The 49,906-nt window shown below is 68.7% G+C and carries 44 protein-coding genes and 1 pseudogene (1 of these 45 only partly in view); 29 read left to right on the top strand and 16 right to left on the bottom strand.

All coding sequences use genetic code 11. The features are described from left to right. The coding region (locus C5F75_RS36200; protein WP_219817244.1) for a WapI family immunity protein at nucleotides 1-598 on the top strand (598 nt) is incomplete at its 5' end. Nucleotides 599-885: 287 nt separating this feature from the next. Here C5F75_RS36200 and C5F75_RS06415 read toward each other — a convergent pair. Together C5F75_RS06415 and C5F75_RS06410 are read right to left on the bottom strand one after the other, a co-directional pair. After that, nucleotides 886-1,278, bottom strand: a complete 393-nt coding sequence (locus C5F75_RS06415) for a methylglyoxal synthase (protein WP_060312056.1) — start codon at nucleotides 1,276-1,278, stop codon at nucleotides 886-888. Between the two features lie 52 nt (nucleotides 1,279-1,330). Continuing rightward, nucleotides 1,331-2,110, bottom strand: a complete 780-nt coding sequence (locus C5F75_RS06410; protein WP_060312052.1) for an SDR family oxidoreductase — start codon at nucleotides 2,108-2,110, stop codon at nucleotides 1,331-1,333. 217 nt (nucleotides 2,111-2,327) lie between these two features. On the opposite strand from C5F75_RS06410, the gene upp reads away from it, so the two are divergent. From upp to C5F75_RS06345, 13 genes are all read left to right on the top strand, one after another. Continuing rightward, a complete protein-coding gene (gene upp / locus C5F75_RS06405) occupies nucleotides 2,328-2,978 on the top strand; it encodes a uracil phosphoribosyltransferase (RefSeq protein ID WP_006481871.1) in 651 nt (216 codons plus the stop codon). Between the two features lie 227 nt (nucleotides 2,979-3,205). Then, on the top strand, nucleotides 3,206-3,934 hold the full coding sequence (locus tag C5F75_RS06400) for a YebC/PmpR family DNA-binding transcriptional regulator (RefSeq protein WP_059583669.1): 729 nt from the start codon (nucleotides 3,206-3,208) through the stop codon (nucleotides 3,932-3,934). Nucleotides 3,935-4,038: 104 nt separating this feature from the next. Then, nucleotides 4,039-5,319 carry a phosphoribosylamine--glycine ligase gene (purD, locus tag C5F75_RS06395; protein ID WP_060312050.1) on the top strand — a complete coding sequence of 427 codons (1,281 nt, stop codon included), beginning with the start codon at nucleotides 4,039-4,041 and terminating at the stop codon, nucleotides 5,317-5,319. 118 nt (nucleotides 5,320-5,437) lie between these two features. Further along, on the top strand, nucleotides 5,438-6,361 hold the full coding sequence (hemF, locus tag C5F75_RS06390; RefSeq protein WP_060312048.1) for an oxygen-dependent coproporphyrinogen oxidase: 924 nt from the start codon (nucleotides 5,438-5,440) through the stop codon (nucleotides 6,359-6,361). Next, the gene (locus C5F75_RS06385) at nucleotides 6,327-7,103 is read left to right on the top strand and encodes a nicotinate-nucleotide adenylyltransferase (protein WP_373453012.1); all 777 of its coding nucleotides are present in this window, start codon (nucleotides 6,327-6,329) and stop codon (nucleotides 7,101-7,103) included. Before hemF ends, C5F75_RS06385 begins: the two co-directional genes overlap by 35 nt. A gap of 4 nt (nucleotides 7,104-7,107) precedes the next feature. Further along, nucleotides 7,108-7,551 (top strand): ribosome silencing factor, encoded by a 444-nt coding sequence (gene rsfS, locus C5F75_RS06380; protein WP_006484266.1) that lies wholly within the window; start codon nucleotides 7,108-7,110, stop codon nucleotides 7,549-7,551. 19 nt (nucleotides 7,552-7,570) lie between these two features. Further along, complete coding sequence (gene rlmH, locus C5F75_RS06375; RefSeq protein WP_048249282.1) at nucleotides 7,571-8,041, top strand: 23S rRNA (pseudouridine(1915)-N(3))-methyltransferase RlmH; 471 nt, start codon at nucleotides 7,571-7,573, stop codon at nucleotides 8,039-8,041. Nucleotides 8,042-8,092: 51 nt separating this feature from the next. Further along, nucleotides 8,093-8,740 carry a Maf family protein gene (locus tag C5F75_RS06370; RefSeq protein WP_104011988.1) on the top strand — a complete coding sequence of 216 codons (648 nt, stop codon included), beginning with the start codon at nucleotides 8,093-8,095 and terminating at the stop codon, nucleotides 8,738-8,740. 8 nt (nucleotides 8,741-8,748) lie between these two features. Beyond that, nucleotides 8,749-10,218: a ribonuclease G gene (rng, locus tag C5F75_RS06365; protein ID WP_059583675.1), complete on the top strand. Its 1,470-nt coding sequence runs from the start codon at nucleotides 8,749-8,751 to the stop codon at nucleotides 10,216-10,218. Nucleotides 10,219-10,343: 125 nt separating this feature from the next. Next, the gene (locus C5F75_RS06360; protein WP_059583676.1) at nucleotides 10,344-10,679 is read left to right on the top strand and encodes a YggL 50S ribosome-binding family protein; all 336 of its coding nucleotides are present in this window, start codon (nucleotides 10,344-10,346) and stop codon (nucleotides 10,677-10,679) included. Nucleotides 10,680-11,062: 383 nt separating this feature from the next. Continuing rightward, complete coding sequence (locus C5F75_RS06355) at nucleotides 11,063-12,028, top strand: PRC-barrel domain-containing protein (RefSeq protein WP_059583680.1); 966 nt, start codon at nucleotides 11,063-11,065, stop codon at nucleotides 12,026-12,028. Further along, nucleotides 12,025-13,284 (top strand): MFS transporter, encoded by a 1,260-nt coding sequence (locus C5F75_RS06350; protein WP_059583682.1) that lies wholly within the window; start codon nucleotides 12,025-12,027, stop codon nucleotides 13,282-13,284. The genes C5F75_RS06355 and C5F75_RS06350 overlap by 4 nt, the downstream gene beginning before the upstream one ends. A 41-nt stretch (nucleotides 13,285-13,325) precedes the next feature. Beyond that, the gene (locus tag C5F75_RS06345; RefSeq protein WP_060312012.1) at nucleotides 13,326-13,892 is read left to right on the top strand and encodes an FUSC family protein; all 567 of its coding nucleotides are present in this window, start codon (nucleotides 13,326-13,328) and stop codon (nucleotides 13,890-13,892) included. Between the two features lie 80 nt (nucleotides 13,893-13,972). On the opposite strand, the gene C5F75_RS06340 is transcribed toward C5F75_RS06345, so the two are convergent. Together C5F75_RS06340 and msbA are read right to left on the bottom strand one after the other, a co-directional pair. Next, the gene (locus tag C5F75_RS06340; protein WP_059583685.1) at nucleotides 13,973-14,362 is read right to left on the bottom strand and encodes an RcnB family protein; all 390 of its coding nucleotides are present in this window, start codon (nucleotides 14,360-14,362) and stop codon (nucleotides 13,973-13,975) included. Between the two features lie 94 nt (nucleotides 14,363-14,456). Continuing rightward, on the bottom strand, nucleotides 14,457-16,208 hold the full coding sequence (msbA, locus tag C5F75_RS06335) for a lipid A export permease/ATP-binding protein MsbA (RefSeq protein WP_059646519.1): 1,752 nt from the start codon (nucleotides 16,206-16,208) through the stop codon (nucleotides 14,457-14,459). 223 nt (nucleotides 16,209-16,431) lie between these two features. Between msbA and C5F75_RS06330 the strand changes: the two genes are divergently transcribed. The 3 genes from C5F75_RS06330 (at nucleotide 16,432) to C5F75_RS06320 (ending at nucleotide 19,561) form a co-directional block, all read left to right on the top strand. Further along, the gene (locus tag C5F75_RS06330) at nucleotides 16,432-17,184 is read left to right on the top strand and encodes a glycosyltransferase family 2 protein (RefSeq protein ID WP_104011987.1); all 753 of its coding nucleotides are present in this window, start codon (nucleotides 16,432-16,434) and stop codon (nucleotides 17,182-17,184) included. A gap of 120 nt (nucleotides 17,185-17,304) precedes the next feature. Next, nucleotides 17,305-18,147: a glycosyltransferase family 2 protein gene (locus tag C5F75_RS06325; protein ID WP_059583690.1), complete on the top strand. Its 843-nt coding sequence runs from the start codon at nucleotides 17,305-17,307 to the stop codon at nucleotides 18,145-18,147. A 133-nt stretch (nucleotides 18,148-18,280) separates the two neighbouring features. Continuing rightward, nucleotides 18,281-19,561 carry an O-antigen ligase family protein gene (locus C5F75_RS06320; RefSeq protein WP_059583692.1) on the top strand — a complete coding sequence of 427 codons (1,281 nt, stop codon included), beginning with the start codon at nucleotides 18,281-18,283 and terminating at the stop codon, nucleotides 19,559-19,561. 127 nt (nucleotides 19,562-19,688) lie between these two features. Here C5F75_RS06320 and C5F75_RS06315 read toward each other — a convergent pair whose 3' ends face one another. From C5F75_RS06315 to dnaE, 3 genes are all read right to left on the bottom strand, one after another. Beyond that, nucleotides 19,689-20,867, bottom strand: coding sequence for a glycosyltransferase family 9 protein (locus C5F75_RS06315; RefSeq protein WP_059583693.1), 1,179 nt, complete (start codon nucleotides 20,865-20,867; stop codon nucleotides 19,689-19,691). Nucleotides 20,868-21,018: 151 nt separating this feature from the next. Then, nucleotides 21,019-22,104 carry a glycosyltransferase family 9 protein gene (locus C5F75_RS06310; RefSeq protein WP_059583695.1) on the bottom strand — a complete coding sequence of 362 codons (1,086 nt, stop codon included), beginning with the start codon at nucleotides 22,102-22,104 and terminating at the stop codon, nucleotides 21,019-21,021. A gap of 309 nt (nucleotides 22,105-22,413) precedes the next feature. Then, nucleotides 22,414-25,947, bottom strand: a complete 3,534-nt coding sequence (dnaE, locus tag C5F75_RS06305) for a DNA polymerase III subunit alpha (RefSeq protein WP_059583697.1) — start codon at nucleotides 25,945-25,947, stop codon at nucleotides 22,414-22,416. 215 nt (nucleotides 25,948-26,162) lie between these two features. Here dnaE and C5F75_RS06300 point away from each other — a divergent pair, with 215 nt between their 5' ends. Then, nucleotides 26,163-27,017, top strand: coding sequence for a sulfurtransferase (locus C5F75_RS06300; RefSeq protein WP_104011986.1), 855 nt, complete (start codon nucleotides 26,163-26,165; stop codon nucleotides 27,015-27,017). A gap of 35 nt (nucleotides 27,018-27,052) precedes the next feature. Continuing rightward, nucleotides 27,053-27,949 carry a tRNA glutamyl-Q(34) synthetase GluQRS gene (gene gluQRS, locus C5F75_RS06295; protein WP_104011985.1) on the top strand — a complete coding sequence of 299 codons (897 nt, stop codon included), beginning with the start codon at nucleotides 27,053-27,055 and terminating at the stop codon, nucleotides 27,947-27,949. A 267-nt stretch (nucleotides 27,950-28,216) separates the two neighbouring features. Here gluQRS and C5F75_RS06290 read toward each other — a convergent pair whose 3' ends face one another. From C5F75_RS06290 to purT, 4 genes are all read right to left on the bottom strand, one after another. Beyond that, nucleotides 28,217-29,776, bottom strand: a complete 1,560-nt coding sequence (locus C5F75_RS06290; protein ID WP_060966831.1) for a DEAD/DEAH box helicase — start codon at nucleotides 29,774-29,776, stop codon at nucleotides 28,217-28,219. Between the two features lie 394 nt (nucleotides 29,777-30,170). Continuing rightward, nucleotides 30,171-30,551, bottom strand: coding sequence for an MliC family protein (locus C5F75_RS06280; protein WP_104011984.1), 381 nt, complete (start codon nucleotides 30,549-30,551; stop codon nucleotides 30,171-30,173). Between the two features lie 93 nt (nucleotides 30,552-30,644). Continuing rightward, nucleotides 30,645-30,830 (bottom strand): DUF6726 family protein, encoded by a 186-nt coding sequence (locus C5F75_RS06275; protein ID WP_006497052.1) that lies wholly within the window; start codon nucleotides 30,828-30,830, stop codon nucleotides 30,645-30,647. Nucleotides 30,831-30,848: 18 nt separating this feature from the next. Beyond that, on the bottom strand, nucleotides 30,849-32,063 hold the full coding sequence (purT, locus tag C5F75_RS06270; protein ID WP_059583706.1) for a formate-dependent phosphoribosylglycinamide formyltransferase: 1,215 nt from the start codon (nucleotides 32,061-32,063) through the stop codon (nucleotides 30,849-30,851). A 216-nt stretch (nucleotides 32,064-32,279) separates the two neighbouring features. On the opposite strand from purT, the gene C5F75_RS06265 reads away from it, so the two are divergent. Next, complete coding sequence (locus C5F75_RS06265; protein ID WP_059646481.1) at nucleotides 32,280-32,825, top strand: META domain-containing protein; 546 nt, start codon at nucleotides 32,280-32,282, stop codon at nucleotides 32,823-32,825. A gap of 2,640 nt (nucleotides 32,826-35,465) precedes the next feature. Continuing rightward, nucleotides 35,466-36,977, top strand: a pseudogene (locus C5F75_RS37595) (DNA translocase FtsK); the annotation flags it as partial. Nucleotides 36,978-37,098: 121 nt separating this feature from the next. Here the strand turns inward: C5F75_RS37595 and C5F75_RS06255 are convergent. Further along, the gene (locus C5F75_RS06255) at nucleotides 37,099-38,346 is read right to left on the bottom strand and encodes a lactonase family protein (RefSeq protein ID WP_104011982.1); all 1,248 of its coding nucleotides are present in this window, start codon (nucleotides 38,344-38,346) and stop codon (nucleotides 37,099-37,101) included. 166 nt (nucleotides 38,347-38,512) lie between these two features. Here C5F75_RS06255 and C5F75_RS06245 point away from each other — a divergent pair, with 166 nt between their 5' ends. Both C5F75_RS06245 and C5F75_RS06235 read left to right on the top strand, forming a co-directional pair. Further along, complete coding sequence (locus C5F75_RS06245; RefSeq protein WP_104011981.1) at nucleotides 38,513-40,342, top strand: glycoside hydrolase family 15 protein; 1,830 nt, start codon at nucleotides 38,513-38,515, stop codon at nucleotides 40,340-40,342. Nucleotides 40,343-40,554: 212 nt separating this feature from the next. Continuing rightward, a complete protein-coding gene (locus C5F75_RS06235; RefSeq protein WP_059583714.1) occupies nucleotides 40,555-42,048 on the top strand; it encodes a polyhydroxyalkanoate depolymerase in 1,494 nt (497 codons plus the stop codon). Between the two features lie 108 nt (nucleotides 42,049-42,156). Here C5F75_RS06235 and C5F75_RS06230 read toward each other — a convergent pair whose 3' ends face one another. Further along, nucleotides 42,157-42,789 (bottom strand): TetR family transcriptional regulator, encoded by a 633-nt coding sequence (locus C5F75_RS06230; protein WP_059583716.1) that lies wholly within the window; start codon nucleotides 42,787-42,789, stop codon nucleotides 42,157-42,159. A 263-nt stretch (nucleotides 42,790-43,052) separates the two neighbouring features. Here C5F75_RS06230 and rsxB point away from each other — a divergent pair, with 263 nt between their 5' ends. Together rsxB and nth are read left to right on the top strand one after the other, a co-directional pair. Next, the gene (gene rsxB / locus C5F75_RS06225) at nucleotides 43,053-43,943 is read left to right on the top strand and encodes an electron transport complex subunit RsxB (protein ID WP_104011980.1); all 891 of its coding nucleotides are present in this window, start codon (nucleotides 43,053-43,055) and stop codon (nucleotides 43,941-43,943) included. Next, on the top strand, nucleotides 43,940-44,584 hold the full coding sequence (gene nth, locus C5F75_RS06220; RefSeq protein WP_006478196.1) for an endonuclease III: 645 nt from the start codon (nucleotides 43,940-43,942) through the stop codon (nucleotides 44,582-44,584). The genes rsxB and nth overlap by 4 nt, the downstream gene beginning before the upstream one ends. Nucleotides 44,585-44,689: 105 nt before the next feature. Here nth and C5F75_RS06215 read toward each other — a convergent pair whose 3' ends face one another. Then, complete coding sequence (locus C5F75_RS06215; protein WP_060311989.1) at nucleotides 44,690-45,619, bottom strand: DMT family transporter; 930 nt, start codon at nucleotides 45,617-45,619, stop codon at nucleotides 44,690-44,692. A 193-nt stretch (nucleotides 45,620-45,812) separates the two neighbouring features. Here C5F75_RS06215 and C5F75_RS06210 point away from each other — a divergent pair, with 193 nt between their 5' ends. Beyond that, a complete protein-coding gene (locus C5F75_RS06210) occupies nucleotides 45,813-46,280 on the top strand; it encodes a DUF1841 family protein (protein ID WP_371090871.1) in 468 nt (155 codons plus the stop codon). A gap of 110 nt (nucleotides 46,281-46,390) precedes the next feature. On the opposite strand, the gene C5F75_RS06205 is transcribed toward C5F75_RS06210, so the two are convergent. Both C5F75_RS06205 and C5F75_RS06200 read right to left on the bottom strand, forming a co-directional pair. Beyond that, complete coding sequence (locus tag C5F75_RS06205; protein WP_104011979.1) at nucleotides 46,391-46,750, bottom strand: c-type cytochrome; 360 nt, start codon at nucleotides 46,748-46,750, stop codon at nucleotides 46,391-46,393. A gap of 40 nt (nucleotides 46,751-46,790) precedes the next feature. Further along, a complete protein-coding gene (locus tag C5F75_RS06200) occupies nucleotides 46,791-47,150 on the bottom strand; it encodes a c-type cytochrome (RefSeq protein WP_006478192.1) in 360 nt (119 codons plus the stop codon). A 245-nt stretch (nucleotides 47,151-47,395) separates the two neighbouring features. Between C5F75_RS06200 and C5F75_RS06195 the strand changes: the two genes are divergently transcribed. The 3 genes in view from C5F75_RS06195 to C5F75_RS06185 are tightly spaced (at most 55 nt apart) and all read left to right on the top strand, a layout consistent with a single transcriptional unit that may run on beyond the window. Next, the gene (locus C5F75_RS06195) at nucleotides 47,396-48,238 is read left to right on the top strand and encodes an AAA family ATPase (RefSeq protein WP_104011995.1); all 843 of its coding nucleotides are present in this window, start codon (nucleotides 47,396-47,398) and stop codon (nucleotides 48,236-48,238) included. A gap of 21 nt (nucleotides 48,239-48,259) precedes the next feature. Continuing rightward, a complete protein-coding gene (locus C5F75_RS06190) occupies nucleotides 48,260-49,435 on the top strand; it encodes a vWA domain-containing protein (protein WP_060311987.1) in 1,176 nt (391 codons plus the stop codon). A 55-nt stretch (nucleotides 49,436-49,490) separates the two neighbouring features. Continuing rightward, nucleotides 49,491-49,906, top strand: partial view of a benzoate/H(+) symporter BenE family transporter gene (locus tag C5F75_RS06185; protein WP_099316677.1) — the start only. It continues 796 nt past the right edge of the window; 416 of the gene's 1,212 nt are visible here — the first part of the coding sequence; it begins with the start codon at nucleotides 49,491-49,493; its stop codon lies off the right edge, out of view.

Raw genomic sequence — 49,906 nt, 5'->3', positions numbered from 1 at the left:
GCTCAGCACCAGTTCCGCCTTCGGTCGTCCCATCGCCATGCTGACGTCTCCCGTTCCGTTGACGTCAACATGCTACGTGAAGATAGACCAGTTAACAACGGAACAGGACACTAGGTGGGCAATTGTTCATCACGTCTCGGAAGGTTGCGTTTTTAGCGTTGAACCCATGCTGATCATCGACACAAATGACTTTCGACTTCAGATGGAGCCCGTTGCTGCGCGACGCGACGAACCGGGAGGGCCGTATCTTGAATGGATCGATGTACGAATCCAATTGACGGTACCGGGTATCGAGGCGGAAGGGCAATGGAGTGTCATGCCCGACGAGTTGCGACAATTTCGGCAACAGATTCGATCTGTTCAAATGCAGCTTCAAGCCGGGCAACGAGCAGAGTTAACAGGCGTTGAGCCGGGGTTTGAGCTGACATTGCGAACACTTGATCGAGGCGCAATCGTGGGCGACTGGCGCTTTCAGCCAACTCCTCCCGACGGCGCGTGCATTACAGGGCATTGTGGACTGGATCAGTCCTTCTTGCCCGAACTGCTTCAAGGAGTTGAATCCCTTCTATCGTTCGCCGGAACGAGCAGTTCGCCATAGTCCAGGCGTTATCGCGCGAGGTCCGCGAGTTGGCCGGCGCGGTGACCTGTCCCGCGACGGCTTCGACGAACGCGCAAGCGCGCTCGTCCGCTCGATTGCGTGTCGCGTGATCGCGCCAACACGCTGTGCCGACAGGCGCGGCGCGCTGAAGCACCGAGCCGGTCGTTGCGTGACAACGCACCGACCGGCTCGCACGACAGCGAAGCACGCGGCACAACCGCCGATCGGATACGGCACCCTTTCAGACAGAACCCGACCATTAATGCGGAGCACTCCAGAACAGCTCGTCAGCACACGTCCTGCATGCTCCTCGCCAGATCGTCGAGCAGCATCCGCGCGGTCGCGACGTTGGTCGCGACCGGCACGTCGTGCACGTCGCACGCGCGCACCAGCGCGGTGATGTCGGGGTCGTGCGGCTGCGCGGTCATCGGGTCGCGCAGGAACACGACGAGGTCGACGCGGCCGTCGGCCAGTTCCGCGCCGATCTGCAGGTCGCCGCCGAGCGGCCCCGACAGCTTGCGCTCGACCTCCAGCCCGTGCGCGGCCGCGATGCGGCCGCCCGTCGTGCCCGTCGCGACCAGCCGGCATTGCGCGAGCGTCTCGCGAAACTGACCCGCGAGCGCGACGATCTCGTCCTTCTTCGCGTCATGCGCGATCAGTGCGATACGGGGTTTGCTCATCTCCAGTTCCTTCGTCGTTCGGTTGTCGTCGTCGTGAATCGAAAAGCGCGGGTCAGAACGTGCCCGGATACGCGCCGCCGTCGAGCAGCCAGTTCTGCCCGGTGATGTAGCCCGCGTGCACGCTGCACAGGAACGCGCAGGCCGCGCCGAATTCGGCACGCGTGCCGAGGCGCCCGGCCGGGATGTCCTTCGTGCGGCGCGCGCGCATCTCGTCGACCGTCACGCCCTGCGCCTTCGCCGACGCGGCGAGCGTCGTCGCGATCCGGTCGGTATCGAACAGCCCCGGCAGCAGGTTGTTGATCGTCACGCCCTGCCCCGCGACCTTGCGCGACAGCCCCGCGACGAAGCCGGTCAGCCCGGAGCGCGCGCCGTTCGACAACGCCAGCACGTCGATCGGCGCCTTCACCGCCGAACTCGTGATGTTGACGATCCGGCCGAAGCCGCGCGCGATCATCCCGTCGATGGTCGCGCGGATCAGCTCGATCGGCGTCAGCATGTTCGCGTCGAGCGCGCGGATCCAGTCGTCGTGGGAGAAATCGCGGAAGTCGCCGGGCGGCGGGCCGCCGGCATTCGTCACGAGAATGTCCGGCTGCGGGCACGCGGCGAGCGCGGCCGCGCGGCCGTCCGGCGTCGTGATGTCGCACGCGACCGCCGTGACCGACACGTTCGCGCCGGCGCGGATCTCTTCCGCGGTTTCCTCCAGCGTGTCGCGCGTGCGCGCGACGATCACGAGGTTCACGCCCTCGGCGGCCAGCGCTTCCGCGCAGCCGCGCCCGAGGCCCTTGCTGGCCGCGCACACGAGCGCGGTCTTTCCTTCGATGCCGAGATCCATCTTCGCTTCCCTGGTGGCGCGCGTGCCGACGCGGCTCCCCGTTGCCGCCGGCCGGCAGGCAAACGGGCGAACGGGCGGGCGCGGCACGCGGATTGTCGTGAGACGTCGATAATATCCGGATCGCGCGGCGCGCCTTGGTAAAATTGCGGCCATGAGCGACGGCCGGCCCACGCCCGCCGCCGCCCCCGATCCCCTTTTGCCGTCAAGGCACCCCGTCATGAAACAGGACAGCCGTTTCCCGAACCTCTTCATCACCGATCACCCGCTGATCCAGCACAAGCTCACGCACATGCGCGACAAGGACACGTCCACGCGCACGTTCCGCGAACTGCTGCGCGAGATCACGCTGCTGATGGGCTATGAGATCACCCGCAACCTGCCGATCACGACCAAGCGGGTCGAAACCCCGCTGGTGGCGGTCGACGCGCCGGTGATCGCGGGCAAGAAGCTCGCGATCGTGCCCGTGCTGCGCGCGGGCATCGGGATGTCGGACGGCCTGCTCGACCTGGTGCCGTCCGCGCGCGTCGGCCACATCGGCGTGTACCGCGCCGACGACCATCGCCCGGTCGAATACCTGGTGCGCCTGCCGGACCTGGAAGACCGCATCTTCATCCTGTGCGACCCGATGGTCGCGACCGGCTATTCGGCCGTGCACGCGGTCGACGTGCTCAAGCGCCGCAACGTGCCGGCCGCGAACATCATGTTCGTCGCGCTCGTCGCCGCGCCCGAGGGCGTGCAGGTATTCCAGGACGCGCACCCCGACGTGAAGCTGTTCGTCGCGTCGCTCGACTCGCACCTGAACGAGCACGCGTACATCGTGCCGGGCCTGGGCGACGCCGGCGACCGCCTGTTCGGCACCAAGAACTGACCGCACCGGGCGTCCGGCGCCGCCGTGCCGCGCCGCCCGGCGCGCCGCGACGGCCGCCCGGCCGTTCGGCCATGCGCGGCGGCCCCGAACCGGCGGTCACCGCGTGATAAAATCACGCTCCACTCGACACGCGCGGCCCCGCGGCTTCATGCCCGCCGACACGGCCGCCGATTCAACGACACACTGAAACAATCGCCCGCGCCGCGCGCCCGGGCACGGAGAAAGGTATGGCTGGTCATTCGAAATGGGCCAACATCAAGCATAAGAAGGCAGCGGCCGACGCGAAGCGCGGCAAGATCTGGACCCGCCTGATCAAGGAAATCCAGGTGGCGGCGCGCCTCGGCGGCGGCGACGTCAACTCGAACCCGCGCCTGCGTCTCGCGGTCGACAAGGCAGCGGACGCGAACATGCCGAAGGACAACGTCAAGCGCGCGATCGATCGCGGCGTCGGTGGCGCGGACGGCGCGAACTACGAAGAGATCCGTTACGAAGGCTACGGCATCGGCGGCGCGGCGATCATCGTCGACACGCTGACCGACAACCGCACGCGCACGGTCGCGGAAGTGCGCCACGCATTCTCGAAGTTCGGCGGCAACATGGGCACCGACGGCTCGGTCGCGTTCATGTTCGATCACGTCGGCCAGTTCCTGTTCGCGCCCGGCACGTCGGAAGACGCGCTGATGGAAGCCGCGCTCGAAGCCGGCGCGAACGACGTCAACACGAACGACGACGGCTCGATCGAAGTGCTGTGCGACTGGCAGGCATTCTCGGCGGTGAAGGACGCGCTCGAAGCCGCGGGCTTCAAGGCCGAACTCGCCGAAGTGACGATGAAGCCGCAGAACGAAGTCGAATTCACCGGCGACGACGCGGCGAAGATGCAAAAGCTGCTGGACGCGCTCGAGAACCTCGACGACGTGCAGGACGTGTACACGAACGCCGTCATCGTCGAGGAATGAGATGCCGGCCGCCGCGCACCTGTCGCGGCGGCGGCCCGACCGATTCCGCGGCCGGCGCGCCTGAGCGTGCCGGCCGCCCTGTTTTCTAGTCTGCGGGGAATCCCATGAAACTACTCGTCGTCGGTTCCGGCGGCCGCGAACATGCGCTGGCGTGGAAGCTCGCGCAGTCGCCGCGCGTCCAGATGGTCTACGTCGCGCCCGGCAATGGCGGCACGGCGCGGGACGAGCGTCTGAAGAACGTCGACATCACGGCGCTCGACGAACTCGCCGATTTCGCGGAACGCGAAGGCGTCGCGTTCACGCTCGTCGGGCCGGAAGCGCCGCTCGCGGCCGGCATCGTCAACCTGTTCCGCGCACGCGGCCTGAAGGTATTCGGCCCGACCCGCGAAGCCGCGCAGCTCGAAAGCTCGAAGGATTTCGCGAAGGCGTTCATGAAGCGCCACGGCATCCCGACCGCCGACTACGAAACCTTCGCCGACGCGGCCGCCGCCCATGCGTACATCGACGCGAAGGGCGCGCCGATCGTCGTGAAGGCCGACGGCCTCGCGGCCGGCAAGGGCGTCGTCGTCGCGATGACGCTGGAAGAAGCGCATGCGGCCGTCGACATGATGCTGTCGGGCAACAAGCTCGGCGATGCCGGCGCGCGCGTCGTGATCGAGGAATTCCTCGATGGCGAGGAAGCCAGCTTCATCGTGATGGTCGACGGCAAGCATGCGCTGGCACTGGCTTCGAGCCAGGACCACAAGCGCCTGCTCGACGAGGATCGCGGCCCGAACACCGGCGGCATGGGCGCGTATTCGCCCGCGCCGATCGTCACGCCGCAGATGCACGCACGCGTGATGCGCGAGATCATCATGCCGACCGTGCGCGGGATGGAGAAGGACGGCATCCGCTTCACGGGCTTCCTGTACGCGGGCCTGATGATCGACAAGGACGGCAATCCGCGCACGCTCGAGTTCAACTGCCGGATGGGCGACCCGGAAACGCAGCCGATCATGGCGCGCCTGAAGAGCGATTTCTCGAAGGTCGTCGAGCAGGCGATCGCGGGCACGCTCGACACCGTCGAGCTCGACTGGGATCGCCGTACCGCGCTGGGCGTCGTGCTGGCCGCGCACGGCTACCCGGACGCGCCGCGCAAGGGCGACCGCATCAACGGCATCCCGGCCGAAACCGAACAGGCCGTGACGTTCCATGCGGGCACGACGCTCGCCGACGGCGACAAGCTCGTGACGTCCGGCGGACGCGTGCTGTGCGTGGTCGGCCTCGCCGATTCGGTGCGCGAAGCGCAGCAGCATGCATACGACACGATCAACCAGATCAACTTCGAAGGCATGCAGTACCGCCGCGACATCGGCTTTCGCGCGCTCAACCGCAAGAGCGCGTGACGTCGCCGTCGCCGCCCCGCGCGCTCGCGGCGGCGGCCCCTCTGCCGGGGTTCGATAGAATGCCCGGCAGACGCTTTTTTTACGGCCCCCGCGTCAAGCGGGGGCAGCCAGTCCAGACATGACCGATTCGACCTACGACGTGGCGCGCGTGCGCACGTACCTCCAGGGCCTGCAGACACGGATCGCCGACGCGCTCGGCGCGCTCGACGGCACGCCGCTCGCGACCGACACGTGGCAGCGCGGGCCGGCCGAACGCCTGCGCGGCGGCGGCTGCACGCGGATTCTCGAAGGCGGCCGCGTGTTCGAACGCGCGGGAATCGGCTTTTCCGACGTCGCGGGCGACGCGCTGCCGCCGTCGGCGAGCGCGGCGCGCCCGCAGCTCGCGGGCCGCGGCTTCGAGGCGCTCGGCGTGTCGCTCGTGCTGCACCCGCGCAATCCGTACTGCCCGACCGTGCACATGAACGTGCGGATGCTGATCGCGACGAAACCGGGCGAGGCGCCCGTGTTCTGGTTCGGCGGCGGCATGGATCTGACGCCGGTTTACGGTTTCGAGGACGATGCGCGGCATTTCCACCAGACCTGCAAGGATGCGCTCGACCCGTTCGGCCTCGAGCTCTACCCGCGCTTCAAGCAATGGTGCGACGAATATTTCTTCCTGAAGCACCGCAACGAAACGCGCGGCATCGGCGGGATCTTCTTCGACGATTTCTCGGAGCCCGGTTTCGAACGCTCGTTTGACCTGATGCAAAGCGTCGGCGATGCGTTCCTGCACGCGTACCTGCCGATCGTCGAGCGCCGCGCCGAGTTGCCGTACGGCGAGCGCGAGCGCGACTTCCAGGCATACCGGCGCGGCCGCTACGTCGAATTCAACCTCGTGTTCGACCGCGGCACGCTGTTCGGGCTGCAAAGCGGCGGCCGGACCGAGTCGATCCTGATGTCGATGCCGCCGGTCGCGAACTGGCGCTACAACTGGCAGCCCGAGCCGGGCTCGCCGGAAGCGCGCCTGTATAGCGACTTCCTCGTGCCGCGCGACTGGGTCTGAACCCGCGCGCCCCGCTGCCCCAACGAAAGGACGCGTTTCTCTGGACACCACCACCCGCCCCGCCCCGCTGCCGCGCCGTATCGGCTTGCTGGGCGGCACCTTCGACCCGATCCACGACGGCCATCTCGCGCTCGCGCGCCGGTTCGCCGAACTGCTCGACCTGACCGAACTCGTGTTGCTGCCCGCCGGGCAGCCGTACCAGAAACGCGACGTGTCGGCCGCCGAGCACCGGCTCGCGATGACGCGTGCGGCCGCCGGCACGCTGTCCGTGCCGGGCGTGACCGTGACGGTCGCCACCGACGAGATCGAGCACACCGGCCCGACCTACACCGTCGAGACGCTCGCGCGCTGGCGCGAGCGGATCGGCCCGGATGCGTCGCTGTCGCTGCTGATCGGCGCCGACCAGCTCGTGCGCCTCGATACGTGGCGCGACTGGCGCACGCTGTTCGACTACGCGCACATCGGTGTGTCGACGCGCCCGGGCTTCGAGCTCGGCGCCGCGCCGCCGGACGTCGCGCGGGAAATCGCCGCGCGGCAGGCCGGCGCCGACGTGCTGAAGGCCACGCCGGCAGGCCGCCTGCTGATCGATACGACCCTTTCGTTCGACATCGCCGCGACCGACATCCGCGCGCACCTGCGCGAATGCATCGCACGCCATGCGCAAATGCCCGACGCGTCGGCCGAACATGTGCCGGCCGCCGTATGGGCCTATATTCTTCAACATCGCCTCTACCATTCCTGAACCCATGGATATTCGCAAACTGCAGCGCGTGATCGTCGACGCCCTCGAAGACGTCAAGGCGCAAGACATCAAGGTGTTCAACACCAGCCACCTGACCGAACTGTTCGACCGCGTGGTCGTCGCCTCGGGCACTTCCAACCGCCAGACCAAGGCCCTCGCGTCGAACGTGCGCGACAAGGTCAAGGAAGCCGGCGGCGACGTCGTCAGCTCCGAAGGCGAGGACACCGGCGAATGGGTGCTGGTCGACTGCGGCGACGCGGTCGTGCACATCCTGCAACCGGCGCTGCGCCAGTACTACAACCTCGAGGAAATCTGGGGCGACAAGCCCGTGCGGATGAAGCTCGGCGGCGGCAAGGGCAACGGCTTCGCGACGGCGAGCGAAGACGACGAGGAAGAGGAAGAAGCGCCCGCCCGCCCGGCGCGCAAGACGGCCGCCCGCCGCCGCTGAGTCGCGGCGCGTCTCCCCGATGAAGCTTTTCATCCTCGCGGTCGGCCACAAGATGCCGGGCTGGATCGCATCCGGCTTCGACGAATACACGAAGCGGATGCCGCCCGAGCTGCGCATCGAGTTGCGCGAAATCAAGCCTGAACTGCGTTCGGGCGGCCGCAGCGCCGACAGCGTGATGGCGGCCGAGCGGCAGAAGATCGAGGCCGCGCTGCCGAAGGGCGCGCGGCTCGTCGCGCTCGACGAGCGCGGCCGCGACTGGACCACGATGCAGCTCGCGCAGGCGCTGCCCGGCTGGCAGCAGGACGGCCGCGACGTCGCGTTCGTGATCGGCGGCGCCGACGGGCTCGATCCGGAGCTGAAAGCGCGCGCCGACGTGCTGCTGCGCATCTCGAGCATGACGCTGCCGCACGGCATGGTGCGCGTGCTGCTCGCCGAACAGCTTTACCGGGCGTGGAGCATCACGCAGAATCACCCCTACCACCGCGCATGACGTGCCGTCCTCGAGACGCGCGCCGCGCGCGCTCAACGAGATAACGACACCATGCCGTCCAGCACGCCCCCCGCACTTTTCCCGACCCCGCTTTTCCAGACGCTCTACCTCGCTTCGCAAAGCCCGCGCCGCCAGGAGCTGCTGCAGCAGATCGGCGTCCGCTTCGAGCTGCTGCTGCCGCGCCCCGACGAGGACGCCGAGGCGCTCGAAGCCGAACGGCCCGGCGAAACCGCCGACGCTTACGTGCGGCGCGTGACCGTCGCGAAGGCCGAGGCCGCGCGGGCGCGCCTCGTCGCGAGCGGCAAGCCGGCCGCGCCGGTGCTCGTCGCCGACACCACCGTGACGATCGACGGCGCGATCCTCGGCAAGCCGGCCGACGCCGACGATGCGCTCGCGATGCTGACCCGCCTCGCGGGCCGCGAACACGAAGTGCTCACCGCGGTTGCCGTGATCGGCGCCGACGGCGAACTGCTGCAGCCCGCGCTGTCGCGCTCGTCGGTGCGCTTTGCGGCTGCCCCGCGCGACGCCTTCGCGCGCTACGTCGAAACCGGCGAGCCGTTCGGCAAGGCGGGCGCGTATGCGATCCAGGGGCGCGCCGCTGAATTCATCGAGCGAATCGACGGTTCCCATTCGGGTATCATGGGTCTGCCCCTTTTTGAGACTGCCGCGTTGCTGCGCACCGCGCGCCTCGCCTTCTGAATCCCACCATGAACGAAGAAATCCTGATCAACCTCACGCCCCAGGAAACGCGGGTCGCACTCGTCCAGCAAGGCGCGGTGCAGGAGCTTCACGTCGAGCGCACGCTGTCGCGCGGGCGGGTCGGCAACATCTATCTGGGCAAGGTCGTGCGCGTGCTGCCCGGCATGCAGTCGGCGTTCATCGACATCGGCCTCGAGCGCGCGGCGTTCCTGCACGTCGCCGACATCTGGCATCCGCGCCTCGCCGGCGAGCCGCAGTCGGGCGCGCCGCACCAGCCGATCGAGAAGATCGTGTTCGAAGGCCAGACACTGATGGTCCAGGTGATCAAGGATCCGATCGGCACGAAGGGCGCGCGGCTGTCGACGCAAGTCAGCATCGCGGGCCGCACGCTCGTGTATCTGCCACAGGAACCGCACATCGGGATCTCGCAGAAGATCGAGAGCGAGGCCGAGCGCGAGGCCGTGCGCGCGCGCCTGACGGCCGTGATCCCGCCGGACGAGAAAGGCGGCTACATCGTACGCACGATCGCCGAGGATGCGACCTCCGAGGAGCTGGCCGGCGACGTCACGTACCTGCGCAAGACGTGGGCGACGATCGTCGCGCAAGCGCAGCGGCTGCCGGCGACGAGCCTGCTGTACCAGGATCTCGATCTCGCGCAGCGCGTGCTGCGCGATTTCGCGAACGACGACACGACGCGCATCCAGGTCGATTCGCGCGAGACGTACACGCGTCTCGCGGAATTCGCGGGCGAGTTCACGCCAGCCGTGAGCCCGAAGCTGCATCACTACACGGGCGAGCGGCCGCTGTTCGACCTGTACAACATCGAGACGGAGATCCAGCGCGCGCTGTCGCGCCGCGTCGACCTGAAGTCGGGCGGTTACCTGATGATCGACCAGACGGAGGCGATGACGACGATCGACGTGAACACGGGCGGCTACGTCGGCGCGCGCAACTTCGACGACACGATCTTCAAGACCAACCTCGAGGCCGCGCACACGATCGCGCGGCAACTGCGGCTGCGCAACCTCGGCGGCATCATCATCATCGACTTCATCGACATGGAAAACGCCGAGCATCGCGACGCGGTGCTGTCCGAGCTGAAGAAGGCGCTGTCGCGCGACCGCACCCGCGTGACGGTCAACGGCTTCTCGCAACTCGGGCTCGTCGAGATGACGCGCAAGCGCACGCGCGAATCGCTCGCGCACGTGCTGTGCGAACCGTGCCCGACCTGCCAGGGCAAGGGCCAGGTGAAGACGTCGCGCACCGTGTGCTACGACATCCTGCGCGAGATCCTGCGCGAATCGCGGCAGTTCAACCCGCGCGAGTTCCGCGTGATCGCCGCGCAGCAGGTGATCGACCTGTTCCTCGACGAGGAGTCGCAGCATCTGGCGATGCTGATCGATTTCATCGGCAAGCCGGTGTCGCTGCAAGTGGAATCGAACCTGAGCCAGGAGCAGTACGACATCGTGCTGATGTAACCTTTCGCCCATCCGCCGCCAGCATTGCCGGGCGGTGCCCCGATGCGGCGTCCGGGCTGTTCGCGCATGCCGCGCCGGCCCCGCCGCCGCCCTTTCATTGACCCTTTTCGCATTCACCACACACCATGAGCCAAGGCCACAACCGCCGCCAGCGCAAGAAACTCCACATCGGCGAATTCCAGGAACTCGCGTTCAACGCGACCGCGCATTACCGCAACGACATGACCGACCTCGAGCGCGGCCAGTTGATCGATGCGTTCATCGACTTCGTCGAAGCGAACGGGCTGCTGACCGTCGCGTCCGCGGACGAAGGCATCGGCGCGTACGTGATCTCCGGCGCGCCGCGCGGCACGACGACCGACGCCGACCGCGAACGCGTGCGCGGGTGGCTGGCCGCCCGCCCGGAACTGACCGACGTCAAGGTCAGCGAATTCACCGACGCGTGGTATCCGGACGCCTGATTTCGGGGTTTCACGCGGCCTAAGACGGCGCTCGCGCCGTCCCGCCACGACGGCCGGCCACGCTGGCGTCGCTTTTTCGAATGGTCATGATCGCGGCGGGCGTTGCGACGCTGAAGTCGCTGTCCGCGGGCGTCGGCTCGGCTCGCCGAGCCGACGCACCGGCGGCGCCCGCGTCGTTGTCGACGATCCGGCGCCGCGGCCGGACCGCCGACCGGCCTCCGATCCCTTCCTTTTCCCGACGGCCGGCCTGCAACCCGCCATCGAAATCGGACCTGAAAGCAAGACACGTTAAACTCTCACCTCGCGTGGTGCGCCGCCCGCACCCGCCATCCATCGCCAGCCGCGTGCCCTCGGGCCGCCCCCGACCCATGGAGTGAGTGTCAATGAGCGGCGGACTCCCGTTTCCCGCATCCCGCAAGTCGTTGCCGTCGTCGACGGTCTTCCTGATTCTCGCCGCCGCCGCGCTGCTGTCCGGCTGCGGACTGCTGCCGGTCCAGAACCCGCCCGCACCAATCAGCGAGGCGCTCGTCGAGCCGGTCGAGGAGACAGCCGGCGAGCCGCTGACGATGCCGCCCGTGCCCGCGCCGACGCAACCGGAGACGCCGGAAGCGCCGAAGAAGCCGCACCGCGAGGTCGCTCGGCCGAAGCCCGTGCAGCGCCCCGAATCGCCGACCCCGCCGCCGCCTCCGCCCCCGCCGATCGTCGCGACGCGCCCGCTCGACCGTACCCAGATCCATGCGCTGCTCGACAGCGAGGTCGCGCGCCGCAACGGCAAGGTGGTCGGCCGCGCGGTCGACATGGTGGTCGACGCGAGCGGCAAGCCGCGCGAGATGATCGTCAACCTGCAGGGCTTCATGGGCATCGGCGACCGCAAGGTCATCTTCCCGTGGAACGTGTTCCGCTTCACGCCGGGCGGCAAGCAGGAGCCGATCGTGCTCGACGTGCCGTCGGGCGACCTGCCGCCGGCCGCGCGGCCGAAGGCCGTGCCGCTGTCCGGCTCGGCCGCGGCGTCGCCGGCGACGCGCCTGCCGATGCTCGACAGCGACGTCGAGCGCCCGAACGGCACGAAGATCGGCCGGATCGTCGACGTGCTGATCGACCGCGGCGCCCAGCCGCAGGCCGTCGTGCTCGACCTCGGCGGGCTCGTCAATACCGACCGGCGTTCGATCGCCGCGAGCTGGGGCGCGCTGCGCTTCGTCACGCGCGACAAGGCGCTGCGCGCGCAACTCGACCTGAACGACGCGCAGATCAAGGCGTCGCCGCCGTACGCGGCCGACAAACCGATCGTCGCCGTCTTCCCGCCCGTTGCCCCGGCGGCGCCGGCTTCGTCTGCGAGTGCCACCCGATGACGATCAAGCATTCCGTCAGCGTTCGCAGTCTCCGGGCCCTCGACTGGCTCAACTTTTTCGTTGCAAACGTTCAAACCGGGTTCGGTCCGTTCATCGCGTCCTACCTCGCGTCGCACAAGTGGACGCAGGGCGAGATCGGCATGGTGCTGTCGATCGGCACGATCAGCGCGATGGTCAGCCAGGTGCCGGGCGGCGCCGCCGTCGATGCGCTGAAAAACAAGAAAGGCGCGGCCGCGTGGGCGATCGCGGCCATCATCCTGTCCGCGGTGCTGCTCGCGTCGAGCCCGACGATCGTGCCGGTGATCGCCGCCGAGGTGTTCCACGGTTTTGCCAGCTGCATGCTGGTGCCGGCGATGGCGGCGATCTCGTTCTCGCTCGTCGGCCGCGCCGACCTCGGCGACCGGCTCGGCCGCAACGCGCGCTGGGCGTCGATCGGCAGCGCGGTCGCGGCCGGCCTGATGGGGCTGACCGGCGAATACTTCTCCGCGCGCGCGGTGTTCTGGCTGACCGCCGTGCTGGCGCTGCCCGCGCTGTTCGCGCTCGCGATGATCCAGCCGACGCACCAGGTGATTCCGCAGTCGTCGAAGCCTGACGACGTCGACGAAGCCGGCGAGCGCGAAACGCTGCTCGAACTGCTGCGCGATCGCCGGATGCTGATCTTCGCGGCCTGCGTCGTGCTGTTCCATCTGTCGAACGCCGCGATGCTGAACCTCGCGGCCGGCGAAGTCACGGCCGGGATGGGCGAGAACGTGCAGCTCGTGATCGCCGCGTGCATCATCGTGCCGCAGGCGATCGTCGCGATGCTGTCGCCATGGGTCGGCCGCTCCGCGCAGCGCTGGGGGCGCCGGCCGATCCTGCTGCTCGGCTTCTCCGCGCTGCCGGTGCGCGCGCTGCTGTTCGCCGGCGTCAGCAGTCCGTACCTGCTCGTGCCGGTGCAGATGCTCGACGGCATCAGCGCGGCCGTGTTCGGCGTGATGCTGCCGCTGATCGCGGCCGACGTCGCGGGCGGCAAGGGCCGCTACAACCTGTGTATCGGGCTGTTCGGGCTCGCGGCCGGGATCGGCGCGACGCTCAGCACCGCGGTGGCCGGCTACGTCGCCGATCACTTCGGCAACGCGGTCAGCTTCTTCGGGCTCGCGGCCGCCGGCGCGCTCGCGGTGCTGCTGGTGTGGCTCGTGATGCCCGAAACGCGCGTCGGGAACGGCGACGCGACGGCCGACGAACCGGCGGCCGCGTCGCCCGAACAGGCGCATTGACGGCGGCGCACCGCCGCTACCCGCTTCTTGACCGACGCACGATGGATACGATCAGGACACTCAACGAAGCCCGTCAGCAGATCCAGCAGTCGATCTTCGATCTGTTCAAGGGGCTGTCATTCAGCGAGCGGCTCGCGCAAGGCGGACTGATGGCGCTGCAGGCGGTGTGCGGCGCGTGCCTTGCGTATGCGATCGGCCGCGCGATGCATACCGAGCAGGCCGTATGGGCGGCGATCACCGCGATCGCGGTCACGCAGCACAACTACTCGGACACGATGTCGCTGTCGCGCGACCAGTTCATCGGCGCGATGGTCGGCGGCGTACTCGGTTTCGCCGGTGCGGCGCTGGGCGGCGATCGCCTCGTCGCGTACGCGATCACGGTCGCGGTCGTGATCGTCTGCTGCTGGTGCCTGAACATCGGCAGCGCGGCACGGCTCGGTGGCGTGACCGCGACGATCGTGCTGCTGTTCCCGGGCAACGGCCCGCTGTGGGACGTTCCGCTGATCCGGCTCGGCGAAGTGACGCTCGGCACGGTGTGCGCGCTCGGCGTGTGCTGGGTGATGTCGAGAATCGAGCGGCGCTGGTTCCGCCGCGCGGCGGCAAGGTGATGCGGCGCCGGGCGACGCGCCCGGCAGCCGGATGAACGATCGGAACGCTGCGTGACGGTGACGGGTGACGGGCCGGGTGGTTACGGACCGACCCGCAGCACGATGCCCGAGCCGATCTGCACGAGCAGGTAGTCGCCGCCGACGCCGACCCAGTGATAGCCGCGCGGCGGCGCGCTCAGGTGGTAGCCGCGCCAGTCGTCGACCACGTACTGACGATCGCGGAATTCGTCCGGCAGCCGGTCGCCCTTGTGCCAGTCGCGGCGCGGCCCGTCGGCCCAGCGCGGCGGTACGTCGTCGCGATGCATCGCGTGGCCGGGCGGCACGTGTTTCGGACCATGCCCGCGATGCATGCCGGGGCCGCCGCGGTCATCGCGATCGCCGTGGTTGCCGTGATCCTGCGCCATCGCCGCCGTCGCGGCGCAGCCCGCCGCGATCAGTGCGGCCAGCATCATGCCGTGCATCCTCTTCATTGCCCTTCCCTCCGTGGTGTCACGTCGAACAAGAAACGACCAGGACTGCCCGATGAAGATAGCACACGGCATCGCGTGGCCGCATGACCCTGGGTCACGCCGCCTGCTGCTGATACTGGATCCGGTGCAGATGCGCGTAGAGGCCGCCGTGGCGCAGCAGTTCGTCGTGGCTGCCCTCTTCGACGATCTTGCCGGCCTCGAGCACGAGGATGCGGTCCGCGCGCTCGATCGTCGACAGCCGGTGCGCGATCACCAGCGTCGTACGACCTTCCATCAGCCGTTCGAGCGCGGCCTGCACGTGGCGCTCCGACTCGGAATCGAGCGCCGACGTCGCTTCGTCGAGGATCAGGATCGGCGCGTCCTTGTAGATCGCGCGCGCAATCGCGAGCCGCTGTCGCTGGCCGCCGGACAGCCGCATCCCGTTGCCGCCGACCAGCGTGTCGAGCCCGTCGGGCATCGCGGCGACCGCGTCGGCGAGGTTCGCGGCCTCGAGCGCGGCCTGCACGCGCGCCCGGTCGGGCGTCTGCCCGTAGGCGACGTTCGCGGCGATCGTGTCGTTGAACAGCACGACGTCCTGGCTGACCATCGCCATCTGGCTGCGCAGTGCGTGGAGGTCGTAGTCGGATACCGACACGCCGTCGACCAGGATCGTGCCGTCCGTCGGGTCGAAGAAGCGCGGCAGCAGGTTCACGAGCGTCGTCTTGCCGCTGCCGGACGGGCCGGCCAGCGCGATCATTTCGCCCGGCGCGACCTTGAACGAGATGCGGTCGAGCGTCGGCCGCTCGGCCGCGCCGTAGTCGAACGACACGGCGCGGAACTCGATCTCGCCGCGCGCCTGCGACAGCGGCCGCCCGCCGCCCTGCGGCTCGGCCGGCTCGTCGATCAGCCCGAAGATCAGCTCGGCGGCCGTCATCCCCCGCTGCAGCGGCTGGTTGACGTCGATCAGGTGCTTGAGCGGCGAGATCACGAGCAGCATCGACGTGACGAACGCGACGAACCCGCCGACCGTCGTCTGGTCGTTCGACGACTGCACGACCGCGATCGTGATCACGACCGCGAGCGCGATCGACGCGAGAAACTGCGTGAGCGGCTGCGCGAGGCCGCCCGAGATCGTCATGCGCATCGCGTAGCCGCGCAGGCGCTTGCTCATCGTCGTGAAGCGGTCCATCTCGTACGCTTCGCCGTTGTGCACCTTGACGACCTTGTAGCCGCCGACCGTCTCCTCGACGATGTACGACAGTTCGTTGGTGAGCGTCTGGTGTTCGCGGTTCAGGCGACGCAGCCGGCGATTGATCTTGCTGACGAGCCAGCCGATGCCCGGCAGGATCACCGCGACGATCAGCGTGAGCCGCCAGTTCAGGTAGAACAGGTAGCCGAGCAGGAAGATCACCGTCAGCGAATCGCGCACGAGCGTGACCATCACGCCCGTCAGCACCGACAGGATCTGGTTGACCTCGAACACGATCGCGTTGATCACGGTGCTCGCGGTTTCGCGCTGGAAGAACGACGCGCCGGTATGGATCATCCGCTGGAACATCTCGAGCCGCAGTTGCAGCAGGATGCGGTTCGATACGTAGTTGAGCAGGTAGTTGGACGTGTATTGCGACACGCCGCGCACGAGCGCGAGGCCGATCACCGCGATCGGCACGTACCATTTCGCGCGGTCGCTGCCGTGCGCGCCGAAGCCGTGGTCGAGCAGCGGCTTGAGCAGCGCCGGAATCCCGGCCTCGGTAGCCGCGACGACGCCCATCGTCATCACGGCGAGCACCACGATGCCGATGAGCGGCCGGATGTACGGCCACAGGCGTTTGAGAACCGTGATCGGCGACGTACCGGTGCCGTCCATCGGTTTGCGAAGAGTGTTCTGGGTTTCCAAGGCAATCCTTCTTGAGCCGCGACGCGGCGCCCGGAGCGTGGCTGCCCGGGATTCGCCCCGTCCGGCGGGTGCCGAAAAAGGCCCAACATTATAGCCGTACCGCCCCCGCCGGCACGGCCGTGGCCGCAGCGGCCGCCGGCCGGCGCGCGGGTATACTGCCGCTCACCGTTTTCTCCGCCTTTTCGACGATTTCATGGCAGAACCCACCCTCGGCGTCGCCCTCATCGCCCTCAACGCATCCGCGCGGCTCGCGCAGTGCCTCGATGCGCTGTCGTTCGCCGACGACGTCGTCGTGATCGACGGCGGCAGCACCGACGATACCGTCGCGATCGCGCAAGCGCACGGCGCGCGCGTGATCGTCGAGCGCGACTGGCCGGGCTTCGGCCCGCAGAAGAATCGTGCGGTCGACGCGCTCGACACCGACTGGATCCTGTCGCTCGATACCGACGAAATCGTCACGCCGGAACTCGCGCGGTCGATCCGCGACGCAATCCGCGCCCCGGCCGCGCAGGTCTATGCGCTCGACCGGCTGTCCAGCTTCTGCGGCCAGTGGATCCATCACAGCGGCTGGTATCCGGACTGGGTGCCGCGGCTGTTCCGGCGCGGCGCCGCGCGGTTCTCGGACGATCTCGTGCACGAGCGCCTCGTATTCGATACCGCCGCACAGCGCCTGGCCGGCAAGCTGATGCACTACTCGTACGAGGATTTCGAAACGGTCGTGCGCAAGCTCGACGCGTATTCGACGGCCGGCGCGCGCCAGCGCCGCGCGGCTGGCCAGCGCGGCGGCTTCGGCAAGGCGCTCGGCCGCGGCGCGTGGGCGTTCGTGCGCACCTACGTGCTGCGCCGCGGCTTCCTCGATGGCCGCGCCGGTTTCATGATCGCCGTGTTCAACGCGGAAACCGTGTACTACCGCTTCCTGAAACTCGGCCACGAACGGGCCCGCTGAGCGCCCGCCTGGCATGCAGCCGGCCCGGCGTTACAATGCCGGCCTGCCCGCGCCGCGCGTGCCCGTCCGACCGGCGGCGCCACGCGCCGCCCGCCACGACGACTACCGAATCCGACCGCCATGTTCTCCATCATCATTCCGACCTGGAACAACCTGCCGTACCTCAAGCTCGTCGTCGACAGCCTGCGTCGCCACTCCGCGTACGACCATCAGATCATCGTGCACGTGAACGACGGCTCGGACGGCACGCTCGACTGGGTGCGCAGCGAAGGGATCGAGCACACCGCGTCGCCGACCAACATCGGCATCTGCCATGCGGTCAACCTGGCCGCCGCGCGCGCCACGCGCGACTACGTCGTCTACATGAACGACGACATGTTCTGCTGCCCGGGCTGGGATACGGCGCTCGTGCGCCGCATCGAACGGATGCCGACCGACCTGTTCATGCTGTCGGGCACGATGATCGAGCCGGTCGACACGCGCAACCCGTGCGTCGTCGTCAGCAATTTCGGCCGCGACGCCGAACAGTTCGACGCGGCCGCCCTGATCGCCGCGTCGCCGAAGCTCGCGCGCGCGGACTGGCTCGGCTCGACGTGGCCGCCGACGCTCGTGCACCGCGACTGGTGGAACCGCATCGGCGGCTACAGCAGCGAGTTGTCGCCGGGCATGAGCAGCGACAACGACTTCTCGATGAAATTCTGGGATGCCGGCTGCCGGATCTTCATCGGCGTCGGCGACAGCCTCGTGTACCACTTCCAGCAAAAGAGCACCGGCAAGATCGTCAAGAACGACGGCCGTCGCCAGTTCCTGAACAAATGGGGCATGACCCAGGCGACGTTCGACCGCTACTACCTGCATCGCGGCGAGCCGGTCGGCACGCAGATCGCGCTCGATACGCCGGTCGTGGAAGGTCGCCTCAAGCGCGCGCTGTTGCGCTCGCGAATCAAGCGCGCGTTCAGCTGATCGGACCCCGAAAACCGCGCAGAAACCTGTCGTGCTTCGCGTATACTGCGCCGTTCGTCCCGGATCGCTCGCCGGGATACGCGGCGCGGGGCGCGATGTCCGCGAGCCGCATTCGTCCATACGACAGGTTCCAATGCTTTCGTTTTCCACTCCCGCCACGCGGCGCCTGACCGCCGCCCGTGCATTCGCCGTCGCCGCGCTGTGCATGGTGCCCGTCTCGACCGCGCTGACCAACGTGTTCTGCGGGCTGTTCGCCGCCGCGCTCGTGATCTCCCCCGAATTCTGGCGTGACCTGCGCTCGTTCGTCACCGATCCGGCTTCGCTCGCGGCGTTGCTGATCCTGGCCGCGCTGGCCGCGAGCGTCGCCTATACGGTCGCGCCGCACAACAAGGCGTGGAACTGGGTCGCGAAGTACGACAAGCTGCTGCTGCTGCCGTTCGCCGTGCTCGCGTTCCGTCATTCGAACTGGGCGCCGATCGTGCGGCGCTGCTGGTTCGGCACGCTGTGCGTGGTCCTGCTGCTGTCGACGACCAACTATCTCGGGTTGACCACGATCGGGCCGGCGTATGCGACCCAGTTGCCGCTTTCGCGCGCGTGGGTGTTCAAGAACCACATCGCCGCCGGCATGTTCGGCGCACTGCTCTTCTACCAGGCGGCCGATCTCGCGCTGGCGGCCCGCACGACGCTGTCGCGCGCCGCCTATGCGTTCGTCGCGGCATTGGCGCTCGTCAACGTGTTCGTGATGCTGCAGGGGCGCACCGGGCAGGTCATCGCGCTGTTGCTGATCCTCGTCGTCGCGGTGCGTTTCGTGCTGTTGCTGCGCCGGCAGTCCGCGCTGCGCGCGGGGCTCGCCGCCGGCGTGCTCGTATTGGCGGGCGTCGCGCTCGTGGTCGCTGCATGCACGGTTCACAACGGCCGTCTGACGAAGGTCGTGACGGAAGTGCAGCAATATCGGCAGAGCGATGCAGCCACGTCGACCGGGCTGCGCCTCGAGTGGTACAAGAAGGGGCTCGAGCTGTATCGCCAGCGCCCGGTGATCGGCTACGGCGCGGGCGGCCTCGAATCCGAATTCGAGAAGCTCACGGCCGGCAAGACGGCCGCCGAAGGCCAGCTCACGTCGAATCCGCACAACGAATATCTGCTGATGGCCGTGCAGCTCGGCACGCTCGGCCTGCTGCTGTTCGTCAACCTGATCGTGCAGATCGCGCGCGGCAGCCGTGCGCTCGATCCGCGCTCGCGGCACCTGCTGCTCGCGTGGCTCGCGATCTTCGCGATCGGCAGTCTCGCGAATTCGCTGCTGCTGGATTTCGCCGAAGGGCACCTGATCGTGCTGCTGGCCGGCATTCTGCTCGGCTGCGGCGAACGCAGCGAAGCGCTGCCGCGCGAAACGTCGGCGATCCGACGCAGCGTGTAACGCACGCCGGCATACGTTCCGCTGCCCTGCCGACCAGCGCCGGCGGCAGCGGATATCCGCCATCGATGCGGCCGAGCCGCGTGGCGCTTCGCGAAACAACCCGTCCGCGAACGAAAAAAGGCACGCCTCAGTCGGTTCCGGTGCGGCGCAGCCGTGACGTGTCGACGACGATGTCGGCCGGGCCCGGCGGAGTCAGCCCGAGCATCTCGGCCGCCGCGGCCTTCACGCGCTGCGCGCCAAGATGGGCGAGGCAGTCGCTGCGGCTGTCGACATGACGCTCGCAGCCTTCGTGCCGGCACGGCACGCAATCCCCGTCCCCCTGCAACAGCCACACGTTCCCATGCCGGCCGGAGCCGCGCAGCGCCCACGGATTCTCGGTCGCCGGCCAGTGCTGCGGCCACGGCCCCCAGCGCACGGGGTCGGACGGCCCGAACAGTGCGATCGTGTCGGTGCCCGTCGCGGCGGCGACGTGGGTCGCGCCGGTGTCGGGGCCGATGAAGAGCCGCGCGCGCCGCACGAGTTCCGCGCTCTCGCCGAACGTCAGGCGGCCGACCAGGTTCAGCACGTCACCGCCCGCCTCGGTCGCGACCTGCTCCGCATATTCGCGCTCGCGGTCGGCCGGGCCGCCCGACAACGCCACCGCGAAGCCCTGCTCGCGCAGCCAGCCGATCATTTCGACCCAACCGTCGAGCCGCCATTGCTTGTAACGGAACATCGGATACGGATGCAGCACGACCAGTGGCTTGCCGGCGCGGATCGCCGGCGACTCGGCGAGGCACGCGTCGAAACGCGCGCGCCGCGCGGGATCGTCGCCGATGCCGGGCGCGACGACCTCGGACACCGGCTCGATGCCGATCACCGGCGCGAGCGCCAGCGTACTGACGACCGTATGCGCGGATTCGTGGTGATTGATCGCGATTCCGTGCAGCATCATCCGCGTGAGCCACGTGACGCGATCCGGATCGACGAGACCGACCCGCTTGCGGCCGGCGAACCAGCTATAGAAACGCGGCCGGTCGGAACTCAGCGCCGCGCACGCGAGATCGTAGCGACGCCATATCGACAGTGCGTCGCGCAGCCGCTCGCCCAATCCCGCGCGCTGCGCGACGACGATCACGCGCCGCACGTCCGGATTGTGCTCGAGCACGCCCTCGGTGCCGCGAAACACCAGCATGTCGATCTGCGCGTCCGGCCAGCGGGCCTTCAGCGACCGTACGAGCGGTGTCGTCAACAGTACGTCGCCGATACGGCGAGGCGCGGCGACGAGGATGGTTCTGGGCGGACGGGCGGAAGAAAACAGGGCCACGGTAATCGTCTGGCTGGCTGAACAAGGCTGGCAATGTACAGGATTTTGCAGCAGCCGGCGCGGCGCCGCACACCGGTCGTGCGGGCGGCCGCGATACGGCCCTGCGCAGCCGGGCATGGCAGTATGTGCGGCTGGTACGGACCGCCGGGCGCTACGAAGCGATCGTCACGGTCGCAGGCGCCGCCGCGGCCGGCCGCGCGCGCGCCGTGCCGGCCGGCGCTTCGTCGCGGTGGCTCGCCTGCGGCAGCAGGTGGCGCACCGCGCGCTCGACCGCATCGACGCCGATCGCATCGACGGTCGGGCCCGCGCGCAGGACCACGTGCGGCACACCGAGCGGATGCCAGCGCAGGTATTTCTCGGGACGGTCCTCGAACAGGGCAGCCACCGGTACGCCGAGCGCCGACGCAAGGTGGACGGGCGCGCTGTCGGCCGAGACGATCGCATCGAGCAGGCTCGCGGCCGCCACCAGCTCGGCGACCGACGCCGGCGCGACATGCCGTGCATTCACGTCGCGCCACAGGTCGCCTTCGGCAGCATGGCCGATGGCCGGATCGCGAAACACGATGACATCCGCGACGGTTGCGAGCCGCTCGCCGAGGTCGCGCCAGCGCTCGGCGGGCCAGCGGCGCTCGACCGCCTTGTTCGACACGAACAGCCCGACGCGCGGCTTCGTGCGCGCGCCGAGCAGGCGATGCCACACTTCCTGCAGCGCGCGGTCGGGATGAACCGACAGCTCGAGACGGTCGAGATCGGCGCAGCCGAGTTCGGGCACCAGGCGAAAACCCGACAACGCCTCGTGGCACATCGGCCGCTGCGCGACATGCTCGGGCTTGCGATCGTCGAATTCGGTCTCGGCATCGTGCCAGCGGCAATCCTTCGCGCGAAGCTGGCGCGCGAACTGCATGCTGCTGCGGTGCATGCCGCCGTTCGGCACGATCACGAGGTCGAACCGCAAGCGGCGCAGACGGCGCACGAGGCGCAGCCGGTCGAAGAATGCGCGCATCCGTCCGGGACGGTCGTTGCGCTCGCACTGGCGGCTGTACACGTAGGTGTGGATGGCGTGCACGTCCGGGTTGCCGGCCAGCGCGGCCGCGTTGTAGCGGTTCGCGACCACATGCAGCTCCGCGCCCGGCCAGCGCGCCTTCAGCGCGCGGAGAAACGCCGTCGTGCACAGCATGTCGCCCAGAAAATCAATCCGGATCACGAGGATCCGCTGCATCGGGTTCCCATTGGCCATGGTCTTGTGGTGGTGACAATCAGTTTTTATCGTCGCGACGAGCCCTGCCCCGGCATCCTGCCCAGAGCGGCCCTGTCGCGCACTGCCGCACGGCGCGTGAATTCGCCCCCGTTTGCGCGCATGCTGCCGGCTTCGCCGCCGCGCAAACCTGCGCAAGCGCCGAGTTCATCCGGTCAGCGCGGGATTGTATAGCGTCCGGATGGGCAGCCCAAGACCCGCCTGCCCGCGCTCGTCAAAACGGCCCGCCGCACCGCACGATGGCGATGCGACGGGCCGTGCATAGGCGACAGCCGTCGAAGTGGAACGCGATCAGTACGTGATTTCGACGACGCTGCCGTCGAACGCCGCTCGCAACTCCGCCAGCAGCACGTCGCTCGGCTTCACGCGCCATGCGTCGCCCAGACGCATTTCGCCTTGCGCGCGCGCATTGCTGTAGTGAATCTGCACCGCCAGCCCGTTCGGCAGCGGCGCCTGCGGGCGGCGACCGCCATCGCGTCCGCCACCGCGCGGCGCGGGCGCTTCGACCGCGTTCGCGGCAGCCGGCTCGTCCTTCGCCACATGCGGCTCGAGCACGCGGCGCAGCGCAAGCGCGTCGGCGTTGCCGTTCATCGTCAGCCGCACGGCCTGCGCATAGCGGCTGCGCGCGCGTTCGAGATCCATCACGGTATCGGCCGTGAAGCGAATGCCGCCGGTGAACGCGTCGTTGCGCGCCTGCCCCTGCACGATCAGCAGCTCGTCTTCCTTGAACAGCGCCTTATTCGCCTCGAACTGTTCGTTGAAGATCGTGATCTCGCATTGGCCCGAGCCGTCGTCGAGCAGCGCGATCAGCATCTTGCCGCGCTGCGTCATCTGCGTGCGCAGCGACGCGATGATGCCGGCGACGAGCTTGTCACGCCCTTCCTTCAGGTCGCCGACCTTCTGCCGCACGAAGCGGCGCACTTCGTCGCGATACGCGTCGAACAGGTGGCCGGACAGGTAGAACCCGAGCGCGCCCTTTTCTTCCTGCAGACGGCGCTTGTCGTCCCACGCGGGTTCGTCGACGAGCGCGTGCGCATGCGGCGACTCGGCGCCCATGTCGAACAGGCCGGCCTGCATCGCGTTCGCCTCGGCCTGGTCGGCCGCTTCCATCGCGAGCGGCACCGACGCGATCAATTGCGCTCGGTTCGGGTTCAGCGAATCGAACGCGCCGGCGCGGATCAGCGCCTCGACCGTGCGGCGGTTGACGACGCGCCGGTCGATCCGTTCGCAGAAGTCGAACAGGTCGGTAAACGCCTTTTCCTCGCGGGCCCGCAGGATTTCCTCGATCGCGTTCTGGCCGCTGCCCTTCACCGCGCCGAGGCCGTAGCGGATCGTGCGCGAACGCTTGCCGTCGGCTTCCGCGACCGGCTCGAACCGGTAATGCGATGCGTTGATGTCCGGCGGCAGCACGACGAGGTTGTTCAACACGCAATCGTCGAACAGGATCTTCACCTTGTCGGTGTCGTCCATCGCGAGCGTCATGTTGGCCGCCATGAATTCGGCCGGATGGTGCGCCTTCAGCCACGCGGTGTAATACGCGAGCAGCGCATACGCGGCCGCGTGCGACTTGTTGAAGCCGTAGCCCGCGAACTTCTCCATCAAGTCGAAGATCTCGTCGGACTTCTCGCGCGTGAGGCCGTTCTTCGCCGCACCCTCGGCGAAGATCTCGCGATGCTTGGCCATCTCCTCGGGCTTCTTCTTGCCCATCGCGCGACGCAGCAAGTCGGCGCCGCCGAGCGAGTAGCCGCCGATGATCTGCGCCATCTGCATCACCTGCTCCTGATAGACCATGATGCCGTAGGTCTCTTTCAGGACGGGTTCGACGCGCGGATCCGGATAGTCGACCTTCTCGCGCCCGTGCTTCCGTGCGCAGAAGCTCGGGATCAGGTCCATCGGGCCCGGACGGTACAACGACACGAGCGCGATGATGTCCTCGAAGCGGTCGGGCTGCGCATCCTTCAGCATACCCTGCATCCCGCGGCTTTCCAGCTGGAACACCGCGACCGTGTTGGCCTTCTTCAGGATCTGGAACGAGGCCGGATCGTCGAGCGGCACCTGCGCGAGCGACCAGTCGGCCTTCGACGGATCGAGGCGGCGGATGTAGCGCTCGGCCCAGTCGAGGATCGTCAGCGTCGTGAGCCCCAGAAAGTCGAACTTCACGAGGCCGACGGCTTCGACGTCGTCCTTGTCGTACTGGCTGACCACGCCGCCGTCGTCGCCCTGCGTGTACAGCGGGCAGAAATCGGTCAGCTTGCCGGGCGCGATCAGCACGCCGCCCGCGTGCATCCCGACGTTACGCGTAAGGCCCTCGACGCGCTGCGCGAGATCGAGCAACTGATGGACTTCGTCCTCGTGGTCGTAGCGCTCCTGCAGTTGCGGCTCTTCCTTCATCGCGTCGGCAATCGTCACGTGCTTGCCGGGCTTGAACGGAATCAGCTTCGCGACACCGTCGGTGAACATGTAGCCGAGGTCGAGCACGCGGCCGATGTCGCGCACGGCCGCCTTCGCGGCCATCGTGCCGAACGTGGCGATCTGCGACACGGCGTCCGCGCCGTATTTCTCCTTCACGTACTGGATCACGCGATCGCGGCCGTGCTGGCAGAAGTCGATGTCGAAGTCGGGCATCGACACGCGCTCGGGGTTCAGGAAGCGCTCGAACAGCAGGTTGTAGCGCAGCGGATCGAGGTCGGTGATGCCGAGCGCGTACGCGACCAGCGAGCCGGCGCCCGAGCCGCGGCCCGGCCCGACCGGCACGCCGTTGTTCTTCGCCCAGTTGATGAAGTCCGCAACGATCAGGAAGTAGCCGGGGAAGCCCATCTTCGTGATGGTCCCGCACTCGAATTCGAGGCGCTTGTAGTACGTGTCGCGCTGCGCGTCGCGCTCGGCTTCGACCGGATACAACTGCGCGAGGCGGGTCTCGAGCCCTTCCTTCGACAGCTGGACCAGGTAGTCGTCGAGCGACATGCCGTCCGGCGTCGGGAACAGCGGCAGTTTCGGCTTGCCGAGCTCGAGCTTCAGGTTGCAGCGCTTCGCGATCTCGACCGTGTTCGCGATCGCCGACGGCAGGTCGGCGAACAGCGCGACCATGTCGTCCTGCGTGCGGAAATACTGGTCGGTCGTGAAACGCTTCTGCCGCCGCGGGTTCGCGAGGATGTCGCCTTCCGAGATGCACACGCGCGCCTCGTGCGCGGTGAAATCGTCGTCGGTCATGAACTGCGTCGGGTGCGTCGCGACGACCGGCAGCTTCAGCGACGCGGCGAGCGTCGCGGCCTGCTGGATGTACGCCTCGGCGCCCGGCTGGCCGTAACGCTGCAGCTCGATGTAGAAAGCGCCCGGGAATACGCTCGCCCAGCGCGCGGCGTGACGGCGCGCGGCTTCTTCGTTGCCGGCGGCCAGCGCGAGCCCGATATCGCCCTGCTGCGCGCCCGACAGCGCGAGCAGCCCCTGCGCGAGCTCGCCGTCGAGCCAGCTCGCGTCGAGTTCCGCGCGGCCGCGGTACTGGTTCGTGAGCCACGCCTTCGACAGCAGCTCGCAGAGATTCAGGTAACCGACCTTGTCCTTGACCAGCAGCAGCAGCCGCGACGGCTTGTCGCGGTCGTCCGGATTGGCGATCCAGACGTCGCAACCGGCGATCGGCTTGATGCCCTTGCCGCGGGCTTCCTGGTAGAAACGGACGAGGCCGAATGCATTGCCGAGATCGGTGAGGGCGAGCGCGCCCTGGCCGTCCGCGGCCGCCGCCTTGACGATGTCGTCAATGCGCACGATGCCGTCGGCAATCGAGAATTCGGAGTGAACGCGAAGATGGACGAAGCGAGGATCTGACATGGGCGCTATTGTAGCCGCCCCGCCGCGCGGGCTGCCCAAAAAATGCCCGCGTTGGCCGTTCGGCCGATGCACGCGGCGACGCGTCGCGCGGCTGGCCGTTCGGCCAGATACCGATGCCGGCGTCGTTTGCGGGATAATACGGTTTTTCGAATCAACGCCCCGGCTTCGCACCCTTTTTTGCGGGCCGCGTGCGGCCGTTTTCCCGTCGGACCATCATGACCATCGTCAACCTCGCCGCCTACCACTTCGTATCGCTCGACGCGAACGAGCAATGGCGCCCGCTCGTCACCGCGCGCTGCAACGAACTGGGCCTGCGCGGCACGATCCTGCTCGCGCCGGAAGGCATCAACCTGTTCATCGCCGGCACGCGCGAAGCCACCGACGCATTCATCGCATACATCCGCCACGATCCGCTGTTCGAAGGCAAGTTCGCGACGCTGCAGTTCAAGGAAAGCCTGTCCGACTCGCAGCCGTTTCGCCGCATGCTCGTGCGCCTGAAGCGCGAGATCATCACGATGAAGAAGCCCGCGATCAAGCCGGAACTCGGCCGCGCGCCGTTCGTCGACGCGCGCACGCTCAAGGCGTGGCTCGACCGCGGCCACGACGATGCGGGCCGCCCGGTCGTGATGCTCGACACGCGCAACGCGTTCGAAGTCGACGTCGGCACGTTCGACAACGCGCTCGACTACCGGATCGACAAGTTCAGCGAATTCCCGGAAGTGATCGACGCGAACCGCGCCGACCTCGAAGGCAAGACGGTCGTGTCGTTCTGCACCGGCGGCATCCGCTGCGAGAAGGCCGCGATCCACATGAAGGAAATCGGCATCGAGAACGTGTACCAGCTCGAAGGCGGGATCCTGAAGTACTTCGAGGAAGTCGGCGGCGCGCACTATCACGGCGACTGCTTCGTGTTCGACTACCGCACCGCGCTGAATCCGCAGCTCCAGCCCACCGCGAACGTCACGTGCTTCGCGTGCCGCGCAGTCGTCACGCCGCAAGCGCAACAGTCGCCGAGCTACGTGCCCGGCAAGTCGTGCCCGGCCTGCGTGCAGGCAGCCAGCGCCGCGTAACGGCTCGCCTCGCCACGTCTCGTCGCGCCCCGCCGATGAATCACGGCTATCGCGGCCGCTTCGCGCCGTCGCCCACCGGCCCGCTGCACTTCGGCTCGCTGGTCGGCGCGCTCGCGAGCTGGCTCGACGCGCGCGCGCACGGCGGCACGTGGCTCGTGCGCATCGAGGATCTCGACGGCCCGCGCACGGTGCCCGGCGCGGCGGACGACATCCTCGCGACCCTCGCCCATTTCGGCATGACGCCCGACGCGCAGCCCGTCTGGCAGAGCACGCGCGATGCGGCCTACACGGCCGCGCTCGAGCGGCTCGTCGCGGCGGGGCTTGTCTATCCGTGCGGCTGCACGCGCAAGGAAATCGCCGATTCGCTGCGCGCGGCCCACGAACGCCACACGACGCTCGCCTATCCGGGCACCTGCCGCACCGGCCTGCACGGCAAGCCCGCGCGCGCATGGCGGCTGCGCGTGCCGGACGGCAGCGACGCGCTCGTCACGTTCGACGATCGCTGGCAGCACACGCAAGCGCAGAACCTCGCGACCGAAGTCGGCGATTTCGTGCTCAAACGCGCGGACGGCCAATGGGCGTATCAACTCGCGGTCGTCGTCGACGATGCCGATGCCGGCATCACGCATGTCGTGCGCGGCGCCGACCTGCTCGATTCGACTGCGCGCCAGATCTACCTGCAGCGCTGCCTCGGCGTGCCGACTCCCGCGTATCTGCACGTGCCCGTCGTGGTCGATGCGAACGGCGAAAAGCTCAGCAAGCAAACGGGCGCGACGGCGCTCGAACGCAACGATCCGCTTCCGGCGCTGCGGGCCGCGGCCGCGCATCTCGGTTTGGCGGACGATGGCGATCTACCGGGCAATACGATGGCGTCCTTCTACGCGGCCGCGACCGATGCGTGGGCGCGTCGCTTCGGCCCGCGCGCGGGTTGAGTCGCCTGCGGGACACCGGCGCGTGCCCGACTACGCTCGTGCGTCCGTCGGCCGCTAATCCGATCGCGTGACGACGTGACGGAAGCATGACCGTCACGCCTGGCGACGACACGGCATCAAAAGATCCGCCCCGCGCGGCAAGCAATAGCCCCGCCTCGCACGCCACCCCGCCCCGATCGCGTCACCCAATGAAAAACGGGCACATGTTCGTCGCATGTGCCCGCTCGCCGGCAGCGCTCACGCGCCGCCCCCGCCGCTCCGCCCGGCTTACGCCGACGGCTTGCGCGGCATCCCGAACCCGCCGAGCAGCGCGGCGACCTGCCGCTTCGGCCCTTTCTTCTCGGGCTGCTGCGCGGGCTGCGCGTCGTCGGGCTGCTTCGCCGACGCCTGCGGCTCGTACGGCTTCAGGAAGAAGTCGTCGACCGGCGCTTCGTGGCGGCGATGATGGCCGCCGCGCTCGGCGCTGCCCGACCGGCGAGCCGATGCGCCGCGATGCTCGTCGCGATCGCGCCGGCCGCCCCGCTCGCCACCGCGCTCGCTGTTGCGTTCACCACCGCGCTCGCCGCCACGTTCGTCATGACGATGGCGCGCCGGCTTGTCGAGCTTGAGCGTCTGCACTTCGAGCGGACGCTTGATCAGCTTCTCGATGTCGGCGAGCTGCTTGCGCTCGTTCGGGCTGCACAGCGACAGCGCGTCGCCCGTCGCGCCCGCGCGGCCGGTACGGCCGATCCGGTGCACGTAGTCTTCCGCGCTGAACGGCAGGTCGAAGTTGATCACGGCCGGCAGCTCGGCGATGTCGAGGCCGCGCGCGGCCACGTCGGTCGCGACCAGCGCCTCGATCTCGCCGCGCTTGAACGCGTCCAGCGCCTGCATCCGCTCGATCTGCGTCTTGTCGCCGTGAATCGCCGACGCGACCACGCCGTCGCGCTCGAGATTGCGTGCGAGGCGGCTCGCGCCGATCTTGCTGTTGCAGAACACGATCACCTGCTTGAGGCCGCGATCGCGCAGCAACTGCACGACGGCCGCCTGCTTGTCGCCTTCGGCGACGTCGTAGACGATCTGCGTGACGTTCGCGTTCGTCGAGTTGCTGCGCGCGACCTCGATCGTCTGCGGATTGCGCAGGTAGGTCGACGCGAGCTTCTTGATTTCGCCCGAGAAGGTGGCCGAGAACAGCAGCGTCTGACGCTCCTTCGGCAGCAGGTTCAGGATGCGCTGCAGATCGGGCAGGAAGCCCATGTCGAGCATCCGGTCGGCTTCGTCGAGCACGAGGATCTGCACCTGGCCGAGGTTCGCCGTCTTCTGCTGCACGTGATCGAGCAGGCGGCCCGGCGTCGCGATCAGGATCTCGACGCCACGACGCAGTTCGGCCGATTGCGGGTTCATGTCGACGCCGCCGAACACCACCGCGCTGCGCAGCGGCGTGTGCTTCGCATACGCGTGCACGTTCGCGGCGACCTGGTCGGCGAGTTCGCGGGTCGGCGTGAGGATCAGCGCACGCACGGGGTGGCGCGCCGGCGACGCGCTCGTATTGGCCTGCGGCAGCAGGCGCTGGATGATCGGCAGCGAGAAGCTCGCGGTCTTGCCGGTGCCCGTTTGCGCGGCGCCCATGACGTCGCGGCCGGCGAGCACGACCGGAATGGCCTGCGCCTGGATCGGCGTCGGCGTCGTATAACCCTGCTCCGCAATGGCTTTCAGGATATCGGCGGCAAGGCCGAATTGATCGAAGGTTGCGTCGACGGGCTTGGCGACAGAATCGGACATGGTGGCGTTTCGCTCAAAAGGCGCGGCGGGGACATCGTGCGTCAGGCCGGCCGGGCCTGCGCTCATCACAATTCGGAAATAGACGGAGCCGCGGCGCGCCGCGCGGCGCCGCTCTGGCGCTTGGCACCGGTTCAATGCGAACGCTGGACGCCAGGCCGTGCGGACTCCGTTCGGCGCGAATGCCGGCGGAAAGGGCCGTATTGTAGCACCGTGCGGGAATCTGTCCGCGACAACGCCGCGAACGGCCGCGGCGGCCGTTCGCGCGGCGGGACTGCCCCAGCCCGTGCGGGCGAGCGGTCGCCCGCTCGGGCTATCCGTATCGGGCAGTAAACAAGAATGGGGGTTCGATGCCGAAGCCTCGTACCAGTCGGTCCGCCGCCCATCCGCGTACCGGGCCTTCAGCCTGACAGCCGTCACGACGCGCGAATACGCGAATGCGTGCCGCGACCGCGCCCGCCGCTCAGCCCTGCTTCTTTTTCTTCTCGACCTGCACGCAGTCGCCCAGCAGCGGCGGCGACTTCGGGTCGGCGATCTCGTCGCGCAGCGTCGCTTCCTTGCCCTTCGTCCACCACGTATAGCGGCCGGCCTGGTAGCGCGCGCCCGACGCCGACACCGTGTCGACGAACAGCAACCGCTTGCCGTCGACCGGCACGAGCGCGAAGCTCTGGCCGTTGCCCGCGAGCCAGTACGACACGCGCACCGGCTGCTTCTGGTTCGCGCACTGGTAGACGACCTGCTGGCGCGTGTCGGCGTCGATCTCTTCGATGGTCAATCGCGCGGCATGCGCGACGGAAACGGCACTGCCGGCAAGCGCAAGCGCGGCGAGAGTGTAGCGAATCATGCAGGTCCTCTCACGAGACGGTGGAAACGCGCCATCGCGGCGCGCGGGGTGATTGTCCATACGGTTGACGGGAAGGCACGTCGGCGGCCGAAATCAGGGATCGATCACATCCGCGCACGCATCGGTCGGCGCCGCGGCGACATGGCCGACGAGCGGCACGATCTTGAGGCCCGCCGACGCCACGCGGCACGGCGCGGCCGCCAGGCCGCAGCCGGCGAGACTCGCGACAAGCGCCAGCGCGGCGCCCAGCTTTCCGATACGCAACCACCTCGACGCCATCGTCCGCTCCTCGTTCCGTCAGCGCGCCGACACGGGCCGCACGGCCGCGGCAGCGCGCTTCGCGCGTTCGCGGGCTTCGTCGACGGTCGCGCCGGTCGCCAGCGCGACACCCATGCGCCGCTTCGCGAAACTTTCCGGCTTGCCGAACAGGCGCAGGTCCGCGCCCGGCACCGCGAGCGCGTCGCGCACGCCTTCGAACGCGATCCCGCGCTCGTCGAGCCCGCCGTAGATCACCGCCGACGCAGCCGGCGTGCCGAGCGCCGGATCGACCGGCAGCCCGAGAATCGCCCGCGCGTGCAGCTCGAATTCCGACTGGCGCTGCGATGCCAGCGTGACGAGGCCCGTATCGTGCGGCCGCGGGCTCACCTCGGAGAACCAGACGTCGTCGCCGCGCACGAACAGCTCGACGCCGAACAGCCCGCGCCCGCCGAGCGCCTCGGTCACCTTGTGCGCGATCTCGCGCGACTTCTCGAGCGCCGCCGCGCTCATCGGCTGCGGCTGCCACGATTCGACATAGTCGCCCGCCACCTGGACGTGGCCGACCGGCTCGCAGAAATAGGTACGCGTGTCGAGCGTCGCGGGGTCGATCGCGCGCACGGTCAGCTGCGTGATCTCGTAGTCGAAATCGACGAAGCCCTCGACGATCACGCGGCCGTGGTTCACACGCCCGCCGGCCATCGCGTAGTCCCACGCCGGCTTCACGTCGGCCTCGGTCTTCACGACCGACTGCCCCTTGCCCGACGACGACATCACGGGCTTCACGACACACGGCATGCCGATCTTCGCGACGGCCGCGCTGAACGCTTCGAACGAATCCGCGAACGCATACGGAGAGGTCGGCAGGCCGAGTTCCTCGGCCGCGAGCCGGCGGATCCCTTCGCGATTCATCGTGAGCTGCGTCGCGCGCGCGGTCGGGATCACCTCGGCGAGGCCGGCCGCCTCGATCGCCGCGAGCGCGTCGGTGGCGATCGCCTCGATCTCGGGGACGATCAGGTGCGGACGCTCGGCCTCGACGACCGCCCGCAGCGCGGCCGGGTCCGTCATGTCGATCACGTGCGCGCGATGCGCGACCTGGTGGCCCGGTGCGTCCCGATAGCGATCGACCGCGACGACTTCGACGCCGAGACGCTGCAACGCGATGATGACTTCCTTGCCGAGTTCGCCCGCGCCGAGCAGCATGACGCGCGTGGCCGAGGGTGAAAGCGGCGTACCGAGCCGCTGACCGATCTGCATGTGATTTCCCGCTGGTTCTGTTGGAGGACGAAAACGGCTTCGATGTTAACACGGGCATCCGGGCCGGTTCGGGCGGTTTGGCCGCGCCGGCGCGTCGTCGTGCGAGGCCGGTGGGCGGCCCGCGAACGTTTTCACGCGCGAAGTGTCGGCTCGCCTGCCGCGGGGCGGGTGCGTTACTCTTACGCCTTGATCAGAATCCGAAGAGGAACGAGGCTCATGTCCCACCTGTCCGCGGCCGCACGCGCACGCACCGGCCTGTTTCGTCCGTTGCGCGCGCCGCTTTGCGCGCTGACGCTTGCCACGCTTCTCGCCGCCTGCGCAATGCCGACCCATCCCGATTCCGCCGCCCCCGAACCCGACCCGTACAACCCCGCCGCCGTCCAGTTGCTCGACGACACGAGCTGGGAGCTCACCCGCTGGGTGAACGCCGACGGCACGCAACGCGCGATCCCGCACGGCGACAACGGCGAGCCGATCAAGCTCGCGCTGTCGACCGATTCGGGCATCCGGCGCGCAAGCGGGTTCTCGGGCTGCAACCGCTACATGGGCACCTATGCGATCAAGAATGGCGTGCTGAGCTTCGGCCCGCTCGCCGGCACGCGAATGGCCTGCCCGAACACGCTCGGCGGCCAGCTCGAAGCCGCGTACCTCGACGCGCTCGCCCACATCGCGAAGACCGGCGTGCAGATGCGCGCGCCGCAGCAATTGCAGATCGTGACCGAGGCCGGCGCGACGCTGACGTTCACGCACCGGAGCCCCTGACGCCCGGCGCGCGCGAAGGCCGACCGACCGCCTTCGCGTGGCGCGCCACGCGCATGTGCCACCCACGTGCGTCGCGCGGCGTGAATCGGAATCACGCCGCGTTAGAGTCTTGTTCGCCGGCCGGTTAAACTCGGCGGGTCGCGCCCCGCGCGCCCCTCCCCACTCCTGTTTCAAAGCATGCACACGGTTGTCTTCGGCTGGTTCGGCATCTCCGCCGTCTGGTTCCTCCTTCTCTTCTGGCGTCTCGTCCAGGCGATGCTGCCCGGCGGCGGCGGGCTCGCCGGCCGCGGCTCGATCCGCCTGTGGCTCGGCTTCGCCGCGGTATTCGTCGCCAGCTGCACGCTGACGAGCCCGCTGTCCGGCCCCGACACGAACGCGCTCGGCCATGCGTGCGCGGCCGGCTTCGCCCGCGTGCTCGGTCCGATCGGCACGCCGGTCGCGATGGTCGTGCTGTTGTTCGCCGGCTTGCCGTGGCTGACCGGCATCGGCTGGCGGCAGTTCGCCGCGTGGGTCGACACGTCGTTCGGCGTCAAGCTGTCGCGCGACGGCGACGACGACGCGCGCGGGATCGCCGACCTGCCGCGCAGTGCGCTGCATCGCGACGACGACGTCGTGCAGCCGACCACCGCGCACACCGTGAACTCGATGGCGCCGCGCCAGAACGGCCGGTATTCGCGCCCGACCGTGTGGAAGCCCGATCCGCAGGCGCGACCGAAGCCGCGCAGCAAGACGCCGCCGCGCCCGCTCGCGGAGCCCGTCGCGCCGTCGGGCTGGCTGAAGCCCGCCGCGCCGCAACGCACACCGGCGCCGCCCGCGCCGATCCCGGCCAGCGCGATGCCGCCGCCGACCACCGGCAGCACCGCCAGCCTCGCGCGCGCCGCGGCGAACGCGCAAGTGCCGCGCCCCGCGCCCGCTCCGCTTCCGGCGGGATTCGAACCCGTCCGGCCGCGTCCGACCGCCGCGCGGCCGGCCACCGCCGCGCTCACGCAGACTACGCCGCGCGCCACGGTCGCGCCGCGACCGGCCGGTACGCCACCGCAGCGTCCGCCGGTGCGTCCGGCCGCCGGCACGGCGGCAGCCGGCCTGCCGCCGGACGCGACACGCCGCCGCCCGGCGCCGCCCGCGCCGGCACGCGCGCCGCTCTATGCGTGGACGGAAAAACCGGCCGCGCCGATCACGCCTGCGCCGAGCGTTCACGACACGCTGCGCGCGATCGAAGCCAGCACCGCGCAATGGGCGACGCTGGGCGGCGCGCAGCCGGCCGACGCGACGCACGCGGCAACCGCTACCGCTGCCGCTGCCGGCGTAGCCGCGGCAGCAGGTGGCGTGGCCGCGCCGGCAGCGGCGGCTGTGTCGGACGCGTTCGTCTCCGCGACGCACGGCATCGCAGCGCAGGACATCCCTGTCCCGGCCGAACACCAAGCCGCACCTGCGCATGACGACACCGCGCCGATCGTGCTCGACGCCTTCATGCCGGCGGAATCCGGCATGACACAGGCTCCGGTCGGCGATTCGCCCACCCCGTCGTTCGATGACACCACCCCGCACGCGCTGCCGGATACCCGCGTCGACGATCGCGTGTTTTCGCCTCGTGCCGACGACGAGATCCCTCCCGTCGACGATGCGCCCGCCGTGCCGGCATTCGGGATCGCCGCCGCGCCTTCGTTTGACATGCCCATCGACGTCGCGCCGTGGGAAGACGTCGCCAGCCCGCCGGCTTCCGCCTTCGACGTGTCGACCGGGAATCCGGTCGCCGAATCGCTGGAGGACACCGCGGGATCGGAATCCGCCGATCCCGCCTCCGCGCAGGCAGACGATGCGGCGGTTCGCGACCCTGGCACCCGCCATCCGGCCGGATCGCCCGATACCGACGACAAGGACGACACGGAACCGGCGCCTGTCATCGATCGCGCCGCACCGGCCCACGTGCCTCAACCTGCCGCCGATGCGCACGCCGACGTGAAGCCCGCCGACGGCATCGTCCCGTTCGCTGCCCTGCCCTCTTCGTCGATCGCCGGAACGTCGGCGCCCGCGCTTTCCGCAACCACGCCGATCGCGGCGCCGTCTTCCGCGCCGGCATCGACGCGTCCAGCCGACACGACGATCACCTCGACCGGTACGACGACGTCCGCTCCATCCGGCTCACCCGGCTCACCCGGCTCATCCGGCGCCGTCGCTCCGCAGCCGGCCATCGCCCTTCCCGCGTCGCCGGCCGTTTCCGCCACGACGTCGCCATCCTTCAGCGCGATCGCGCCGACAGCCGCGCTCGCCGCCACGCCGGCTCACCCGGTCACGGGCTTGCCTGCCGCCGCAACCGGACCGCTGATGTCGATCGATGCGACCGCCGCGACGCAGACCCCGTCGATCGCGTTCGACCCTGCCACGGTCGCAACGCGGACGTTCACGACACCGCCTGCCGCTGGCGCCACGTCGTCGGGCTGGTCCATGTCGCACGACGTGGCCGAGGCGCCGATCACGGCACCGCCGGCAACGGCCCTCCCCGGCGCGAACCTCCCGCCTCCGCCGGCGGCCGTCGTTGCCGCGCCGACACCGCCCACTGTCGCACCGATCGGCGCACCGGCCACCCAGGCGATCGAGGCCACCGAACCGGCCCCGGCCCCCGCCCGTCAGCCGCGCCCGAACGCGTTCGAATTCCACGCACCTGCGTCGTTCAACGTCGAACTGCCGACGCTCGACCTGCTCGAGCCTGCGTCCGACGACGTCGAAACGATCACCGAGGAACACCTCGCGCAAACCGCGCAGGTGATCGAACAGCGACTGCAGGAATTCAAGGTGCCGGTGACGGTGGTCGGCGCATCGGCCGGCCCCGTGATCACGCGCTTCGAGATCGAACCCGCGCTCGGCGTGCGCGGCAGCCAGATCGTCGGGCTGATGAAGGACCTGTCGCGCGGCCTCGGCCTCACGTCGATCCGCGTCGTCGAGACGATCCCCGGCAAGACCTGCATGGGCCTCGAACTGCCGAACGCGAAGCGCCAGATGATCCGCCTGTCGGAGATTCTCGAATCGCGCCAGTACCAGCATTCGCCGTCGCAACTGACGATCGCGATGGGCAAGGACATCACCGGCCACCCGGTCGTCACCGATCTCGCGAAGGCGCCGCACATGCTGGTGGCCGGCACGACGGGTTCGGGCAAGTCGGTCGCGATCAACGCGATGATCCTGTCGCTGCTGTACAAGGCGACGCCGGAAGACGTGCGGCTCATCATGATCGACCCGAAGATGCTCGAGCTGTCGGTCTACGAAGGCATCCCGCACCTGCTCGCGCCGGTCGTCACCGACATGAAGCTCGCGGCGAACGCGCTGAACTGGTGCGTCGGCGAAATGGAGAAACGCTACCGGCTGATGTCGGCCGTCGGCGTGCGCAACCTCGCGGGCTTCAACCAGAAGATCCGCGACGCGCAAGCGAAGGAAAAGAAGATCGGCAACCCGTTCTCGCTGACGCCCGACGATCCGGAGCCGCTGTCGACGCTGCCGCTGATCGTCGTCGTGATCGACGAGCTGGCCGACCTGATGATGGTCGCCGGCAAGAAGATCGAGGAACTGATCGCCCGCCTCGCGCAGAAGGCGCGCGCGGCCGGCATCCACCTGATCCTCGCGACGCAGCGTCCGTCGGTGGACGTGATCACCGGCCTCATCAAGGCGAACATCCCGACGCGCGTCGCGTTCCAGGTATCGTCGAAGATCGATTCGCGCACGATCCTCGACCAGATGGGCGCGGAGTCGCTGCTGGGGATGGGCGACATGCTGTTCCTGCCGCCGGGCACCGGTTATCCGCAGCGCGTGCACGGCGCGTTCGTCGCCGACGAGGAAGTGCACCGGATCGTCGAGTATCTGAAGCAGTTCGGCGAGCCGCAGTACGAGGAAGGCATCCTCGACGGCCCGGCCGCCGACGGCGCGACGCAGGACCTGTTCGGCGACGCGCCGGATGCGGAAGCCGATCCGCTGTACGACGAAGCCGTCGCGTTCGTCGTGCGCACGCGGCGCGCGTCGATCTCGTCGGTGCAGCGGCAATTGCGCATCGGCTACAACCGCGCGGCGCGCCTCGTCGAGCAGATGGAAACGGCGGGCCTCGTGTCGGCGATGGGCATCAACGGCAGCCGCGAGGTGCTCGTGCCGGCCGCGGCCGACTGAGGCCGGCGGCCCGCCGGCCGCGATTCATCGATACAGGCGCGCCGCGCAAGCGGCTGCCCCAAATACGAAGGGCGCTGCATCGGCAGCGCCCTTCTTGCATCGGCCGGGAATCGACCGGGATTTACTGCTCGACCGGCACCAGCTTGAAGTCGACCGGCTTGGCGACCGCGACCTTCTGCGGATTCGCGCCGAGTTGCCCCGTTTCGACATCGCGGCTGAACACGTAGAACGTGTCGCTGTCCTGGTTGCCGACGATCAGCCACTTGCCGGTCGGATCGATCAGGAACTCGCGCGGCGTCTTGCCGAGGCTCGACTGGCGGCCGACGTGCTTGAGCCGGCCGTCGGCCTTGTTCACCGCGTAGATCACGAGGTCGTTCGCGTCGCCGCGGTTGCTCGCGTACAGGAAGCGCCCGTCCGGCGACAGGTGGATCGCGCCGCCGCCGACCTTGCCCTTGAAGCCCGGCGCCGTCATCGGCACCGTCTGGACCGGCGTCAGCTTGCCGTCGTGATAGCCGAACACCTCGACCGACGCGTTGAGCTCGCTCGTCACGTAAGCGAAGCGGCCGTCGGCGCCGAACACCATGTGACGCGGGCCCGAGCCGGCCTTCACCGGCGTGTAGCGCGTGTCGGTCGGGCTGATCAGCCCGCGGCTGCCGTCCACCGTGTAGCGGTAGCCGTAGATCTTGTCCGCGCCGAGATCCTGCACGAACAGGTAGCGGCCGTCCGGCGAAAACACCGTCGAATGCACGTGCGCGCCGTCCTGGCGGCCCTTCACGGGCCCGGTGCCTTCGTGGTGGACGGTCAGCACGGCCTGGCCGGCCGCGCCGTCGTCGCGCAGCGGAAACACCGCGAAGCTGCCGCCCGGGTCGGCCGCGACCGAGTAGTTGGCGGTGACGAGGTACTTGCCGTCCGGCGACAGCGCGAGATAGCAAGGGTCGTTCCCCTCCGACGATACGCGGTCGATGAAGCTGAGTGCGCCCGTCTTCGCGTCGAAGCGGAACGCGCTGACGCCGCCGCGCTGCGTCGCGGGCCCGTCGTCGCCGGGCAGCTCGTTGACCGCGTAGACGGTGCGACCGTCGCGGCTCGGCAACAGATACGACGGATTCACGGTCTTCGCCGACGACACCGGCGCGACGCTGCCCGTCCTGGTGTCGAAGCGGTAAACGTAGATCCCGTCGCTGCCGCCTGCCGTATAGGTGCCGACGAGCAGGTTGTAGACGCCGTCGGCCGGGGCGGACGATTGCTGCGCGAATGCATGGGTCGCGGACAGGGAAAGCACGATCGCGAAACCTTTCATCCAGTGAGCGAACCTAAGCGGGAACCCTCGTGTCGAAGCGCGTGCGTCACGCTCCCGTAAACGGTTGGGCATTGAATCCTCCTTGCATCGAGTCGCTTCAAGTGTTGAGATAGGACGAAACGCCGGCCGTTCATGCGCTCCGCCGCCGGGCCGAGTATACGGGGCGCGGCGCCCGGGCGTGAAGTCCGGGCCGCCGACGTCCGCATTGTGAATTCGAATACCCAAGGATCGCCTGCCCATGCCCGCCCTGATCGAAGACTACGCCCTCGTCGGCGACGGCCACACGGCCGCGCTGATCGCAAAAGACGGCTCCGTCGACTGGCTGTGCTGGCCCCGCTTCGATTCGGGCGCCTGCTTCGCGGCGCTGCTCGGCACGCCCGAGCACGGCCGCTGGCTGCTTGCTCCGGCCGCCGACGCCGCGATCACGCACACGACGCGCCGCTACCGCGGCGACACGCTGATTCTCGAAACCGATTACGAAAGCGCCGACGGCGCCGTCACCGTGATCGACTTCATGCCGCCCGGCAACGGCTGGTCCGAACTGGTGCGGATCGTCGTCGGCCGCCACGGCACGATGAAGATGCGCATGGAGCTCGTGTTGCGCTTCGACTACGGTTTCTCGATTCCGTGGGTGACGCAACTGACCCGCGAGGACGGCATGAAGGCCATCGCCGGCCCCGATACCGTCGTGCTGCGCACGCCGGTGCCGCTCACCGGCAAGAACCTCCATACGCTCGCGGAATTCACGGTCCGCGCCGACGAGCGCGTGCCGTTCTCGCTCGGCTACGCGGCGTCGCACATGCGGCTGCCGCCCGCGCGCGACCCGCTGTCGATGCTCGCGCGCACGGAGAACTATTGGCTCGAATGGTCGGGCCGCTGCCAGGTGCAGGGCCGCTACGCGGCCGCCGTGCGCCGCTCGCTGATCACGCTGAAGGCGCTCGCGTACGAGCCGACCGGCGGTATCGTCGCCGCGCCGACCACGTCGCTGCCCGAGAAGATCGGCGGCAACCGCAACTGGGACTACCGCTACTGCTGGCTGCGCGACGCGACGATCACGCTGCTCGCGCTGATGCGCGGCGGCTACTACGACGAGGCGCGCGCGTGGCGCACGTGGCTCGGCCGCGTGATGGCCGGCTCGCCCGAGCAGATCCAGATCATGTACGGGATCGCCGGCGAGCGCCGGCTGCCGGAAATGGAGCTCGACTGGCTGCCCGGCTACCAGGATTCGCTGCCGGTACGCGTCGGCAACGGCGCCGCGAACCAGCTCCAGCTCGACGTGTTCGGCGAGGTGATGGCCGCGCTGCACCTCGCGCGCGTGGGCGGCCTGCAGGCCGACGACACGGTCTGGTCCGTGCAGTGCGCGCTGCTCGACCATCTCGAGAAGATCTGGCAGGAGCCCGACGAAGGGATCTGGGAAACGCGCGGCGGCCGCCGCCATTTCACGTTCTCGAAGGTGATGGCGTGGGTCGCGTTCGACCGCGCGATCAAGTCGGCGGAAATGTTCCGGTTGCCCGGCTCGCTCGACCGCTGGCGCGCGCTGCGCGAGCGCATCCACGCGGACGTCTGCACGAACGCCTGGCACGAAGGCAAGCAGGCGTTCGCGCAGAGCTACGGCAGCGACGAGCTCGACGCGAGCGTGCTGCTGCTGCCGCAGCTCGGCTTCCTGCCGCCGGAAGATCCGCGCATCGTCGGCACGGTCGATGCGATCGAACGGGAATTGCTGCACGACGGGCTCGTGATGCGCTACCGCACGACCGAATACGACGACGGCCTGCCGCCCGGCGAAGGCACGTTTCTCGCGTGCAGCTTCTGGCTGGTCGACAGCTACGCGCTGCTCGGCCGGATCGACGACGCGCATCGGCTGTTCAGCCGGCTGCTCGCGCTGTCGAACGACCTCGGGCTGCTCGCGGAGGAATACGACCCGGTGGCCGGCCGGCTCGTCGGCAACTTCCCGCAGGCGTTCTCGCACGTGGCGCTCGTGCATACCGCGATGAATCTGATGCACCACGAAGACGCGATGGCGCGCGCGGCCGGCCAGCCCGCGCCGGCCGTGGCCACCGGCCGCTGAGCGGCGGCCGGGAAGCCTTGTTCAGAGATCGTCAATTCGCAAAACTTTGATGAAAACCCGAGGAAATGTTGCATTGCAACACCGATCGTTGTCCGATATGATCGACACGATTGTCCGGCTGCATTGCAACATGGCCGGTCGCTGACCCACACGGCACGCCGCGACGCCCCACGCCGCCCTTGCGCACCGTCCCCCACGCGGGAGTAGTCTGCATGCTTTACCAATTGCACGAATTCCAGCGGGCCATGCTGAGCCCGCTCACGGCCTGGGCCCAGGCCGCGTCGAAGTCGTTCGCGAATCCGTCGAGCCCGTTCTCGCTGATGCCCGGCGCACCGCGGATGGCGGCCGCCTATGAGCTGATGTATCGGCTCGGCAAGGACTACGAAAAGCCGGAATTCAACATTCACCAGATCGTCAAGGACGGCCACAACATCCCGATCGTCGAGCAGACGATCATCGAGAAGCCGTTCTGCCGGTTGTTGCGCTTCAAGCGCTATTCGGACGACGCCGACGCCGTCACGCAACTGAAGGACGAACCGGTCGTGCTGGTCTGCGCGCCGCTGTCGGGCCACCACTCGACGCTGCTGCGCGACACGGTGCGCACGCTGCTGCAGGATCACAAGGTCTACATCACCGACTGGATCGACGCGCGGATGGTGCCGGTCGAGGTCGGCCCGTTCCACCTGCACGACTACATCGCGTACATCCAGGAATTCATCCGTCACATCGGCGCGCGCAACCTGCACGTGATCTCGGTATGCCAGCCGACGGTGCCCGTGCTCGCGGCGATTTCGCTGATGGCGAGCCGCGGCGAGGACACGCCGCTCACGATGACGATGATGGGCGGCCCGATCGACGCGCGCCGCAGCCCCACTTCCGTGAACTCGCTCGCGACGCAGCACTCGACCTCGTGGTTCGAGAACAACGTGATCCACACGGTGCCCGCGAACTATCCGGGCGAAGGCCGCCAGGTCTATCCGGGCTTCCTTCAGCACACGGGCTTCGTCGCGATGAACCCGGAGCGGCACGCGCAATCGCATTGGGATTTCTACCAGAGCCTGCTGCGCGGCGACGAGGACGACGCCGAAGCGCACCGCCGCTTCTACGACGAGTACAACGCGGTGCTCGACATGGCCGCCGAGTATTACCTCGAGACGATCCGCGTCGTGTTCCAGGAATTCCGGCTCGCGGAAGGCACGTGGGACGTCGAGGGCGAGCGTGTGCGGCCGCAGGACATCAAGCACACCGCACTGATGACGATCGAGGGCGAACTCGACGACATCTCGGGTAGCGGCCAGACGCACGTCGCGCACGAGCTGTGCACGGGCATCCCGCAAGACGATCGCCGCAGCCTGACCGCCGAGAAGTGCGGCCACTACGGGATCTTCTCGGGCCGCCGCTGGCGCACGATCATCTACCCGCAATTGCGCGACTTCATTCGCGAGCATGCGCCGGAGCCGAAGAACGGCGCGGCGAAGTTGCCGGTCGATGCGCAGGATGCGACCGCGATCGGCGTCGTGCCGGCCGCCAAGCCGGAGCCGGAACCGGAAACGGCGGTGCGCGCCACCGCCGCCAAACGCACGCGCGGCACGCGCGCGAAGGCGCCGGCCGTGACGGTCGCGCCCGCCGCCAAGGCCGCGCCGGCCGCGAAACGCGCGGCAGGCAGCCCGCGCACCAAAGCCATGCGAGCCCGCAAGGCCGCCTGACACACCGCGCTCCGACGCAAAAACGCCGCCGTAGCTTGCGCACGGCGGCGTTTTCTTATCCGGGCGCGGCCGCGAACCAGCGGCGCACCGGCTCCTCCATGCGTCGCGTCAGCGCCGCAGCAGATACGCGAGCAGCACCTCGGTGTTCATCCGGACCATCTCCGCGCGCTCGTCGGTATCGGTGAAGTCGCGGCCGAGCGTCGCGGCGAGCGTGAAGCGGTTCGACACGATGTAGTAGCCGAGCCCCGACAGCGTCACGTAGAAGCGCAGCGGATCGACGTCGCTGCGGAACAGCCCGGCCTTCTGGCCGCGCATCAGCACGTTGCCGAGCTTCGCGACGATCGGCGACATCATCTCGCGGATCCGCGTCGACTTGTGCAGATAGCGCGCTTCGTGCAGGTTCTCGTTGTTGATGAGCCTCAGCAGCTCCGGATGGTCGCGGTAGTAATCCCACACGAAATGCGCGAGCCGCGTGACGGCTTCGACCGGCGCGACGCCATCGAGATCCAGCACGCGCTCGGCCTCCGTCAGCGCGGAGAACGCGTGTTCGAGCACGGCGGTGAAGAGCTGCTCCTTGCTGCCGAAGTAGTAATAGAGCATGCGCTCGTTCGTTTCGGCCCGGCGCGCGATCTGATCGACGCGCGCGCCGAACAGCCCTCCATTCGCGAACTCTTCGGCAGCCGCCATCAGGATGCGGCGGCGCGTACCTTCAGGATCTCTTTTGATTTTTGGCTGATTCATGGTGGCGTTTTGCTATGTGAGCCGCTTGATCCGGACCGGCACCCCCACCGCCTCGGCGCCGGCCGCCCTGGAACGGGCGCGCCGCGGGCGGCCACCCTCCTGCTGAGCCCCTGCAAAAAAGCGGTTCGATTATGCGCATAGACGGCGTCCAGCGCAATGCGGGAAATCGGCGATAATCGAGCTTTGGCAAACCTTTCCGGCCGCGCCCGACGCGGCCGAGAGCCATTCGGCGCCGCGGCGCCCGTTGTCAGCCTGTTGTCACCGTGACCGATTCCAAAACACTCGCGGATCGCATCGAAGATCTGCTTCCCCAGACGCAATGCACGAAGTGCGGCTATAACGGCTGCCGTCCGTACGCCGAGGCGATCGCCGCCGGCGACGCGAACTACAACCAGTGCCCGCCCGGCGGCGCCGAAGGCATCGCGCGCCTCGCGCGCCTGCTCGGCAAGCCGGTGATTCCGCTGAACCCCGTGAACGGCAGCGAACATCCGCGCGCGGTCGCGTTCATCGACGAAAACCTGTGCATCGGCTGCACGCTGTGCATGCAGGCGTGCCCGGTCGACGCGATCGTCGGTGCGCCGAAGCAGATGCACACGATCGTCGCGTCGCTGTGCACCGGTTGCGACCTGTGCGTGCCGCCGTGCCCGGTCGACTGCATCGCGATGCTGCCGGTGACCGGCGATCGCACGGGCTGGGATGCGTGGTCGCAGGAGCAGGCCGACGCCGCGCGCGAGCGCCACGATCTGCGGCTCGCGCGCCAGCGTCGCGAGCGCGAGGCCGCCGAAGCGCGCGCCGCGGCCCGCCGCGCCGCGAGTACCGCGAAGCCGGCCGCGAAACCCTCCGCCGTGCAGCCAGGCGCGCCGGCCGCCGCACCGGCCGACGACGCCGAAGCGAAGAAACGCGCGATCATCGCCGCCGCGCTCGAACGCGCGCGCAAAAAGAAGGAAGAACTGTCCGGGCAAGGCGCCGGGCCGAAGAACACCGAAGGCGTGAGCGCGGCCGTCCAGGCGCAGATCGACGCGGCCGAGGCCCGCCGCAAGCGGCTCGCCGAACAGCAGGCGCAGCGCGACGCCGATGCCGCGTCGGGCGGCGGCGACCACGACAACGACGATCCGGACGGCCCGTCCACGCCGCCCGACCAGAACGCTCCATGAACGCCAGCAAACGACGCGCGATCTACGAAACGCTGCAGAGCCTCAATCCGCATCCGACCACCGAGCTCGAATACTCGACGCCGTTCGAACTGCTGATCGCCGTGATGCTGTCCGCGCAGGCGACCGACGTGTCGGTCAACAAGGCGATGCGGAAAATGTTTCCGGTCGCGAATACCCCGCGACAAATCGTCGCGCTTGGCGAGGAAGGCGTCACCGAGTACATCAAGACGATCGGCCTCTATCGCACCAAGGCGAAGAACGTCGTCGCGACGTGCCGGATCCTGCTCGAGCGCTACGACGGCGAGGTGCCGGCCGATCGCGAAGCGCTCGAAGGCTTGCCGGGCGTCGGCCGCAAGACCGCGAACGTCGTGCTGAACACCGCGTTCGGCCAGCCGACGATCGCGGTCGACACGCATATCTTCCGCGTCGCGAATCGCACCGGGCTCGCGCCGGGCAAGGACGTGCGGGCCGTCGAAGCCGCGCTCGAGAAGTTCACGCCGAAGGAATTCCTGCAGGATGCGCATCACTGGCTGATCCTGCACGGGCGCTACGTGTGCAAGGCCCGCCGGCCCGAATGCTGGCACTGCGCGATCGAACCGCTGTGCGAATTCCGGCCGAAGACGCCGCCGCCCAACGAGTGAGCATCAGCCGCGGCTGACGTATCGACGCGCCGCGCCGGCCGCCCGGGCCACGCGCGACAACCGGCCGGCGTCGCCGCGGCGCCGGCGGCGTGCCCCCCTTCCCGACTACGCGTTGGACGTCGCCGTCGCGTCGTCGGCGGCCGCGCCGCCCGCACGCACGAGCGCCAGCACGGCCGCCAGGATCGCGACACCGCCGGCCCACTGCAGCGGCGACAACGCTTCCCCGAACAGCAGCGCCGCGAGCGCGACCGTCACGACCGGTTCGAGCGTCGACAGCATCGACGTGCGCGCGGCCCCGAGCCGCTCGAGCCCGGCGAAGAACGCGAGCATGGCCGCCACCGTCGACACCAGCGCGATCGCGAGCATCGATGCCCAGCCGCCGGCCGTCGCGGGCCACCGCGGCGGCGCGCCGAACGCCGCCGTTCGCACGACGGCGATCGCGACGAGCGTCGCGGTGGCCGACAGGCAGATGATCGCGGTGGTCGCGAGCGGATCGACGCCGCGCGTCGCCTTGGTGCCGCCGACGATGTACAGCGAGTAGATCACCGCGGCGGCCAGCGCGAGCGCGATCCCGAGCGGCTCGCCGTGCCCGCCGCCGACCATCAGCGCCGAACCCGCGACGCACAGCACCAGCGCGACGGCCTTCGCGCGCGTCAGCCGCTCGCCGAGCCACCACGCGGCCAGCAGCGTGACGAACGCCGGATACAGGTACAGCAGTAGCGCGACGAGGCTCGCCTGCGCGTGCTGCAGCGCGCTGAAATAGCAGAACGACTGCCCGACGTAGCCGAGCGCGCCCATCGCGACGAGCGGCACGAGCGCGCGGCCGCGCGGCCATGCGACGCCGCGCTGCCGCGCGATGGCGGCGAGCACCGCGCCGCCGATCGCGAAGCGCACGATCAGCAGCCCGAGCACGTCGACGCCGGCCGCGTACGCATAGCGGCCGAAAATCGCCATCGCGCCGAACGCGGCGGCGGACAACGCGACGTAGAGCGCGCCCTGCAGGGCGGCGGACGATGAGCGGACGGTGGCGGTCATGGTCAAAGCGGGCGAGCAAGGCGCCGTGGCGGGAATCGTCGGAGTGTAGCGGCGCGGCGGCGGCGAGCCTAGCCCGCGCTTACCCGTTGCGCGACGGGCGGCCGCAACGACCCGCGCCGTGCCGCGCGCCTCCAGCCGCCCGAGGCCACCGCCAGCGCCGTCCGCCGCGCCGGCGTACAATGCCCGACGCGGCATGACGCCGCCCGAATCACGACGTTTTCCCACCATGTTCAATCCAAGCCGCGACGACGTGCGTCGCTTTTTCACCGAGACCTGGCGCAAACAGCGCGCGGGCGAGATCCTGACGCCGCTGGAAGCGATCGCAGCCGACTGGATCGTCGAGCATCCCGAATACCACGACGAACTGGCCGACGCCGACGGCGCGGCGGCGCGCAACTACACGCCCGAGGAAGGCCGCACGAACCCGTTCCTGCACCTGTCGATGCACCTCGCGATCAGCGAGCAGTTGTCGATCGACCAGCCGCCCGGCATCCGCGCCGCGCACGACAAGCTGGCCGCGAAGCTCGACTCGACCCACGATGCGCAGCACGCGATCATGGAATGCCTCGGCGAGACGATCTGGGAGGCGCAGCGGACGAACACACCGCCCGATACCGACGCGTACCTGCAGCGCATCCTGCGCCGCGCGTCGCGCGACTGAGCGGCCCGGCCGGCACCCCGGCCTGCGCCGGCGGCCCCGTGGAGCGGGCAAAAAAATACCCCGCCGAGGCGGGGCATGCTTGCTGCGCGAGCCCGTGAGGCCCGTCGCGCTTACTTCTTGAATACGAGGTCGGTTTCCTTCAGCGACTCGATGTAGGACGCGATGTCCTTCATGTCGCTGACCGACAGGTTCTGGACCTGCGCCTGCATGATCGCGTTGTTGCGACCGAGCAGCGGGTTCGTCAGCCCCATCTGGTACTGGCGCATCGCCCACACGAGATAGTCGGCGTGCTGGCCGGCCAGACGCGGGTACTCCGCGTTGATCGGCTTGTTCAGTTGCGCGCCGTGGCAGGCCGCGCAGTTGTGCGATTCGACCAGTTCCTTGCCCTTCGAGATGTCCGCGGCGTGGGCGGTACCGATCGCGAGGCCGGCCACCAGTGCAACCGCCGCCGTCTTGAATGCGTTGTTCATGAATGCTCCTGTCCCGCCGGAGAGATCGGCGGCGCGCGCTTTACTTGTAGGGGTTGTCCTTCGTGTCGGCCTTCTGGGCGGCGTAGTACGCCGACAGATCCGCGATGTCCTGGTCGGTCAGCGAGCCGGCGATCGCATTCATCGACGGGAAGTGACGATCCTTCTTGCGGTAGGCCTTCAGCGCGTTCTCGAGGTATTGCTGGTTCTGGCCGCCGAGGACAGGCACCCGGTAGACCTCCGGGTACGCCGCGCGGTAGTCCTGGATGCCGTGGCAACCGATGCACATGGCGGCCTTGCTCGCCCCGTCCTTCGGGTTGCCGACCACACCGGCCGCCTGCGCGCTGCCCGCGAGCGCCACGAGCGCTGCGACAACGACGTGTTTGCCGACGAATTTGTTCATAGCTCTTGTAACCTAGCTTGAGGGGAAACTGGCGCCGAAGCGGCAACGGCCCGCGCCGTTTTGCTTGTCGGTCGCCACGCAGGCCAAAAAAAACGGCCAGATTGTACCGCGTCGGCGGGGAACGCGTCCATACGGCGCCCCCGGCTCGCCCCGCCGCAGCCCCGCAACGATACGCGGGCGCGGCCCGCCCGCACAGCCCTTCTGACTTATACTGGGTTTTTTTCCCGATGAAGAAGAGCGCCGCCATGCGTTTCGAAGGGTCCTCGCACTACGTCGCCACCGACGATCTGAAGCTCGCGGTCAATGCCGCGCTGACGCTGCAACGCCCGCTGCTGATCAAGGGCGAGCCCGGCACCGGCAAGACCATGCTCGCCGAGGAAGTGGCCGCCGCGCTCGACATGCCGCTGCTGCAGTGGCACATCAAGTCGACCACCAAGGCGCAGCAGGGCCTGTACGAATACGACGCCGTATCGCGGCTGCGCGATTCGCAGCTCGGCGACGCGCGCGTGAAGGACATCGCGAACTACATCGTCAAGGGCGTGCTGTGGCAGGCGTTCGACGCCGAGCGCCCGAGCGTGCTGCTGATCGACGAAATCGACAAGGCCGACATCGAATTCCCGAACGACCTGCTGCGCGAGCTCGACCGGATGGAATTCCACGTGTACGAGACGCGCGAGACGATCCGCGCGAAGCACCGCCCGCTCGTCATCATCACGTCGAACAACGAGAAGGAGCTGCCCGACGCGTTCCTGCGCCGCTGCTTCTTCCACTACATCCAGTTTCCGGACCCGTCGACGATGCAGAAGATCGTCGCGGTGCACTTCCCGAACATCCGCGAGGAACTGCTGCGCGCGGCGCTCGAGAGCTTCTTCGAGTTGCGCGGCGTGTCGGGCCTGAAGAAGAAGCCGTCGACGTCCGAGCTGCTCGACTGGCTGAAGCTGCTGCTCGCCGAGAACATCCCGGCCGACGCGCTGCGCGGCGCGGACGCGAAGCAGATCGTGCCGCCGCTCGCGGGCGCGCTGCTGAAGAACGAGCAGGATCTGAGCCTGCTCGAACGGCTCGTCTACATGAACCGGCACAACCGGTAACCCACCCGCGAAGGCCCGGCCATGCTGCTCAATTTCTTCTACGCGCTGCGCGCAGCCAAGCTGCCCGTCTCGGTGAAGGAATACCTGACGCTGCTCGAAGCGCTGAAGGCCGGGCTGATCTCGCCGTCGATCGACGCGTTCTACTTCCTCGCGCGGATGACGCTCGTCAAGGACGAGCAATATTTCGACAAGTTCGACCAGGCGTTCGGCGCGTATTTCCACGGCGTGTCCGCCCTGCCGTCCGAGGCGTTCGACATCCCGCTCGACTGGCTCGAGAAGCGCCTCGAGCGCGAGCTGTCGGCCGAGGAGAAGGCGCAGATCGACGCGATGGGCGGCCTCGACAAGCTGATGGAGCGTTTGAAGGCGCTGCTCGACGAGCAGAAGGAACGCCACGAAGGCGGCAACAAGTGGATCGGCACGGGCGGCACGTCGCCGTTCGGGCACGGCGGCTACAACCCGGAAGGCGTGCGCATCGGCGGCCCGTCGAACGGCAACCGCACCGCGGTGAAGGTGTGGGAGGCGCGCGCCTACCGCGACTACGACGATTCGGTCGAGATCGGCACGCGCAACATCAAGGTCGCGCTGCGGCGGCTGCGCCGCTTCGCGCGCGAAGGCGCGGCCGAGGAGCTCGACCTGCCCGGCACGATCCGCAGCACGGCCGCGAACGCCGGCTGGCTCGATCTGCGGATGGTGCCCGAGCGCCACAACAACGTGAAGGTGCTGATGCTGCTCGACGTCGGCGGGTCGATGGACGACCACATCAAGCGCACCGAAGAGCTGTTCTCGGCCGCGAAGGCCGAGTTCAAGCACCTCGAATTCTTCTACTTCCACAACTGCGTGTACGACCACCTGTGGAAGAACAATCGCCGCCGTCACTCGGAGCGCACCGCGACGTGGGACGTGCTGCACAAGTTCACGCCCGACTACAAGCTGATCTTCGTCGGCGACGCGACGATGAGCCCGTACGAGGTGCTGCAGCCCGGCGGCTCGGTCGAATACAACAACCCGGAAGCCGGCGCCGTGTGGCTGCGCCGTCTCGCCGACCAGTTCCCCCACCATGCATGGCTGAACCCGGAGCCCGAGCGGCTATGGGAATACCGGCAATCGATCGCGATCATTCGCGACGTGCTCGGCCAGCGCATGTATCCGCTCACGCTCGCGGGCCTCGAAACCGCGATGCGCGCACTCAGCAAGTAACGACACCCACCCGCAGATACCCAGGCCGCGTCCGAGCGGCCGCCCCGGAGAGAGCATGAACCTTTCGCCCACCGCGAGCGCCAGCCGCGCCGGCGGCCGCCGCTTTTTCGCCGATACGTCCGTGTCCGCGCTCGTCGCCGGCTTCGTCGCGATGATGACCGGCTACACGAGCTCGCTCGTGCTGATGTTCCAGGCCGGCCGCGCCGCCCACCTCACCGACGCGCAGATCTCGTCGTGGATCTGGGCGCTGTCGATCGGCATGGCGCTGACGACCATCGGCCTGTCGCTGCGCTTTCGCGCGCCCGTCGTCGTCGCGTGGTCGACGCCCGGCGCCGCGCTGCTGATCGCGTCGCTGCCCGGCGTGCCCTACCGCGAGGCGATCGGCGCGTTCGTCGTGTGCGCGTTGCTGCTGACGGCCGTCGGCGTGAGCGGGCTGTTCGACACGCTGATGAAGCGGATTCCGGCCGGCAT

It is taken from the genome of Burkholderia anthinoferrum (genome assembly GCF_002925705.1).
GTDB lineage: Bacteria > Pseudomonadota > Gammaproteobacteria > Burkholderiales > Burkholderiaceae > Burkholderia > Burkholderia semiarida.
Note: the sequence above shows the minus strand (reverse complement) of the source record. Positions and strands in the feature narration are given on the sequence as shown.

Excerpts from the sequence above, each read along its gene's own strand:
- C5F75_RS06280 (WP_104011984.1), bottom strand. The coding sequence starts at position 30,551 with ATGATTCGCTACACTCTCGCCGCGCTTGCGCTTGCCGGCAGTGCCGTT.
- hemF (WP_060312048.1), top strand. The coding sequence starts at position 5,438 with ATGACCGATTCGACCTACGACGTGGCGCGCGTGCGCACGTACCTCCAG.
- C5F75_RS06265 (WP_059646481.1), top strand. The coding sequence starts at position 32,280 with ATGTCCCACCTGTCCGCGGCCGCACGCGCACGCACCGGCCTGTTTCGT.
- C5F75_RS06235 (WP_059583714.1), top strand. The coding sequence starts at position 40,555 with ATGCTTTACCAATTGCACGAATTCCAGCGGGCCATGCTGAGCCCGCTC.
- C5F75_RS06370 (WP_104011988.1), top strand. The coding sequence starts at position 8,093 with ATGCCGTCCAGCACGCCCCCCGCACTTTTCCCGACCCCGCTTTTCCAG.
- C5F75_RS06245 (WP_104011981.1), top strand. The coding sequence starts at position 38,513 with ATGCCCGCCCTGATCGAAGACTACGCCCTCGTCGGCGACGGCCACACG.
- C5F75_RS06350 (WP_059583682.1), top strand. The coding sequence starts at position 12,025 with ATGACGATCAAGCATTCCGTCAGCGTTCGCAGTCTCCGGGCCCTCGAC.
- C5F75_RS06205 (WP_104011979.1), bottom strand. The coding sequence starts at position 46,750 with ATGAACAACGCATTCAAGACGGCGGCGGTTGCACTGGTGGCCGGCCTC.
- upp (WP_006481871.1), top strand. The coding sequence starts at position 2,328 with ATGAAACAGGACAGCCGTTTCCCGAACCTCTTCATCACCGATCACCCG.
- C5F75_RS06195 (WP_104011995.1), top strand. The coding sequence starts at position 47,396 with ATGCGTTTCGAAGGGTCCTCGCACTACGTCGCCACCGACGATCTGAAG.
- C5F75_RS06360 (WP_059583676.1), top strand. The coding sequence starts at position 10,344 with ATGAGCCAAGGCCACAACCGCCGCCAGCGCAAGAAACTCCACATCGGC.
- C5F75_RS06275 (WP_006497052.1), bottom strand. The coding sequence starts at position 30,830 with ATGGCGTCGAGGTGGTTGCGTATCGGAAAGCTGGGCGCCGCGCTGGCG.
- C5F75_RS06310 (WP_059583695.1), bottom strand. The coding sequence starts at position 22,104 with ATGGCCAATGGGAACCCGATGCAGCGGATCCTCGTGATCCGGATTGAT.
- C5F75_RS06210 (WP_371090871.1), top strand. The coding sequence starts at position 45,813 with ATGACGCCGCCCGAATCACGACGTTTTCCCACCATGTTCAATCCAAGC.
- C5F75_RS06200 (WP_006478192.1), bottom strand. The coding sequence starts at position 47,150 with ATGAACAAATTCGTCGGCAAACACGTCGTTGTCGCAGCGCTCGTGGCG.
- C5F75_RS06415 (WP_060312056.1), bottom strand. The coding sequence starts at position 1,278 with ATGAGCAAACCCCGTATCGCACTGATCGCGCATGACGCGAAGAAGGAC.
- C5F75_RS06300 (WP_104011986.1), top strand. The coding sequence starts at position 26,163 with ATGACCATCGTCAACCTCGCCGCCTACCACTTCGTATCGCTCGACGCG.
- nth (WP_006478196.1), top strand. The coding sequence starts at position 43,940 with ATGAACGCCAGCAAACGACGCGCGATCTACGAAACGCTGCAGAGCCTC.
- C5F75_RS06320 (WP_059583692.1), top strand. The coding sequence starts at position 18,281 with ATGCTTTCGTTTTCCACTCCCGCCACGCGGCGCCTGACCGCCGCCCGT.
- dnaE (WP_059583697.1), bottom strand. The coding sequence starts at position 25,947 with ATGTCAGATCCTCGCTTCGTCCATCTTCGCGTTCACTCCGAATTCTCG.
- C5F75_RS06325 (WP_059583690.1), top strand. The coding sequence starts at position 17,305 with ATGTTCTCCATCATCATTCCGACCTGGAACAACCTGCCGTACCTCAAG.
- purT (WP_059583706.1), bottom strand. The coding sequence starts at position 32,063 with ATGCAGATCGGTCAGCGGCTCGGTACGCCGCTTTCACCCTCGGCCACG.
- gluQRS (WP_104011985.1), top strand. The coding sequence starts at position 27,053 with ATGAATCACGGCTATCGCGGCCGCTTCGCGCCGTCGCCCACCGGCCCG.
- C5F75_RS06340 (WP_059583685.1), bottom strand. The coding sequence starts at position 14,362 with ATGAAGAGGATGCACGGCATGATGCTGGCCGCACTGATCGCGGCGGGC.
- C5F75_RS06255 (WP_104011982.1), bottom strand. The coding sequence starts at position 38,346 with ATGCCCAACCGTTTACGGGAGCGTGACGCACGCGCTTCGACACGAGGG.
- C5F75_RS06330 (WP_104011987.1), top strand. The coding sequence starts at position 16,432 with ATGGCAGAACCCACCCTCGGCGTCGCCCTCATCGCCCTCAACGCATCC.
- C5F75_RS06190 (WP_060311987.1), top strand. The coding sequence starts at position 48,260 with ATGCTGCTCAATTTCTTCTACGCGCTGCGCGCAGCCAAGCTGCCCGTC.
- rng (WP_059583675.1), top strand. The coding sequence starts at position 8,749 with ATGAACGAAGAAATCCTGATCAACCTCACGCCCCAGGAAACGCGGGTC.
- C5F75_RS06400 (WP_059583669.1), top strand. The coding sequence starts at position 3,206 with ATGGCTGGTCATTCGAAATGGGCCAACATCAAGCATAAGAAGGCAGCG.
- C5F75_RS06230 (WP_059583716.1), bottom strand. The coding sequence starts at position 42,789 with ATGAATCAGCCAAAAATCAAAAGAGATCCTGAAGGTACGCGCCGCCGC.
- C5F75_RS06355 (WP_059583680.1), top strand. The coding sequence starts at position 11,063 with ATGAGCGGCGGACTCCCGTTTCCCGCATCCCGCAAGTCGTTGCCGTCG.
- C5F75_RS06410 (WP_060312052.1), bottom strand. The coding sequence starts at position 2,110 with ATGGATCTCGGCATCGAAGGAAAGACCGCGCTCGTGTGCGCGGCCAGC.
- msbA (WP_059646519.1), bottom strand. The coding sequence starts at position 16,208 with ATGGACGGCACCGGTACGTCGCCGATCACGGTTCTCAAACGCCTGTGG.
- C5F75_RS06215 (WP_060311989.1), bottom strand. The coding sequence starts at position 45,619 with ATGACCGCCACCGTCCGCTCATCGTCCGCCGCCCTGCAGGGCGCGCTC.
- C5F75_RS06290 (WP_060966831.1), bottom strand. The coding sequence starts at position 29,776 with ATGAGCGCAGGCCCGGCCGGCCTGACGCACGATGTCCCCGCCGCGCCT.
- rlmH (WP_048249282.1), top strand. The coding sequence starts at position 7,571 with ATGAAGCTTTTCATCCTCGCGGTCGGCCACAAGATGCCGGGCTGGATC.
- purD (WP_060312050.1), top strand. The coding sequence starts at position 4,039 with ATGAAACTACTCGTCGTCGGTTCCGGCGGCCGCGAACATGCGCTGGCG.
- C5F75_RS06345 (WP_060312012.1), top strand. The coding sequence starts at position 13,326 with ATGGATACGATCAGGACACTCAACGAAGCCCGTCAGCAGATCCAGCAG.
- rsfS (WP_006484266.1), top strand. The coding sequence starts at position 7,108 with ATGGATATTCGCAAACTGCAGCGCGTGATCGTCGACGCCCTCGAAGAC.